59 protein-coding genes, 1 pseudogene and 1 riboswitch (2 of these 61 cut by a window edge) are annotated in these 57,671 nt (G+C 37.2%); of the genes and pseudogenes, 26 read left to right on the forward strand and 34 right to left on the reverse strand.

The window, feature by feature from the left end:
* The 3 genes from MLOOGBEN_RS23845 to trhO all read left to right on the forward strand — a co-directional run.
* A protein-coding gene (locus MLOOGBEN_RS23845) for a DoxX family protein (RefSeq protein ID WP_179160781.1) crosses the window boundary here: on the forward strand, positions 1-247 show its 3' portion. Its footprint begins 173 nt before the window's first position; only the last 247 of its 420 coding nucleotides appear in the window; its start codon lies off the left edge, out of view; the stop codon is at positions 245-247.
* Positions 248-266: 19 nt separating this feature from the next.
* Positions 267-1,046 (forward strand): DODA-type extradiol aromatic ring-opening family dioxygenase, encoded by a 780-nt coding sequence (locus MLOOGBEN_RS23850; RefSeq protein ID WP_179160782.1) that lies wholly within the window; start codon positions 267-269, stop codon positions 1,044-1,046.
* Between the two features lie 146 nt (positions 1,047-1,192).
* The gene (trhO, locus tag MLOOGBEN_RS23855; protein WP_179160783.1) at positions 1,193-2,140 is read left to right on the forward strand and encodes an oxygen-dependent tRNA uridine(34) hydroxylase TrhO; all 948 of its coding nucleotides are present in this window, start codon (positions 1,193-1,195) and stop codon (positions 2,138-2,140) included.
* A gap of 42 nt (positions 2,141-2,182) precedes the next feature.
* Here the strand turns inward: trhO and MLOOGBEN_RS23860 are convergent, their stop codons facing one another.
* Positions 2,183-3,334, reverse strand: coding sequence for a glycoside hydrolase family 18 protein (locus MLOOGBEN_RS23860; RefSeq protein WP_179160784.1), 1,152 nt, complete (start codon positions 3,332-3,334; stop codon positions 2,183-2,185).
* Between the two features lie 180 nt (positions 3,335-3,514).
* Between MLOOGBEN_RS23860 and MLOOGBEN_RS23865 the strand changes: the two genes are divergently transcribed.
* The 5 genes from MLOOGBEN_RS23865 to MLOOGBEN_RS23885 all read left to right on the forward strand — a co-directional run bounded on the left by MLOOGBEN_RS23865 (position 3,515) and on the right by MLOOGBEN_RS23885 (position 9,193).
* Positions 3,515-4,618: a metallophosphoesterase gene (locus MLOOGBEN_RS23865; protein ID WP_179160785.1), complete on the forward strand. Its 1,104-nt coding sequence runs from the start codon at positions 3,515-3,517 to the stop codon at positions 4,616-4,618.
* A 153-nt stretch (positions 4,619-4,771) separates the two neighbouring features.
* On the forward strand, positions 4,772-5,068 hold the full coding sequence (locus MLOOGBEN_RS23870; RefSeq protein WP_179160786.1) for a 4a-hydroxytetrahydrobiopterin dehydratase: 297 nt from the start codon (positions 4,772-4,774) through the stop codon (positions 5,066-5,068).
* A 26-nt stretch (positions 5,069-5,094) separates the two neighbouring features.
* Entirely contained in the window at positions 5,095-6,831 is a 1,737-nt protein-coding gene (locus MLOOGBEN_RS23875) for an aromatic amino acid hydroxylase (protein WP_179160787.1), read from the forward strand.
* A gap of 254 nt (positions 6,832-7,085) precedes the next feature.
* Positions 7,086-7,997 carry a CBASS cGAMP-activated phospholipase gene (locus MLOOGBEN_RS23880; protein WP_179160788.1) on the forward strand — a complete coding sequence of 304 codons (912 nt, stop codon included), beginning with the start codon at positions 7,086-7,088 and terminating at the stop codon, positions 7,995-7,997.
* A 59-nt stretch (positions 7,998-8,056) separates the two neighbouring features.
* Complete coding sequence (locus tag MLOOGBEN_RS23885; protein WP_368737822.1) at positions 8,057-9,193, forward strand: DHH family phosphoesterase; 1,137 nt, start codon at positions 8,057-8,059, stop codon at positions 9,191-9,193.
* A 51-nt stretch (positions 9,194-9,244) separates the two neighbouring features.
* Here MLOOGBEN_RS23885 and MLOOGBEN_RS23890 read toward each other — a convergent pair whose 3' ends face one another.
* Both MLOOGBEN_RS23890 and MLOOGBEN_RS29760 read right to left on the reverse strand, forming a co-directional pair.
* Complete coding sequence (locus MLOOGBEN_RS23890) at positions 9,245-9,610, reverse strand: carboxymuconolactone decarboxylase family protein (RefSeq protein WP_179160857.1); 366 nt, start codon at positions 9,608-9,610, stop codon at positions 9,245-9,247.
* A 76-nt stretch (positions 9,611-9,686) separates the two neighbouring features.
* Positions 9,687-10,526 carry a DUF2935 domain-containing protein gene (locus MLOOGBEN_RS29760; RefSeq protein ID WP_179160789.1) on the reverse strand — a complete coding sequence of 280 codons (840 nt, stop codon included), beginning with the start codon at positions 10,524-10,526 and terminating at the stop codon, positions 9,687-9,689.
* 120 nt (positions 10,527-10,646) lie between these two features.
* Between MLOOGBEN_RS29760 and MLOOGBEN_RS23900 the strand changes: the two genes are divergently transcribed.
* The 3 genes from MLOOGBEN_RS23900 to MLOOGBEN_RS23910 are packed head-to-tail and all read left to right on the forward strand — an operon-like array spanning position 10,647 to position 14,267.
* Complete coding sequence (locus MLOOGBEN_RS23900) at positions 10,647-12,095, forward strand: spore germination protein (RefSeq protein WP_179160790.1); 1,449 nt, start codon at positions 10,647-10,649, stop codon at positions 12,093-12,095.
* Positions 12,096-12,106: 11 nt separating this feature from the next.
* Positions 12,107-13,186 (forward strand): spore germination protein, encoded by a 1,080-nt coding sequence (locus MLOOGBEN_RS23905; RefSeq protein WP_256989260.1) that lies wholly within the window; start codon positions 12,107-12,109, stop codon positions 13,184-13,186.
* On the forward strand, positions 13,179-14,267 hold the full coding sequence (locus MLOOGBEN_RS23910) for a Ger(x)C family spore germination protein (RefSeq protein WP_179160792.1): 1,089 nt from the start codon (positions 13,179-13,181) through the stop codon (positions 14,265-14,267). The genes MLOOGBEN_RS23905 and MLOOGBEN_RS23910 overlap by 8 nt, the downstream gene beginning before the upstream one ends.
* Before the next feature lie 36 nt (positions 14,268-14,303).
* Here MLOOGBEN_RS23910 and MLOOGBEN_RS23915 read toward each other — a convergent pair whose 3' ends face one another.
* Positions 14,304-14,564 carry a DUF2533 family protein gene (locus MLOOGBEN_RS23915; RefSeq protein WP_179160793.1) on the reverse strand — a complete coding sequence of 87 codons (261 nt, stop codon included), beginning with the start codon at positions 14,562-14,564 and terminating at the stop codon, positions 14,304-14,306.
* Between the two features lie 81 nt (positions 14,565-14,645).
* Positions 14,646-14,942, reverse strand: coding sequence for a hypothetical protein (locus tag MLOOGBEN_RS23920; RefSeq protein ID WP_179160794.1), 297 nt, complete (start codon positions 14,940-14,942; stop codon positions 14,646-14,648).
* 218 nt (positions 14,943-15,160) lie between these two features.
* On the opposite strand from MLOOGBEN_RS23920, the gene xerS reads away from it, so the two are divergent.
* The gene (xerS, locus tag MLOOGBEN_RS23925) at positions 15,161-16,246 is read left to right on the forward strand and encodes a tyrosine recombinase XerS (protein WP_179160795.1); all 1,086 of its coding nucleotides are present in this window, start codon (positions 15,161-15,163) and stop codon (positions 16,244-16,246) included.
* Between the two features lie 302 nt (positions 16,247-16,548).
* Here the strand turns inward: xerS and MLOOGBEN_RS23930 are convergent, their stop codons facing one another.
* From MLOOGBEN_RS23930 to MLOOGBEN_RS23955, 6 genes are all read right to left on the reverse strand, one after another.
* Positions 16,549-17,307, reverse strand: coding sequence for a hypothetical protein (locus tag MLOOGBEN_RS23930; protein ID WP_179160796.1), 759 nt, complete (start codon positions 17,305-17,307; stop codon positions 16,549-16,551).
* Between the two features lie 97 nt (positions 17,308-17,404).
* Positions 17,405-19,843, reverse strand: a complete 2,439-nt coding sequence (parC, locus tag MLOOGBEN_RS23935) for a DNA topoisomerase IV subunit A (protein WP_179160797.1) — start codon at positions 19,841-19,843, stop codon at positions 17,405-17,407.
* Positions 19,840-21,819 carry a DNA topoisomerase IV subunit B gene (gene parE, locus MLOOGBEN_RS23940; RefSeq protein ID WP_179160798.1) on the reverse strand — a complete coding sequence of 660 codons (1,980 nt, stop codon included), beginning with the start codon at positions 21,817-21,819 and terminating at the stop codon, positions 19,840-19,842. Before parE ends, parC begins: the two co-directional genes overlap by 4 nt.
* 278 nt (positions 21,820-22,097) lie before the next feature.
* Positions 22,098-22,511 carry a CoA-binding protein gene (locus MLOOGBEN_RS23945; RefSeq protein WP_179160858.1) on the reverse strand — a complete coding sequence of 138 codons (414 nt, stop codon included), beginning with the start codon at positions 22,509-22,511 and terminating at the stop codon, positions 22,098-22,100.
* A 106-nt stretch (positions 22,512-22,617) separates the two neighbouring features.
* Positions 22,618-23,139: a sensor histidine kinase gene (locus MLOOGBEN_RS23950; RefSeq protein WP_179160799.1), complete on the reverse strand. Its 522-nt coding sequence runs from the start codon at positions 23,137-23,139 to the stop codon at positions 22,618-22,620.
* 256 nt (positions 23,140-23,395) lie between these two features.
* On the reverse strand, positions 23,396-25,135 hold the full coding sequence (locus MLOOGBEN_RS23955; RefSeq protein ID WP_179160800.1) for a glycosyl hydrolase family 18 protein: 1,740 nt from the start codon (positions 25,133-25,135) through the stop codon (positions 23,396-23,398).
* A gap of 158 nt (positions 25,136-25,293) precedes the next feature.
* Between MLOOGBEN_RS23955 and plsY the strand changes: the two genes are divergently transcribed.
* The 5 genes from plsY to MLOOGBEN_RS23980 all read left to right on the forward strand — a co-directional run bounded on the left by plsY (position 25,294) and on the right by MLOOGBEN_RS23980 (position 28,946).
* Positions 25,294-25,881: a glycerol-3-phosphate 1-O-acyltransferase PlsY gene (gene plsY, locus MLOOGBEN_RS23960; protein WP_179160801.1), complete on the forward strand. Its 588-nt coding sequence runs from the start codon at positions 25,294-25,296 to the stop codon at positions 25,879-25,881.
* Between the two features lie 114 nt (positions 25,882-25,995).
* Positions 25,996-26,172 (forward strand): hypothetical protein, encoded by a 177-nt coding sequence (locus tag MLOOGBEN_RS23965; RefSeq protein WP_179160802.1) that lies wholly within the window; start codon positions 25,996-25,998, stop codon positions 26,170-26,172.
* A 461-nt stretch (positions 26,173-26,633) separates the two neighbouring features.
* Positions 26,634-27,785, forward strand: coding sequence for a CapA family protein (locus MLOOGBEN_RS23970; protein WP_179160803.1), 1,152 nt, complete (start codon positions 26,634-26,636; stop codon positions 27,783-27,785).
* A gap of 41 nt (positions 27,786-27,826) precedes the next feature.
* Entirely contained in the window at positions 27,827-28,582 is a 756-nt protein-coding gene (locus tag MLOOGBEN_RS23975; RefSeq protein WP_179160804.1) for a CPBP family intramembrane glutamic endopeptidase, read from the forward strand.
* Between the two features lie 70 nt (positions 28,583-28,652).
* Positions 28,653-28,946 (forward strand): HesB/YadR/YfhF family protein, encoded by a 294-nt coding sequence (locus MLOOGBEN_RS23980; RefSeq protein ID WP_179160805.1) that lies wholly within the window; start codon positions 28,653-28,655, stop codon positions 28,944-28,946.
* A gap of 49 nt (positions 28,947-28,995) precedes the next feature.
* On the opposite strand, the gene MLOOGBEN_RS23985 is transcribed toward MLOOGBEN_RS23980, so the two are convergent.
* The 9 genes from MLOOGBEN_RS23985 to MLOOGBEN_RS24025 all read right to left on the reverse strand — a co-directional run bounded on the left by MLOOGBEN_RS23985 (position 28,996) and on the right by MLOOGBEN_RS24025 (position 35,451).
* A complete protein-coding gene (locus MLOOGBEN_RS23985) occupies positions 28,996-29,907 on the reverse strand; it encodes a Gfo/Idh/MocA family protein (protein ID WP_179160806.1) in 912 nt (303 codons plus the stop codon).
* A gap of 18 nt (positions 29,908-29,925) precedes the next feature.
* Positions 29,926-30,216, reverse strand: a complete 291-nt coding sequence (locus MLOOGBEN_RS23990) for a hypothetical protein (RefSeq protein ID WP_179160807.1) — start codon at positions 30,214-30,216, stop codon at positions 29,926-29,928.
* A gap of 24 nt (positions 30,217-30,240) precedes the next feature.
* Positions 30,241-30,669, reverse strand: a complete 429-nt coding sequence (locus MLOOGBEN_RS23995) for an acyl-CoA thioesterase (protein ID WP_179160808.1) — start codon at positions 30,667-30,669, stop codon at positions 30,241-30,243.
* A gap of 4 nt (positions 30,670-30,673) precedes the next feature.
* Entirely contained in the window at positions 30,674-33,019 is a 2,346-nt protein-coding gene (locus MLOOGBEN_RS24000) for an AAA family ATPase (RefSeq protein WP_179160809.1), read from the reverse strand.
* A gap of 120 nt (positions 33,020-33,139) precedes the next feature.
* Positions 33,140-33,355: a small acid-soluble spore protein Tlp gene (gene tlp, locus MLOOGBEN_RS24005; RefSeq protein WP_179160810.1), complete on the reverse strand. Its 216-nt coding sequence runs from the start codon at positions 33,353-33,355 to the stop codon at positions 33,140-33,142.
* A 138-nt stretch (positions 33,356-33,493) separates the two neighbouring features.
* On the reverse strand, positions 33,494-33,637 hold the full coding sequence (locus tag MLOOGBEN_RS24010; RefSeq protein WP_179160811.1) for an acid-soluble spore protein N: 144 nt from the start codon (positions 33,635-33,637) through the stop codon (positions 33,494-33,496).
* Positions 33,638-33,709: 72 nt separating this feature from the next.
* Positions 33,710-33,841, reverse strand: coding sequence for an FbpB family small basic protein (locus MLOOGBEN_RS24015; protein ID WP_034672833.1), 132 nt, complete (start codon positions 33,839-33,841; stop codon positions 33,710-33,712).
* A gap of 150 nt (positions 33,842-33,991) precedes the next feature.
* Positions 33,992-34,525, reverse strand: a complete 534-nt coding sequence (locus MLOOGBEN_RS24020; protein ID WP_179160812.1) for a redoxin domain-containing protein — start codon at positions 34,523-34,525, stop codon at positions 33,992-33,994.
* Positions 34,526-34,662: 137 nt separating this feature from the next.
* Positions 34,663-35,451 (reverse strand): class II aldolase/adducin family protein, encoded by a 789-nt coding sequence (locus MLOOGBEN_RS24025; protein WP_179160813.1) that lies wholly within the window; start codon positions 35,449-35,451, stop codon positions 34,663-34,665.
* Positions 35,452-35,595: 144 nt separating this feature from the next.
* On the opposite strand from MLOOGBEN_RS24025, the gene MLOOGBEN_RS24030 reads away from it, so the two are divergent.
* Positions 35,596-36,627, forward strand: coding sequence for an NAD-dependent epimerase/dehydratase family protein (locus MLOOGBEN_RS24030; RefSeq protein ID WP_179160814.1), 1,032 nt, complete (start codon positions 35,596-35,598; stop codon positions 36,625-36,627).
* Between the two features lie 85 nt (positions 36,628-36,712).
* Here MLOOGBEN_RS24030 and abc-f read toward each other — a convergent pair whose 3' ends face one another.
* Together abc-f and acnA are read right to left on the reverse strand one after the other, a co-directional pair.
* Positions 36,713-38,419, reverse strand: coding sequence for a ribosomal protection-like ABC-F family protein (gene abc-f / locus MLOOGBEN_RS24035; RefSeq protein ID WP_179160815.1), 1,707 nt, complete (start codon positions 38,417-38,419; stop codon positions 36,713-36,715).
* A 339-nt stretch (positions 38,420-38,758) separates the two neighbouring features.
* Positions 38,759-41,470 (reverse strand): aconitate hydratase AcnA, encoded by a 2,712-nt coding sequence (acnA, locus tag MLOOGBEN_RS24040; RefSeq protein WP_179160816.1) that lies wholly within the window; start codon positions 41,468-41,470, stop codon positions 38,759-38,761.
* 355 nt (positions 41,471-41,825) lie between these two features.
* On the opposite strand from acnA, the gene sspO reads away from it, so the two are divergent.
* Positions 41,826-41,975, forward strand: coding sequence for a small acid-soluble spore protein O (gene sspO, locus MLOOGBEN_RS24045; protein ID WP_045521763.1), 150 nt, complete (start codon positions 41,826-41,828; stop codon positions 41,973-41,975).
* A 46-nt stretch (positions 41,976-42,021) separates the two neighbouring features.
* Here sspO and MLOOGBEN_RS24050 read toward each other — a convergent pair whose 3' ends face one another.
* On the reverse strand, positions 42,022-42,294 hold the full coding sequence (locus MLOOGBEN_RS24050) for a hypothetical protein (RefSeq protein ID WP_368737820.1): 273 nt from the start codon (positions 42,292-42,294) through the stop codon (positions 42,022-42,024).
* 111 nt (positions 42,295-42,405) lie between these two features.
* Between MLOOGBEN_RS24050 and MLOOGBEN_RS24055 the strand changes: the two genes are divergently transcribed.
* Positions 42,406-42,546: a small acid-soluble spore protein P gene (locus MLOOGBEN_RS24055; protein ID WP_179160818.1), complete on the forward strand. Its 141-nt coding sequence runs from the start codon at positions 42,406-42,408 to the stop codon at positions 42,544-42,546.
* A gap of 110 nt (positions 42,547-42,656) precedes the next feature.
* Here the strand turns inward: MLOOGBEN_RS24055 and selA are convergent, their stop codons facing one another.
* Entirely contained in the window at positions 42,657-44,063 is a 1,407-nt protein-coding gene (gene selA / locus MLOOGBEN_RS24060; RefSeq protein ID WP_179160819.1) for an L-seryl-tRNA(Sec) selenium transferase, read from the reverse strand.
* A 96-nt stretch (positions 44,064-44,159) separates the two neighbouring features.
* Between selA and MLOOGBEN_RS24065 the strand changes: the two genes are divergently transcribed.
* Complete coding sequence (locus MLOOGBEN_RS24065; RefSeq protein WP_179160820.1) at positions 44,160-44,552, forward strand: Hsp20/alpha crystallin family protein; 393 nt, start codon at positions 44,160-44,162, stop codon at positions 44,550-44,552.
* A gap of 98 nt (positions 44,553-44,650) precedes the next feature.
* On the opposite strand, the pseudogene MLOOGBEN_RS24070 reads toward MLOOGBEN_RS24065, so the two are convergent.
* A pseudogene (locus tag MLOOGBEN_RS24070) lies at positions 44,651-44,836 on the reverse strand (Rdx family protein); the annotation flags it as partial.
* A 207-nt stretch (positions 44,837-45,043) separates the two neighbouring features.
* Between MLOOGBEN_RS24070 and selD the strand changes: the two are divergent.
* Positions 45,044-46,096 carry a selenide, water dikinase SelD gene (selD, locus tag MLOOGBEN_RS24075; protein ID WP_179160821.1) on the forward strand — a complete coding sequence of 351 codons (1,053 nt, stop codon included), beginning with the start codon at positions 45,044-45,046 and terminating at the stop codon, positions 46,094-46,096.
* 212 nt (positions 46,097-46,308) lie between these two features.
* On the opposite strand, the gene MLOOGBEN_RS24080 is transcribed toward selD, so the two are convergent.
* Together MLOOGBEN_RS24080 and MLOOGBEN_RS24085 are read right to left on the reverse strand one after the other, a co-directional pair.
* Positions 46,309-47,286 carry an L-threonine 3-dehydrogenase gene (locus MLOOGBEN_RS24080; RefSeq protein WP_179160822.1) on the reverse strand — a complete coding sequence of 326 codons (978 nt, stop codon included), beginning with the start codon at positions 47,284-47,286 and terminating at the stop codon, positions 46,309-46,311.
* A gap of 58 nt (positions 47,287-47,344) precedes the next feature.
* A complete protein-coding gene (locus MLOOGBEN_RS24085) occupies positions 47,345-48,535 on the reverse strand; it encodes a glycine C-acetyltransferase (protein ID WP_179160823.1) in 1,191 nt (396 codons plus the stop codon).
* A 263-nt stretch (positions 48,536-48,798) separates the two neighbouring features.
* Here MLOOGBEN_RS24085 and MLOOGBEN_RS24090 point away from each other — a divergent pair, with 263 nt between their 5' ends.
* A complete protein-coding gene (locus tag MLOOGBEN_RS24090; protein WP_179160824.1) occupies positions 48,799-49,086 on the forward strand; it encodes a hypothetical protein in 288 nt (95 codons plus the stop codon).
* A 20-nt stretch (positions 49,087-49,106) separates the two neighbouring features.
* On the opposite strand, the gene MLOOGBEN_RS24095 is transcribed toward MLOOGBEN_RS24090, so the two are convergent.
* Entirely contained in the window at positions 49,107-50,105 is a 999-nt protein-coding gene (locus tag MLOOGBEN_RS24095) for an NAD(P)H-dependent flavin oxidoreductase (RefSeq protein WP_179160825.1), read from the reverse strand.
* 212 nt (positions 50,106-50,317) lie between these two features.
* Positions 50,318-50,419: riboswitch (purine riboswitch) on the forward strand.
* 115 nt (positions 50,420-50,534) lie between these two features.
* On the opposite strand from MLOOGBEN_RS24095, the gene MLOOGBEN_RS24100 reads away from it, so the two are divergent.
* Both MLOOGBEN_RS24100 and MLOOGBEN_RS24105 read left to right on the forward strand, forming a co-directional pair.
* Positions 50,535-51,128: a xanthine phosphoribosyltransferase gene (locus MLOOGBEN_RS24100; protein ID WP_179160826.1), complete on the forward strand. Its 594-nt coding sequence runs from the start codon at positions 50,535-50,537 to the stop codon at positions 51,126-51,128.
* Complete coding sequence (locus tag MLOOGBEN_RS24105; protein ID WP_179160827.1) at positions 51,128-52,438, forward strand: nucleobase:cation symporter-2 family protein; 1,311 nt, start codon at positions 51,128-51,130, stop codon at positions 52,436-52,438. The genes MLOOGBEN_RS24100 and MLOOGBEN_RS24105 overlap by 1 nt, the downstream gene beginning before the upstream one ends.
* A 53-nt stretch (positions 52,439-52,491) precedes the next feature.
* On the opposite strand, the gene MLOOGBEN_RS24110 is transcribed toward MLOOGBEN_RS24105, so the two are convergent.
* From MLOOGBEN_RS24110 to MLOOGBEN_RS24130, 6 genes are all read right to left on the reverse strand, one after another.
* Positions 52,492-53,610, reverse strand: a complete 1,119-nt coding sequence (locus tag MLOOGBEN_RS24110) for a Ger(x)C family spore germination protein (RefSeq protein WP_179160828.1) — start codon at positions 53,608-53,610, stop codon at positions 52,492-52,494.
* A gap of 2 nt (positions 53,611-53,612) precedes the next feature.
* Positions 53,613-54,719, reverse strand: a complete 1,107-nt coding sequence (locus tag MLOOGBEN_RS24115; RefSeq protein ID WP_179160829.1) for a GerAB/ArcD/ProY family transporter — start codon at positions 54,717-54,719, stop codon at positions 53,613-53,615.
* A gap of 25 nt (positions 54,720-54,744) precedes the next feature.
* The gene (locus MLOOGBEN_RS24120) at positions 54,745-56,256 is read right to left on the reverse strand and encodes a spore germination protein (RefSeq protein WP_179160830.1); all 1,512 of its coding nucleotides are present in this window, start codon (positions 56,254-56,256) and stop codon (positions 54,745-54,747) included.
* Between the two features lie 110 nt (positions 56,257-56,366).
* Positions 56,367-56,570 (reverse strand): spore germination protein, encoded by a 204-nt coding sequence (locus tag MLOOGBEN_RS24125; protein WP_179160831.1) that lies wholly within the window; start codon positions 56,568-56,570, stop codon positions 56,367-56,369.
* 115 nt (positions 56,571-56,685) lie between these two features.
* Positions 56,686-56,826, reverse strand: a complete 141-nt coding sequence (locus MLOOGBEN_RS29000; protein WP_193747793.1) for a hypothetical protein — start codon at positions 56,824-56,826, stop codon at positions 56,686-56,688.
* Between the two features lie 106 nt (positions 56,827-56,932).
* Complete coding sequence (locus tag MLOOGBEN_RS24130) at positions 56,933-57,445, reverse strand: methylated-DNA--[protein]-cysteine S-methyltransferase (protein WP_179160832.1); 513 nt, start codon at positions 57,443-57,445, stop codon at positions 56,933-56,935.
* A gap of 71 nt (positions 57,446-57,516) precedes the next feature.
* Here MLOOGBEN_RS24130 and MLOOGBEN_RS24135 point away from each other — a divergent pair, with 71 nt between their 5' ends.
* Positions 57,517-57,671: the 5' end (the start) of a DNA-3-methyladenine glycosylase 2 gene (locus MLOOGBEN_RS24135; protein WP_179160833.1), read on the forward strand. 769 nt of this gene lie beyond the right edge of the window; 155 of the gene's 924 nt are visible here — the first part of the coding sequence; its start codon is at positions 57,517-57,519; its stop codon lies off the right edge, out of view.

Raw genomic sequence — 57,671 nt, forward strand, 5'->3', positions numbered from 1 at the left:
TGGACTTGCATTATTGGTTGGGTTCGGAAGCAGAATTGTATCAGCATTATTGGTATTATTAATGCTTGGAGCAATTGTCAAAGGGAAATTAGCAGTCGGATTTTTAGGTAATGGTCAAGGGGCTGGCTGGGAATTAGATTTAGCATTACTAGTTATCGCATTATTTATTGCGATTAATGACAGCAAAATGTTCGCTTTAGATAAAGTGCTATTTAAAGGTCAAAAAAACACGCCACAATCACTATAATACAGGAGGGAAAAGTACAATGATGCCATCACTCTTTATCGCTCATGGTGCACCATTGCTTGCGGTTGAAAACAATGAGTATACTCAATTTTTAAATCAACTGGGAAAGTCTTTACCTCGCCCAAAGGCCATTGTTTTATTTTCAGCCCATTGGGAGTCTAGAGCACAAAAAGTAAGCGAAGTAGACCAATATGACACCATTTATGATTTCGGTGGATTCGACCCAGCACTATATACAATTAAATATCCAGCACAAGGTTCAAAGGAAATCTCTAATGAAATAATTGATTTATTCAAAGAAAATGGAATTCCTTTTGATGTAGAATCAAAACGCGGCTTGGATCATGGTGCATGGGTTGTACTTCGTTTACTTTACCCAAATGCAGATGTTCCTGTTATAGCAATGTCTGTTAACCCTGCTCTTACTCCGGAAGAACAATATAAAATTGGAAAATCACTGGCTGCATTGCGTGCTAAAGATGTTTTAATCATTGGCAGCGGAGGAACTGTTCATAATTTGAGAGCCGTGAATTTTGCAGACAATGGACATATTGACCAATGGGCAATAGAGTTTGATGATTGGTTAGCCCATCATCTTCATACTTGGGACACGGATTCATTGTTTAAGTATGATTCACTTGCTCCGAATGCACAATATGCTGTACCTCCATATGGAAACGAACACTTTGTTCCAATTTTTTACGCCATGGGGGCAGCAGATGATAACAAAGAAGCGAAGCTATTACATCGCAGCTACAGATATGGAAACCTAAGCCATAGCGTATGGCAATTTGGTTGATAGTCAAAAATAACACTAACTCAGCGTTAGTGTTATTTTTTTACAAGTTAGAATAATTCTTATCAATTGAAACATATGGAGGATTATTGATATAATTATTCGGGTAATAATATAAGTAATGTATAAAAGTTAATAAGGTGGTAAATATGAATCAAGAGTTTAGAGTGTTATTGTATTATAAATATGTCACGATAGAGAATCCTGAAGAAGTGCAGCAAGAGCATCTTGAGTTTTGTACTGAGTTAGGATTAAAGGGCCGGATTATTATAGCAGCAGAAGGTATAAACGGTACTGTTTCAGGTACACCTGAGCAAACGGACGCCTATATGAAATGGATGGATGAGCACCCTCTATTTGCAGGGACCATCTTTAAAATTGATGAAGCAACTGAACATGCTTTCAAAAAAATGCGTGTGCGTCTAAGAGCAGAGCTTGTTACATTACGTCTAGAAGACGATGTTGATCCTCATGTTACAACAGGAAAGCACTTAAAACCGAAAGAGTTTTTCGAAGCTATGCAAAGAGAAGATACTGTTGTGATTGATGCTCGAAATGACTATGAATACGATTTAGGTCATTTTAGAGGTGCAGTACGCCCGGATATATTAAATTTCCGTGATTTGCCTGACTGGATTAGAGAAAATAAACAAGAATTCGAAGGGAAAAAGATTCTTACTTATTGCACAGGTGGTATTCGTTGTGAAAAATTTTCAGGCTGGCTACTAAATGAAGGCTTTGAAGATGTATCACAATTAGAAGGTGGAATCGTAACGTACGGCAAAGACCCAGAGGTTCAAGGAGAATTATGGGATGGTCAGCTCTATGTGTTTGATAAGCGTATCAGCGTTCCTGTAAATCAAAAGGAGCATGTAGTTGTCGGGAAGGATTATTTCACCGGTGAGCCTTGTGAGCGTTATGTAAACTGTGCAAATCCTGAATGTAACAAAAAGATTCTTTGCTTTGAGGAAAATGAACACCGTCATTTACGGAGCTGTTCTCATGAATGTAGAACACATCCACGAAATCGATATGTTGCTCAGCATGGGTTAACGGAAGAAGAAGTAAATGAAAGATTAATGAACCTACAAGCATAAAAGAAAGGCTGCATACTCAAGATAAGAGTGTGCAGCCTTTTGTTATTTCTTAGCCAAGACATCGCTTGATTTAACTAATTCATCAAATATCACGGTTGTTAAGCTATGAGCGCCCTTGCTGTCGTGGCCAGCTTCCCACAGCATCATACCGCCAAAGCCGTGACCAAGTGCTAGATTTGTCTTCTTTCTAATCGTTTCTACACCATTATAATGATAAGTCGTTCCGTTCATACTTACAGTATCCTTCGCAGCATTTGCGGGATCACTGTTGATAATAGCAGCATAAGAAACCTGCTTAATAGCGGGGTCTTCAGGCTGAGCATAAAAAGGAACACCTAAAACAAGCTTTTCTTTCGGCAGATTGTTTTGATCAAACAAATTAGCCCAATAGTTTACTATTTTCTCCGTAAACGGATAAGGAGATAAATTGGCCGCATTGTAGCCGCCATCCCACTGACCATCATAAGCCATGATATTGACATGATCAACATGCTGGAAAGTTGATGGTTCATAGACGACAAAGCCCATTTCGGTGCCTGTCACCGCATGAATTTTCGCATAAACAGCAATTGATAGTTCTTTACCTTTTGGATGAAGCTGAGCGCTAAGTTCCTTTGCAAATGCTGCCAAGTTTGCTGCATCAGCTTTTGAACGAGGATGTTCGAAATCGATATCGATACCGTCTAGATGTTCACGATCTACCATACTAGTAAGTTCATTCACTAGTTTCGTTCTAGAATCAGGATTGCTGATGGCTGCTTTAAATGGTTCATAGGATTCCCCGCCATTTATATGAAACCAGCCGCCAACCGCTAAGATTACTTTTGTATTGTGTTTGTCAGCTTCCTTAACCATGGCTCGTAAATTATTGATGGCCGAATCGCCATTTAGCAAAATTCCTCCATCGGGTGTTGGATGAGCAAACGAGAAGATTGCGTGTGTTAGTTTGGAATAATCAACCACATTGGGATCACGAAAATCCTGTACATAACCTAATAACACTTTAGATTCCTCTAAACTCTCCTCTGGAATTGCTTTGTGTTCGAGGGTTTTATTTGATTCTGAAGCTTTTTCTATTTTAAGCGGTTGCGACGCTTGTTCTGTTTTATTTTTTGAATATATGACTCCTGTAAATATTCCCCCTGTAAAGGTAAGTAAGATTACCAGGGCTAGGAGGATTTTGCTTTTTTTCATAGATTGTTTTCCTCCCTATTATTCTCATACTTTAAAATTGTATCAAAAAAAGAGGGGAAGGAGAGATGGTAATATCCGCCTTGCAAATAATTGGAAAACTTGAAACCAAATTTATTGTTAATTAAGCTCAAATATTGTCTAATGGTAGTAAGACTTCTAGTGTAAAGGAGATTCACTTCTGTGTGGGCTGTTGGAGTAGGAATTATCTTACTATATAATTTATTGATTTTTTATATTGGTTACAATATTTGGGTATGGTTAAAAAACATTAGTGGAGATCGAAAGAGTATAAAAATAATATTCTGGGTTGTCCTTGTTATTTTTGCTTATTCTTTTGTTTTTTCACGATGGTTAGATGAGAGTTTATTTTTTACTTGGCTTGGTGCAGCGTGGCTGTCGTTATTTTACTTTTTAATATTGCTGCTTCCCTTAGCCAATTTAGCGGTTTTTTTAAGAAGATATACAAAAATACAGAAAGAAAAGTTTGTTAAAAGGACAGGATACACCGTACTTGTTGTGATTGTTTGCTCTTTCTTTTTTGGAATATTTAATGCTTACAGTCCTAAAGCGAAAACATATCAGATTAATATCCCGAAACAGGTTGAAGGGAAACAAAGCTTGAATATTATTATGGCTTCTGATATGCATTTTGGGGATTTATCCGGCAGCGGTCAGGCAAAAAAATTAGTTGAGTATATTAATTCACAAAAACCTGATATCGTCCTCTTTCCAGGGGATATTATCGATGACGATATCACACCTTTTCTTAAAGAAGGTATTCCAGAGATTCTAAAACAAATACAAGCGCCTGTGTATGCTTCCTTAGGAAATCATGATCGTGATGATGTAGATTTAGTGAAGATTTTTAATAATAGTGGAATGAAGGTATTAGATGATGATGTGCTGAACCTTCCTGAAGGGATCGTCCTTGTCGGCAGAAAAGACCGGGGATATCAGGATGTTGTTAGAGCTGAGCTTCCTGCATTAATGAAGCAGGTCGATGTTAAAAAACCCGTATTCCTTCTTGAACATCAGCCTTATGATTTAGATATCGCTGAAAAAAATGGAGTGGATCTGATTCTATCTGGCCATACACATCGAGGACAGGTGGCACCTGGAAATCTGATTACGAATATGATTTTTGAAAATGATTGGGGCTATCTGAAGAGAGGGGAGCTGCAATCTATAGTCTCCTCGGGTTATGGTGTATGGGGACTGCCTATCCGAATTGGAACACGATCAGAAATTGTTCAAATTAACGTTACGTTTAATCCCTCAAGATAAAAATTGTAGGAATCCACCTGTTTCAGGTGGATTTTTTTACATTTAGATATAAAAGACAAACTGACAGTGTTTTTTTATTCTCTATTTGAATAATATTTATTGATGACTACAAATTTTATAAAATCGCTTTATTGCCATAAAGGAGAGAAGCAAATGGAAAAACTTACCCCTTCTGAGGTGCAGAAAAAGTTATCCTCCGTTCCAAACTGGAGATTAACGGATGAAAAATGGATTGAACGAAAGTATCGTTTTCGCGACTATTTAAAAGGAATAGATTTTGTAAACCTTGTTGCAAATCTATCTGAGCAGGTTAACCACCATCCATTTATTTCAATAGACTATAAGGTCGTTACTTTAAGGATTTCCTCATGGAATGCAAGGGGTTTAACCGCATTGGATTTTGATTTAGCAACAAAGTATGATGAGTATTATTTACAAATGAAAGGTTAATTTCCTTCTAAGGGAGAGATTTCTAAATGGGAGAAGTAAAGAAAGTTCCAAGACACCTACAAAAATACGTAGTTGATCAACAATATGAAAAATATACTCCGATTGATCATGCAGTATGGCGTTATGTGATGAGACAAAACCATAACTATTTAAAGGATACTGCCCATCAAGCATATGTTGGCGGGTTAAAGGCTTCAGGGATATCCGTAGAGAAAATACCCAATGTAATGGATATGAACAAAGCGTTAAAACCCTTCGGTTGGGGGGCTGCCAATATTGATGGTTTTATACCAGGCGTTATTTTTTTCGACTTTCAGGCACATGGTATCCTGCCGATTGCCTCAGACATTCGTAAACTAGAAAACATTCAATATACACCAGCACCAGATATCATCCATGAAGCAGCAGGTCACGCACCAATCCTTTGTGAAGAGAAGTTCTCTGAATATGTAAAGCTATTTGGACAAATTGGATCAAAAGCATTGGCCACAAGTGAGGAGCATGAATTATTTGAAGCAGTGCGTACCTATTCGAATTTATTAGAAAGTGGAAAAGCAACAAAAGAAGAAATCAAAGAAGCTAAAGCCAACTTTGAAGAAAAACAGTCAGCTGTAACGGAATTATCAGAAGCGGAACAAATATCACGTTTATATTGGTGGACGGTTGAATACGGCCTAATTGGCAGTGTCAACCAGCCACAAATCTATGGTGCTGGACTGCTTTCTTCTGTATCGGAAGGAAGAAGCAGCTTAACAGCTTCAGTTAAGAAACTACCATTTAACCTGCAACACGTTATTGAAACAGGCTTTGATATTACCAAACCACAGCCACAGCTTTTTGTTTGTGACAGCTTTGATCAATTAATCGATGCTGTGAATAAATTTTCGGAAACCATGGCCTTTAAAGTTGGAGGGACAGAGGGCTTAGAGAAAGCACTTCGTTCGAATCATACGGCTACGATTCAATATAGCTCAGGGCTGCAGCTAACCGGTACATTACGTAACATCATAAAGGATGAAAAAGGTGAAGCGATATACATCCAAACAGAGGGTCCATCAGCATTGGCATATAACAATACTGAATTGAAAGGACACGGTAAAACGACACACCACGATGGCTTTGGAGCACCAATTGGAGGAATCGTAAACGTGATAAAACCTCTTGAGAAGCTTACTGATGCCGAGCTTGGAGAAATTGGAATAGAGATTGGAAAAGACTGTACCCTTGAGTATGAGAGTGGAGTTAAGGTAGTGGGAGCTCCAGTACATTGGATTCGAAAAGAAGACAATCTCCTACTCATCTCTTTTAGAGACTGTAAGGTTTCCTTCGCTGATCAAACTTTATTCCAGCCCGAATGGGGTACGTACGATTTGGCGGTTGGAGAGAAAATTTCTTCTGTTTTTGCTGGAGCAGCGGACTCTGATCAATTTTATGTGGGTTTGGAAGAAGTAGAAAAGAAACCGCAGGCTAAAAGAGAATTATCTCAGCTGGAACAATTGTATGGGAAAGTTAGAAATATCCGTGAAAATGCTGTTCCTGACATTGAAGTTGTTTTAACAGAAGTGATTGAAAAATTAACAAAAGATTATCAGGAAGATTGGTTATTAAGGATTGAGGTAATGGAGTTATTGGTGAAAAATAATCTGTTGCCAGATAAACAGTTGTTGCTCAAAGAACAGCTTGAAGAGATAAAGCTTATACATGACGAATACCCTGTGTTAATTGAGAGAGGGCTTATGTTAACAAAGGTCATGACAGAATAAAAATTAACAACCTTCCGCCCATTGAATATACTTATAAAAGGTTGAATCGATGGGCGGTAAATTCTATGGAGAATCAACTAAAAGAGCTTTTCGGAGCCTGGATCCAAGCTGTCGGCTCAGTGATTTCTGCGATTGCCCAAACAAAGGAAACTATTAATGCAAACAAAAAAGAAATATAATAGGTGACAAGTGATAAGTGGAATGAAGGAAGGGCAAACTGTAGTAAAAAGAAGGTTAAATTTAGGTGAAATGTAATGAAATTACTATGTATAGATGGCGGTGGAATTCGAGGTATTTTTGCTATAGCCATTTTACAAGCATTGGAAGAAGAAGTGGGTCATCCAGTTGGAGAACTATTTGATGTAGTGGCTGGTACAAGTACTGGGGCAATAATCGCCGCTTCTGTTTCGCTAAATAAAAATATGAAGGAAGTATATGAAAGTTACAAGTACTATGGTGAAAAGATTTTTACTAGACAGGCAAAGGTTGGGCTTTTCAAAAGTGTCTATAGTGACCGATCACTAAGACACCTTTTAAAAAAAGCATTTGGTGAAGTGGAAATGGAGGATATTCCCAAACCGCTTCTTATTCCAGCAGTGGACATTACTCATGGAAAACCGTTTATTCACCGCTCAAACTATGGTCATCCCGAAAGTGAAGATTTGTCGATTAAACTTTGGGATGCTGTCCTTTCATCCTGCTCAGCACCTGTTTATTTTCCTCCGAACAAAATAGGTGATCAATATTTATCCATTGATGGCGGTTTATGGGCGAATAATCCTTCATTAGTAGGCCTTACCGAATCTATTCATTATTTTAAAAAAACTATGGATGAAATAAACATATTATCGATTGGAACAGGATTACAAACTATTGATTTTACAAACGACAATGAAAAGTATTGGGGGATAAGACAATGGCTCCCATTCCATTTCCCATCAATGAAGGTAACACCGAAACTTCTTGATTTAGCTCTTCATTTGTCCTCAGAATCTGTATCCTATCATTGCCAGCTGCTACTAAGGGATCAATACCTGCGTATAAATGAAGAATTGGGAAAGGAAGTTCCTTTTGATGAGATAAAGTATATGGATTTACTAAGTGACTTAGGAAGAAGTGTTTTTCAAAAGCAGAAAGATGAAATCCTTTCGTTTATAGGAAAGTAGAGGTGAAGGTAATGTATAAATTGTTGTCTCATAATGATCTTGATGGTGTGTGATGTGGAATTCTAGCAAAACTAGCATTTGGTGAAGATGTAAAGGTTCGCTACAATTCCATTTCTGGTTTAAATCGAGAGGTAGAATGGTTTTTCGATAACGAGGATAAAAATACTTTTTTGTTTATTACCGATTTGTCTGTTAATGAAAAAAATGAACAGCGGATTAATGAGTTTTATCAAAATGGTGGAAAAGTACAGTTAATAGATCATCATAAAACCGCACTGCATTACAATGACTATCCATGGGGTCATGTGGTTGTCGAGGACGAGGAAGGAAAATTAACATCAGCAACCTCACTTTTGTATCATTATCTTATTTCCCATCAGCACATTGAAGTGTCAGACGCCATAACTGAATTTGTCGAGCTAGTGAGACAATATGATACGTGGGAGTGGGAAAAAAATGAAAATCACGACGCCCAACGTCTGAATGCTTTATTTTTCCTTGTCTCAATGGATGAATTTGAGGAAAAAATGATCACACGGCTTCAGACAAGTGAACACTTTCACTTTGATGAGTTTGAAAAGAAAATATTAGATATAGAAGAGGATAAAATTGATCGCTATATTCGCAGGAAAAGGAGAGAGCTGGTTCAGACAGAAATAGATGGACTTTATGCAGGTGTGGTCTACGCTGAATCCTATCACTCAGAGCTAGGGAATGAATTGGGGAAAGAATACCCTCATCTTGATTACATAGCGATATTAAATATTGGCGGAAAACGAATGGGTTTTCGAACTATACATGATCATGTGGATGTTTCCGCTGTGGCAGGGCAATATGGAGGAGGCGGACATGCAAAGGCATCTGGGTGCTCATTAACCGAAGGAGCCTATAAAAACTTTGTGACTGAAACCTTTCATTTAGAACCAGTTCCGGAAGATGCCAGACGAAATCGCTATAACCTGAAAGACTCCTCTTTTGGCACTCTGTATAAAAATAGAAGGGAAGATATCTACCTGCTCTATCAGTTTAATGACCAGGAATGGGCAATTGAACGAAATCAAAATAGAATAGAGCAAACCTTTGCTAATTTTGAAGATGGGGAAAGTTACTTAAAAAGAAATTATGAAGTCTGGCTAGTAAAAGACGATGATTTTGTTAAGTACCTCATGAAAGAGGTAAGAGAAAATAAGAACTAAAAAGCCCCACATTAGAACAAATGTTCTAATGTGGGGCTTTTTAAAAGAATATTATTGTTTCAGTTGATTTAAATCCGTGATGCATTCCTGTACCAGTGTAACCGCCTGACTCATGGCAGCTCCGCCGCCAAATGCCGCCGTTACTCCTACAGCTTCAAGAATTTCCTGTTCTGAACAGCCTTGATCAAGACAACCCTTTGTATGGTAGATGATACAATATTCATCCTGAGTATATAAGCTAATTCCTAATGCAATTAATTGTTTTTCACGCTGTGATAAAGCACCTTCCTTAAAGCATTCTTCTGTAAAAGCATTGAAGTGTCTAGCAAATTCAGGCATTTTCTGAGTAAATACACCTAAGCCTGCTTTATACTCGTGAAGGGCTGCCTCAGTACTATTTCTAGCTTCAAATTCCATCATTATGTTCAGCTCCATTTCTAATTATCATGAATCCAAAATTAGTATGAGCAAACAAAGAAGGGATTAACCAACATTAAAAGTTGTTGTGGTAGTTTTTAAAATAGGCTGTTAAGGAGCAAGGGGGTCTTTCCATTTCAGGTACAAAGGCACTAAGCTTCGTTAAAAAATAACAGGACTCAGGAAAATGGTGCTCTAAGAACCGAATCGTTGTTGCATTTAAAACTTCTTTTCCTTTATATAGTGTAATGACGTTCTCCACTAATAGGTTAAATGCTAGGACAGTACTACTGACTTCACGCGCAAAGGCAATTTGTATAGGAAAGTGGGGAGGCATAAACCGTAAATAACCTTTTATCGCATCATTTTTTAACATATGTGCAGAAAAAAGTTTACTCAGTGTGTTCACTTTTTCATGAAGAATAAGCTCTATACCATCAAGACCTCGATTTAATAATGCAGCGTGGCCAATCTGATCTTCTAGCCATAGGTCCAATAAATCCACTAAAGGCAGGGGAGGATAATCTGTTCCATTCATGTAGTACTGTAGAATCCTTAAATATTCACCGTTTTCATTTAATGTCCCGTTAAAATACGTTGGGGTTATGTTAATGAGTATTTTATTATTTAATTGCAGGTTAAGGAGCTTTCCTTCAAACCGGTAATAATCATAGGAAACCAGAGCGGATAATTTGGAGAATTCAACCAATTCCTGAGATCCTACATGACTCGGTTTTGGAATTTGCTCTAGTCGGTTTCTTACCTCTGCAAATCTTCCAATATAGTCTACGGCTTCTTTCACAAGGTTTACCTCTACTGGTGACAAATAATCCCTTATAAAAATGGCATGATCTAAAAGTATATTTACCCAAAAATAATGCTCTTCCCATGGAGTAAATGGATTTAAGTTTTTCACCGATAACCTCCTGTATATAAGTTCTTTTATTCCATTTATAAGTTATTAAGCAAATTTCTATAAAATGAATAAATTACCATTGTTAGCAAAAAATAAAAGAAAAAGATGGGGCGGATGCGAATGCGCAAAGATCGCAATCGCTTTTTGAAGGACTTCAAGCTGCAGAAGTTACAAAAAGGAAATACTGATTTGAAGGATGCACCAATAGTAGGTGTCGATTCAATCTATCAGCAATTTATATCCAAGTTTAACAGTAGTTCTGATTTATGTGTCACAGAGTTTCCACATCTAACAGTAAAAATTTATTACTTTAGCTATTTGATTAATAAAGACCAGTATGAGCAATTTCTAGCAACCATTCGAAATATCACACTAGAAGAGTTACAGACCTTTTTAAATCATTCCGGATTTAAGGAACTTTCAGATATAAATTCGGTTGAAGAAGCGATATTATCTGGCAATGGAATACTATTTACTGAAAAACATGCATATGAGCTCCCTTTTATTGAAGATACAGGTCGTGCTATTGCACCTTCTGAAACGGAATCTGTTATTCTAGGTGCGCATGACGCATTTGTTGAATCAATTGATGTTAATTTATCACTGATTCGAAAAAGAGTGATGAGTTCACAACTTAAGACAATCAAATTACACGTAGGAAATAAGGCGAAAAGGAAGGTTTATTTACTATATATCGAAGGTGAAGCATCCGATGATGATATAGAAGAAATTAAAAAACGAATTCTTTCAATAAAAAACGATGCAATTGTAGATACGAATATGCTCGTTCAATATATTGATGAACATCCTAATTCACCATTTCCACAATTTTATACAACAGAGAGACCAGATGTAATTGCGTATAAATTGTTTGATGGAAAAATTGCAGGCTTAATGGATAATAGCCCGTTTGCTTTTTGCACTCCTGTAAGTTTTTTTGATTTTATGGAATCAATGGATGATTTCGGGCAAAGATGGATTGTCAGTACTTTTATTAAGGTTACACGGTATATCGCCATTTTAGTTACCCTGATATTTACGGCCTTCTATGTAGCGGTTACAACTTATCACTACGAAATGATTCCGCAGGCATTACTTCCAACACTGCTGGAGTCGCGGAGTAAAGTTCCATTTCCACCTGTGATTGAAGCTCTTTTTTTGGAATTCCTGTTAGAGCTGTTGAGAGAAGCAGGAGCTAGGCTTCCTACAAAAGTTGGACAGACAATCGGTATTGTTGGCGGTATTGTAATCGGGCAGGCAGCTGTGCAGGCAGGGATTACCAGCAATATCCTCATTATTGTGGTAGCGGCTTCTGCCATCGCGTCATTTGTGGTACCCAGTTATTTATTAAGTACATCGATTAGAATTGTGCGTTTTGGGTTTATTATACTTTCAGGATTTTGGGGGAACTTAGGGATTATTTTTGGTATGGGGATCTTGATTATCCATTTAAGCTGCCTGACCAATTTAAACTCTCCCTACCTATTACCGATATCGCCTATGTACCCTCGATTTTTTAAATATTCATTAATAAGGGGACCATTTAAAAAAAAAGCTGAAAGGGGTTAACGATATTGTCAATGAAAGAAAAGTTATCACCCTTTCAAGCATCGATTTTGATTTATTTAATCCAGTCTGGTGTTACATTATTTTCTTTACCCCGCCTTGTTGCCGAAGCCTTTGGGACCAACGGGTGGATTGGACTTATCATTATTTCTTTTATTGTAAATCTCAATCTTATTCTCATTTGGCTCGTCTTTAAATTAAGTAAAGGGAAGTCAATGTTTGGAATCATAGCCATTTTTCCAAAGTGGATAACACTGCCATTTTGCTTGTTTATTGCCTTAGTATGGATGCTATTAGGAGTATTTGTCATGGTTAAGTTTTCAATGATCCTTAAAATGTTGTTTTACCAAAATGTGTCCCTTATTTACTTCCTTTCAATGGGCTTTATATTAATATATATGTTGTTAAGAAAAGAGCTCTATCAAATTGCAAAAGCAACGGTTGTTTTATTTTATTTCACCGTTTGGACTGTTTTTTTATTAGCTTTCCACCTGCCAGAATTTAGCTTTATCCGGCTAACTCCATTTATTTTTAAAGGTGAAACAGATGTGCTGAATGGTGGGATGTCTATTTTTACAGCCCTATTAGGCTATGAACTATCCATTTTATTTATCCATATGATCGAGAGAAAACGATTAATATCACTCTTAGCAGGAAATACAATTACATCACTTATATATTTTGGAGTGACCTTCGTCAGTTTTGGTTTTTTCAGTTTTGAGCAGTTGTTAAGGGAAATGTACCCGGTAGTAACCTTGTTGGGGTATATCTCTTTTCCTGTCCTTGAAAGGGTAGAAAATTTTACTTTTTCAGTTTTTGGTTTAAAGGTACTAATGACGACCGTCATGTACTTATGGGGTGCAAAAGAACTATTGCAATACCAATTTAAAAGGATAAAATCTGATTTTATTCTTATTGGCATATTAATAATAGGTTTCTTTGTGTCTTTTATACCAAAGGTTATCAAAGACGTAGAACAATGGTTATTGTATATTACCTATGCTGCTTCTGCAATTGCATTTTTAGTACCAATATTTTTATTACTAACGGTATTACTCACGAAAAAAATGAACAGGAACCCAGCCAATGAATAAGCTATTTGGAGTTTTAATCATCACTTTACTAACTGGCTGTGCCGAGCAACGGATAATAGATGATTTAGCACTTATAAATGCGGTAGGCTATGATCTCACGGAGAACGAAAGTAATCCCTTAAAATTAACGGTTACTTTCCCAATCATAACAAAAGACGGCAAATATGATCGAAAAACAATCCTGGTGGAAGGAAAATCAAGTAAGGATGCTAGGGAAAAAGTAAGATTTAAGACTAATTTTAAACTAGAGAGCGGCCAGGTTCGTGTTTCCATGTTTGGGCAGAAATTGGCTAAAGATGGGATGCTGCCTTATTTACATTCCCTAGTTCGTGATCCAAGTATCGGTACTCGATTAAAGTTGGCTTTAGCTGAAGGGGAAGCAAGTGAAGTTCTCATGCTGCAGATAAAAAACGAAGGACAAAATGCAACATACCTAGAGCAGTTTTTAACAAAATTGAATAGAGAAAATTTTAGAACAAATTATAATATCTATCAATTTATTAGAGATTATTATGATGACGGAATAGACCCAATTCTGCCAGTCTTTAAAATTGAGAAAAATAACATTGCCTATAATGGTATTGGCTTATTCCACGAGGATAAACTTGTTGAAATACTTAAGCCCTCTGAAGCCCGATATCTTTTCCTTTTTCGAGAAGAAATGCAAAAAGGTGTTTTTGTCGAACAAATCGATGTAGGAGAGGAAGGTGAAGCCTCAATCATGCTTAATTACGAGCTAAATAATCACCGTATTGAAGTGCCCGCAACAAGAAAGAAGGCATCTATATATATAGAATTAATAGGGGATGTTATAGAATATACGGGGAAAGAGGACATTTCCGATCCAAAAATACAAAAAAAAATTGAAAACATTATTACTAAGAAAATTAATCAGGAAGGAAAGGAACTGATATTAAAATTGCAGAAACTCCAGGTAGACCCTCTTGGAATTAATCGATATGTACGTAATAAAATGACATTCCATGAATGGAAAGCATTAAATCAGTATCAAGCCTACCAGGAAATGAACATAAATGTCGAAGCTAATGTTATCTTAAACGGTTCAGGAAAGTGGAAGTAGGGAGGGGATAGAAAAATAATCCACCAAGAGAGTGGATTATTTTTTTTCTAATGAGTTTACATATTCGTGAACCATCTCAACGGTAACATTTTTTCTAAGTGAAATGATTCGTAAATTAATTCTGTTCATTTTATTTGTTACTTCATTTATCTTGTCTGTTGTAAAAGGTTTCCCTTGTTTACATAATTCAACAGCTTCTTCAATATATTGTTCACGCAGATCATCCAAAGCTTGAAACTCCTGGTAACTCTGATTTTGATTTTTCGCATGTTTAATTAAGTCTTTATGTACACTCATGTTTTCACTCCTCAAATGTTAACTGTTTTTATCATATCATAATTCAAAAGGATGGAGGACTTCAGTTTTTTATTCAAGAACTCATTTCATTTTAGCAATTTCCTCGGTCACAACAAACGCAAGGTCATCGTTTCCAAACAATGCTAAGACACCAAGTAGTGTTTCGTCGCCAATTTCTCCAGCTTCATCTTTTGAAACCACTAATTCCATTGCATCTTTTAAAGCCATGTTAGCAGCCTGATTAGGGTATGCACGCAAATACAATTCCTCAGGATTTAAATCATGATTGATGCACCATTGTGCAAATACGAGAATCATCATTTTTTCCTCGCCTTGATAGTTCTGAATTATTTTTTCTTCTAATTCTTTATTATTCATTAAAAAAACTCCTTTAATATCAACATAAATATATTATAAAGGAATTACATGATTAACAGAAAGGAATTTCAAAAGATTGAAGGGAAGAGTCTGATATAGAAAACAAAAGACAAGGATTGATAAATAATGAAGTAATTTAATCATTTTACTTAATTACGTAAAATATAAATTTGACGTAATTATAGTGATTTAGTAAAATATAGTAGTGAGGTGATTTTATGGTAAACCAGTCAAAACAAGAAAATTTTAAAAAGCTGCAGTCCCTCTTATCCGACTTGCCCTGGTATGTTGATGAATATATCAATCATAAATTACGAAAGCTTTCAACGGCCTCTTTGTTTAATTACTGCCATGATTACAAAATCTTTTTTAATTGGATGATCAGTGAGCAATTATTTATTGGAGCTCCAAAAGATATTCCATTAAATCGATTAGAGCAAATGACAGTTATTGAGGTTGAAAGTTTTTTAAATTTCCTGCATTACGAACTGAATAATAAAGAATTAACGATTAATCGGAAGTTATCAGCACTGAAGTCCCTATTTAATTATCTCCAGAACATTGCCGAAACCCCTGATTTAAAGCCTTATATGAACCGTAATGTAATGGCGAAAATTGAATTTAATGAAGTAAAAGACAGCATGGAAACAAAAGCTGCTAAAATGGAAGGCAAAATTCTTCTTGGTGATGAATACGAAAAGTTTCGTTTATTTGTAGCAAATGATTATAGTGAATTGAATAAAGAAAACAAAAAACTATATAACTTTCATCAATTAAATAAAGAACGTGATACGGCAATTGTTTCATTAATCTTAGGCTCGGGACTTCGTCTGTCAGAGTTAATTGGCATTGAATTAGATGATATTGACTACAAAAAGTACTGTGTAAGAGTAATAAGAAAAGGAAATAAAGAGCAATTCGTGTTCTTTAGCCAGGTTGCTATGGCTGATCTGCAAGCATATCTATCTGTTAGAACAGTTAAGTACCAAGTTGATAAGAATAATAAAGCTTTATTTATCGCAGCACCAATAGGCCCAAAAGGAAAATCGCGAAGACTTTCCGCACGAGCAGTTGAAAAATTAATAGAAAAGTATGCAGCTGCATTTGGTAAACCGTCGTTATCAGTACATAAACTAAGACATTCATTTGCAACAAGATATCACGCTGAAATTAACGATGTACCAAAATTACGAAGGCAATTAGGGCATTCATCCATTCAAACCACGATGATTTACACCCATATTAAGAATGACGATTTAAAAATTGCCGTCGATAAAATGGATATGCCGAAAGAACAATCATAACAAAGTCAGCAGTATTAGCTGCTGACTTTTTCAATTTTTTCTAGTTTACATAATATTATTATGGTAACAAATTTCAATTATATCTCAAATCCCAAGTATACTTAAGTTAATGAGACGGAATGAAAATTTAAGTTTAAAAATTTATTACGAATCCCTTTTTGCCATTTCCAGCTCTAGCCGCCTGTTCGTGAGCTCTTTTTAAAAACTCATCATAACCCCAAAAGGTACAAAAAAAACACAGGTTTCCCTGTGTCATTTGTGTTATAAACGAGTATTTAAGATTTTTTGCCCCCCTGCTCTGCTTACTTTTCTTCATTACTCTGCACATTCGTGGTATTGAGATTCCATTTATTATCACCATATTTCCATATTGACTCCACAAAAGCAATCGTATCGGCATTTGCAAGCCCTGTAATTCTTTGTACTCCATTTAATACAACTTCGCCTGTAGCTAATTTAACTGGCTTTAACGTATGAAATGAATTTACGGTTAATTCCGTTGGTTCATTTAATCGTCCTTTATAATAAAGTCCTAGTTTTTTATAATATTTTTTTCGATCCTTTAAATCAAATTCATAGGTTTTACCTGTTTGCATAATGGTTATTTTCGCCTTATAGCCATTTTCAAAGGTACTGGCCATTTCTAATGGTTCTGGAACCTTTAATTCTTTTTTCAAATTATCCTTCAATGTATATAAATAATTCAGAGTTATGCCTCCGCTTCCCCCTGTTAATACATTTGAAAATAAATCTTTCACTCCATCCTGGTTAAGATCAACCAGCTTTAAAGATGCTTTCGATCCACTTTCTAGTGGAATTCTGTACTGTTTTTCATCCGTAGTAGATATATCAATATAAATCTCTTTTAAATAATCTTCTTCACCTTGATAAGGAACACCTATTAACTGAATACTTTCATTGGTTCCATCTCCAGTGATGTCAGATTCATGTTTTGAAATGGTAACTGTTTTAGCTTTTTCTTCGAAGGCATGAACACCGGTTATGGCAGTAACAGACATGAGAAAAAATGCAGCAGCAACGAGTAGTAATTCTTTTTTCATTCTTTTCCCCTCCAAAATCTGATACAGGTAGTATGCCCTATTTTTGGAAAAAACATGAAAAAGACTCCCGATATTTAGGGAGTCTTTGATAATAATTTTATTCTTGCGTTTTTGTTGGACCTTCTACCTTCCAAATGGTTGTTACTTTTCCATTATCGTTTTCATCAAGGACAAAAGATCCGTTAGAATAACGATCATTAAAGCGAATTTCAGATGTTACGATCGTTTCCGTGTGGCCTTTTTCGGTTTGAATGAAGACTGTATCTTCGTCATTCGCAACGACAAAACCAACTACACGATGAGGATTTGCTTTTAATTCTCGTAAAATAACAACGCCGCGCTTAGCTCGTGTTGCTTTTTCAAATTCCTTCAGCTTCATTCGCTTCATAGAACCACGTTGAGTGGTGATGACAATGGATTCCTTAGTGTCAGGAGAAAGTACCTTCCCGCCGACAACAACATCCCCATCCTTCAAATTAATACCTTTTACACCGGCAGCACGGACGCCGACAATACTAATTTCTTCTTCGTGGAACCAAAGTGCATAGCCAAAATTAGATATTAAGAATAATTCTTTTGTTCCATCGGTTAGATGAACATCAATGACTTGATCATCATCCTTAAGATTGACACTTACTAATGGCTTCGAATATCGCTGTGCCTTATATTGCTTAAGCTCTGTTTTCTTGACCATTCCATTTTTTGTGACAAATACCAGATAAGCATCAATCTCAAAATCTTTTACCGGAATAGCATGAATAATATCTTCGTTCCGTTCGATCGGAATGATATTGGCAACATGCTGTCCAATGTCCTTCCAGCGGATATCTGGAAGTTCATGGACAGGACAGTATAAGTAATTCCCTTTATTCGTAAACAACAAGACTACATCCTTGGTGTTCACATCCAGCTGAGCTAATAACCGGTCAGAGTCCTTCATCGCTAAGTCTTGTCCATTTGAAGCAGCGTAAGAACGCTGGCTTGTACGTTTAATATAGCCTTCTTTTGTAACTGTTACGATGACATCCTCGCTTGGTACAGTAACTTCAAGGTTTATTTTCAATTCTTCTATCTCAGCTTCTATTTTAGAACGACGAGCGTCAGCAAATCGCTTTTTGACGTCTTTTAATTCTTTTTTAATAACCGATAATAGTTTTTTTTCACTTAATAAAATGGCAGTCCATTCTGCAATTTTATTAGCCAATTCTTCCGCTTCATTTTGAAGTGCGGTAATATCGGTATTGGTTAAACGATAGAGCTGTAAAGAAACGATGGCTTCCGCTTGAGCTTCAGTGAATGCGAATTTGGAAATCAAATTATCTTTAGCATCACGTTTATCTTTTGATGCACGGATTGTCGCAATCACTTCGTCAAGGATGGATAAGGCCTTCATTAATCCTTCAACGATATGTTGACGTTCATTTGCTTTGTCTAGCTCATATTTTGTTCTTCTAACCACAACTTCTTTTTGGTGCTCAATATAAGCGTCCAACAATTCACGAATTCCTAATAATTTTGGACGTTTTTTTGCAATAGCAACCATATTAAAATTGTATGTGACTTGCAAATCGCTATTTTTATAAAGATAGTTCAGGACACCATTTGCATCTGAATCTTTCTTCAATTCAATGACAATTCGTAGGCCAGTTCTGTCTGTTTCATCACGAACCTCTGATATTCCCTCGACTTTTCTGTCGAGACGAAATTCATCGATTCGCTTAACTAAATTTGCTTTATTGACCTCGTACGGAATCTCCGTCACGACAATTTGCTGCTTTCCGCCGCGTAAATCCTCAATCTCTGCTTTACTGCGAACAATGATTTTCCCTTTACCAGTTTCATAGGCCTTTTTAATACCTTCAATCCCTTGAATGATACCTCCAGTGGGAAAATCCGGTCCCTTAATGAGGGTCATTATTTCATCAACGGTTGAATCTGGATTATCCATTCGCATGATGACGCCGTCAATGACTTCTCCGAGATTGTGTGGTGGAATATCGGTTGCGTACCCAGCAGATATCCCTGTTGACCCGTTTACCAACAAATTTGGAAACATGGCTGGTAATACGGTAGGTTCCTTTGAAGTATCATCGAAGTTAGGAATAAAATCGACTGTTTGCTTTTCAATATCACGAAGCAGCTCTGCAGCAATGGCAGATAAACGTGCCTCCGTATAACGCATCGCAGCAGGAGGATCTCCGTCCATACTTCCGTTGTTTCCATGCATTTGGACGAGGACATTCCTAACCTTCCAGTCCTGGCTCATCCGCACCATTGCCTCATAAACCGATGAATCACCGTGTGGGTGATAGTTACCAATTACATTACCTACTGTTTTTGCTGATTTACGGAAGCCCTTTTCATGTGTATTACCTTCCACGTGCATCGCATACAGTATTCTGCGTTGTACTGGTTTTAAGCCATCCCTTGCATCTGGTAAGGCACGTTCTTGAATAATATACTTACTATATCTGCCAAAACGATCGCCAATTACATCCTCTAAAGGTAAGTCACGGAATATCTCATTTGAGCTCATTCTTCAGATTCCTCCTCAGCGACCGTAATATTTTCATTTTCCAAAATACTATCATCTTCCTCTAAACCAAAGGCCACATTGCTTTCAATCCATTTACGGCGAGGGTCAACTTTATCACCCATTAGAGTAGTGATTCGTCGCTCTGCTCTTGCCGCGTCATCTATTTTCACACGTATTAATGTCCGTGTCTCTGGATTCATCGTTGTATCCCAAAGCTGGTCGGCATTCATCTCGCCAAGACCTTTATAGCGCTGGATCATATAGCCTCTGCCAACTTTTTTAATTGCACCCTGAAGTTCATCATCGCTCCAGGCATATTCGATAATTTCTTTTTTACCCGATCCTTTACTCACTTTATACAAAGGTGGAAGCGCGATAAATACTTTACCTGCTTCAATAAGTGGTCTCATATACCGATAGAAAAAGGTTAACAGTAACACTTGAATATGCGCCCCGTCTGTATCGGCATCCGTCATGATAATGACTTTATCATAATTCACATCTTCTAAATTAAAATCAGAACCTACTCCAGCCCCAACGGTATGAATAATCGTATTGATTTCTTCATTTTTAAAAATATCGGCCAGCTTCGCTTTTTCAGTATTAATGACCTTACCACGCAGTGGAAGTACAGCTTGGAAGCGTCGGTCACGGCCTTGTTTTGCAGAACCGCCTGCGGAGTCACCCTCAACTAAGTAAATCTCATTCTTTTGCGGGTTTCTTGATTGAGCAGGTGTAAGCTTTCCTGATAATAGAGCGTCCGAACGCTTCCGTTTTTTACCGCTTCTAGCGTCCTCACGTGCTTTTCTTGCTGCTTCTCGGGCTTGGTAAGCTTTAATCGACTTTTTAATCAATAACGAGCTAATGTCTGGATTTTCCTCAAGGAAATACGTAAGGTGTTCAGAAACCACTGCGTCTACAGCCGATCTAGCTTCACTCGTTCCTAATTTCCCCTTGGTCTGACCCTCGAACTGTAATAACTGCTCAGGAATTCGGATAGAAATAATCGCGGATAATCCTTCACGAATATCTGCACCCTCAAGATTCTTTTCCTTTTCTTTTAGAAGGGAAACCTTTCGGGCGTACTCATTGAAAATACGAGTCATTGCCGTTTTCGTACCTACTTCATGCGTTCCGCCGTCTTTCGTACGGACATTGTTTACAAATGAAAGCATGTTCTCTGAATAGCCATCATTAAATTGAAAAGCATATTCCACTTCAATCCCATTGTGGCTTCCTTCAAAACTAATGACCGGATGAAGGACATCTTTTTCCTCATTTAAGTAAGTGACAAAGGCTTCTATTCCATTTTCATAATGAAAAACCTCATGAAAGTCATTTCGGTCATCGATGATTTCAATCTTTAACCCTTTTAAAAGAAAGGCCGATTCTCTTAACCTCTCACATAATGTTTCAAAATTATAAGTGGTCGTGGAAAAGATGGTCGGGTCCGGTTTAAAGTGAATCGTTGTACCTGATTGATTCGTTTTCCCGATTTTCTCTAAGGTTGTGACCGGTTTACCCCCATTTTCAAAGCGTTGTTCGTAAACAAAACCATCTCTTTTTATCGTTACAGTTAACCATTCGGATAATGCATTCACGACTGAGGCACCAACACCATGTAAACCACCGCTGGTTTTGTAACCGCCTTGACCAAATTTACCCCCAGCATGGAGGACTGTTAAAATGACTTCAGGAGTTGGTTTCCCCATTTTATGCATTCCCGTCGGCATTCCGCGTCCTTTATCCATTACACTTATTGAATTATCTTTATGAATTTTTACAATGATTTGGTCCCCGAATCCTCCGAGAGCTTCATCGACAGAGTTGTCAACTATCTCATATACAAGATGGTGTAATCCGCGTGTATCAGTGCTCCCGATGTACATTCCTGGTCGCTTCCTGACGGCCTCCAGTCCCTCTAGTACCTGTATGGCATCATCATTATATTCAAAAGCTTTCTGATTACTTGCCACTAAAATACCCCTTTCATTCCCTACAAAAGAAAAAACACTTTCTACTTGCTATCTTTATGAGTAATTTTTATCATTCGTGTAAAAGTTGTTTCCATAATTTAGAACGAATGTTTGCCGCTTTAATTGTACCACATGTTTTCAGCGTCTATGCTTTATTTTAGCGATTTATTTCGATTTGGCAAATGTCTAATTTAAAACAACATAATTATGTAACAGTATTTTTAGTCAAGAAAAGAAAAAAACTGCTAATTTTTTAGCAGCTTTTTTCCAGCAAATGATTATTTTGTTAAAGCATGTGCCACTTTTATACAAAGATCCATAATCACTGTATATCCTTTTTCTTTCAAAAACTCATATGCCTCTTCATTTACTAAGCCCTGCTGTGCCCAAAAAACATCAGCATCGATTTCATCGAATTCTTTTGCTACATCAAACAATTGTTCTGAACGGCGGAAAACATTGACAATATCTATGTGTCCTTCAATGTCTTTTAAAGAAGCAACCGCTTTCACGCCTAGTACTTCATCAACACTTGGATTCACAGGAATAATATCATAACCTGCTTTTTGCATCACCTCTGACACCATATAAGAGGTTCTGTCTGGTTTATTACTTAAACCAACAACAGCGATACGTTTAGATTTTTTTAAAATTGCTCCTATTTCCTCTAATGATGGATTTTCGACTGGCATTAAATACACTTCCTTTATTTCCTTAATTTTACTATCCACTCTAACTATAACATAATTAGATTGTTTACAAAAAATAATAGCTCCCGAGAGGTCGGAAGCTTTATTATTAAAGTGCTGCATTATTTTCGGAAGAAAATTTTGGAATAGAAAGACTAAATCTTGCTCCATCCTCAGTATTTTCAACCTTTACCAAACCATTCATCTTTTCAATAATCATTTTCGTTATATATAGGCCATTACCAGTTCCATGCTCATTAGTGGTGAAATTGGGTTCGAATAACCTTGAGATTTGTGCAGAATCGATACAACCTGCATTATCAGTAAACTTCACAACTATAAGATCCTCTTTCGTGCAAATCTGTATTTTCATTTTTCGACTTTGGATATGATTCCTATCAAAAGCTTCTCTTGCGCTTGTTAAAATATGTAATACAATTTGACTGAATTCACTGGGAACTCCGTAGGCAATTTGCAGGCCGCGATATTCGAAATCTACATGAATATCTTGGTTCCTAAGGATAGAGAAAAAAACTGACAGCGCTTCTTCAATTGAATCTGAAACAGAAAAAGGACATTTTTCTTTGTTCGTCTGATAGAGCTTTCGAACATCATAATTAGTTCGTGACATACTTTCACCCCTTTTATATAACTTAGATAAATATAAGAAATCCGATCAGTCCACAGTTGACTTGATCGGTGTTTAATGACATTTTCTAAAAGTTTATAATTAAATTATATTTCGGGATAGCAAATCTTTTCAATCGGTATTGAAAGGGTTTGAAAATTCTCCATATATTTGTAATAAATTAGACTCTAATTGTTCTTATCTTAGACAGAATATTATTTTAAATAAAAACAAAAAGAAATAGACCAGCCATGCCGGTCTATTTCTGTGTTAATGCTTTATTAGGGTCCATATTTATTGCTGTCCAAGCAGTCTGATCACCGAAATTTCTAGACCAGGAAGCTACTCCAGCTAGCTGGTAAGTAGAAGCAAGGTTTGCGCGTTTAGATAGTGATAATTCATCCTCCATCCAAACTTTATAGGTAGCCTTCTCATCCTCCGCATAATACTCTACATAGTTTTGACCGCTTTCTTCATCATAAACAGGCTGCAGGCCTTTCTCAGCAAGCCATTCTTTCACCTTCATCATGGACAAAGCCTGAGAACTAACCTCCTTCGTCCCGTCAGCATTTTGTTGTTCCTTCCAAAGCCTGGTGTATAATGGCACACCTAGAATAAGCTTCTCTTTTGGAACCTCAGTCAACAAGTTTTGTAGATTTTTCTCCACCCAAGGGAGACTTGAAACACTTCCAGATACCGGGGATGAACCAGAATGCTCGTCATAAGCCATAATAATCAGATAATCTACAATACTAGCGAGCTTACTTCTTTCATAGAAAGAAGACCAGTTATTATTTTCGCCTGCATAAAAAGTTATGTCCATTGAAACGACTAACCCTGCTTCGTGTAAGTAAGGTGTTGCTTCCCTCATGAATTGAGTGACTAAGTGCCCGTCTTCCTGCTTTACATTTTCTATATCAAAGTTAATTCCCTGTAATTGGTACATTTGACTGAAATGAAGCAGCTGAACGATAATCTTTTGCCGCGTTTCAAAATCTTTTAATGCCTCATGTGTGAGCACTGGGTCAAACGAATTCGAAAATAACCCCCATACCTGATAACCCCTTGACTGTGCCCATTTACTATATTCTAATGAAGCTAAATTTTTTATGCTTCCATCGTTTCCAGTTAAGGAAAACCAAGTTGGTGACACTACATTCAAACCCAGCATATCAGGAATTAGCGTATGATCTGGATTTTTGGTATAAACGGCTTCCCATGTTAATTGAATCGGCCCATTAATTTTAGGAATTTCTAATGCTTCATTTTTCTGTGAGATTGTAATCGTAACTTCTTTGTTTCTCTTAACATATTTCTTGTGGATGTACCCACTTAATCCATTTTCTTTTCTCACTAAATAATAATCCTGTTCCTCGGACTCTATCATGACGATTTCTTGTTTAGACATTTCCGCAGTATACGGTGACTGTAATGATGGCTCTGTTCGTAATCTCAATTTTTCAGGGTGAACATCTTCTGACGTTATTTCTCCTTGTATATAATGATCACCATCTTTTTGTACCCAAACCGCACCCGTATCTTCTAAAACTGTATATTGGATAGGATAATAGGAAAGCAGGGGATCGATTGCCACAAATATTTGACCTTCCTTTGAAATAATCGGTGAGACCTGCAAATCTACTGGTTTTTGATTTACAAAAAAAGTTAAGGAATCTGTAGGCATTTGAATGACTTTGTCTGTTGTCGTAATGATGATGGACTTAGATTTTTCATCAAAAATAATAGAATGATCTATGTGCTCTTGCATAAATGTAAGTGGGAGAAAGATAGAATTCCCCTCTAGTAGTGCATTTCCCTTTTGAGTTCCTTCAAAAAGGATTGGATTTTTTTCGGTAAAATAAGTTAATCTTTCCTTAGAGGCAAACGGATATAATAAAAAAAGAATAGGAGATGCAATCATTAAAATTGCGATCATCAATCCTCCCAGGATCCATTTTGGTGATAATGATTTCTTCTTACGGTATTCAATTTGTTCCAAAGTTCTTCCCCCTCACATCTATCGTACGGTATTAAATAAAAATTGAGAAGGAATTTTTTTAGCACTTTTTGAATTAGTTAAAAGCGGTAGTAGTGTTTTTTCACCATTACATGGTAAAATAACAGGACATGCATTATTTATAGAAGGAGAAATCGTTGATGGTTCAAATTATTTTAGTCTTGATACTAGCCTATCTGCTAGGATCCATTCCGTCAGGTTTAATCATTGGGAAAGTTTTTTATAAAACAGATATACGTGAGCATGGAAGTGGAAATTTAGGGGGAACCAATACTTTTCGAACCTTAGGAGTAAAAGCTGGTCTAGCTGTTACTGTGGCTGATATCCTAAAAGGGACTTTAGCGGCATCCTTACCTGTACTGTTTGGACTTGATGAAATCAATCCTTTACTCGCTGGTGTTTTTGCTGTTATTGGACACACTTATCCCATCTTTGCTGGATTCAGAGGCGGCAAAGCAGTAGCAACATCTGGCGGCGTATTATTGTTTTGTGCACCACTTATGTTTTTAACTATTTTCGTTGTCTTTTTTGCCAGTCTTTACATTACTAAATATGTATCATTATCATCCATGCTTGCTGGCATTTGTGCTGTGATTTATGCTGCAATTGATGGAGACCTTCCCCTTCTTATTGCAGTAATACTTTTGGCCTCTTTTGTCATTTATCGACACCGTGCTAATATTAAGCGAATCATGAATAAAACGGAACCTAAAATTAAATGGCTTTAAGGAATCTTAAATGGTTCCTTAAAGCCATTTTTCATGAAAATTTCATATTTCCAGTCATTTTCTTTCCTTATTTTAATGTAAAATAAAGGTAAAGGTACTCAAGGAGGGGATTTTATGTCTGATCTTAATCAAACCTATATGTTTTCAACGGACGTTTCAGACGCCGCATATCAAGAATTTGTGGTTGAATTTTATCAGTGTTTAATGGATGATCTCCCAGAAAAATTTCCATACAAGGTAACAAGGAATTTTGATGAGCTAATTGATTTTTTTGAAGAAATGGATGAATAAACAGCAGAAAAAACGGAGTTCCGCTTTTCGAAACTCCGTTTTTATATTTTTAATAATTTAAATGAGTATTTTCCCAGAACATCCTCTACATAATCAAGTTTAGTATGGTCAAAGTAAACATAATCCTGTTCATGAATGAGAATATTTAGCCCTTCAAATTCAAATAGAAGATCACCAGTAATTTTCCGCTCTTCCAGAGACAGATTTAGTTTGGGACCTCCTCAGCCAATCCCCATGCTCAACCGAACGAGTAGTTCCTCATTTGGAGATTGCTTTTCCCTCAGGATAATTCCTTCCAATATGCTGCGGGCACTCTCCGTAATCTTGAACAAACCTATCACATCCTTAATATTTTTTCATAAATTGCAGGAAAAAGTCGAAAAATAGCACATAATTATATTATAGTATTGGTAGAATGGTTGAAAATATTTTGCCTCAAAACAGATTAGTAAGGAGAAGCTATGAAAAAGAAAGCCATTATTTCGTCTGTTATGATCATTTCTATGTGTATTCTTGTTGCTGCTGTACTCCTAATTGAACAGCGTAATAAACAGAATGCAACAGAAAAAAAACACCCTGCAAAGGAACATATACAGAGATTGCAGCCTGTTATGAGCAGGACTCTGACAGAAAGGATTACTGTAGGTGCCATCGGCGACATTTTGATTCATGATACCGTTTATCAGGATGCGTATAATGGAACGCAGTATAATTTCAACCCTATCTTCGAACATGTTAAAACCTTATTGGAATCACCGGATGTTCTAACAGCTAATCAAGAGAGTATGTTAGGTGGAGTTGACATAGGTGTATCAAGTTACCCGACGTTTAATAGTCCACATGAGGTCGCAGATGCTCTCGTTCATTCGGGGGTTGATATTGTTTCAATCGCTAACAACCATACGTTAGACAAAGGAGAAAGAGGAATTCTTTCTGCTGTCGATTATTTAAATAGTATTGGACTCCCCCATGTTGGAAGCTTTCTAAATCAAGAGGACCGCAAAAAGTTAAGAATCATACATAAAAATGGTATAAAATTAGCATTTCTATCTTATACCTATGGAACAAATGGAATACCCATTCCAGATGGCAAGGACTTTCTAGTTAATCTTATCAATCGAGATCTTATGAATGATGAAATTGCGCGGGCTAAGAAGGAAGCAGATGTTGTGATTATGAGTATCCATTGGGGTAATGAATACCAGCGAATTCCGACCAATGAGCAAAAGGATTTGGCAAATTTCCTTGCGAACGAAGGAGTAGATATCATTTTTGGTTCTCATCCCCATGTCCTTCAGCCTATGGAATGGATTAATACTGAAGATGGCGGAAAGTCATTGGTTATATATTCATTGGGTAACTTTATCTCAGGACAAGTAAGAGACTATAAAGATATTGGCGGCATGGCAACGGTTGAAATCACGAAACATATTACGAATACAGGGAAAACAATTGAATTAACAAATCCGGCTTTTTATCCTACCTATGTTTCAAGCCAAGGTAGTAAAAATTATCAAGTCGTACCATTAGAAAATGCAGGTTCCTTTGGATTGCAAAATGCTGCTGCTAAATACCAGGAAATTAAAGACCATATGACCCAATGGCTCCGTTAATACGGGGTCATTAACCCGTTTTAATTGGAAGGAAGTTTCAAATGAAACAATTTAACTATCAAGGATATATATTATCAATATTGTTTATCGTTTTAATTTGTTTCTTCACAAGAGGCTACTATAGTCTATTTACTTGGTTTCTCCTTGGCCTATTCCTATTGCTCGCTTTCCTGAAGGAAGAAAATCGTTTATTTGCATGGGTGATGATTTCCTTTTTTGGTGGAAATCTAATTCTCTTTTATACTGATAAATTTATTGAAGGGTATCAATACATTCCATTCTATAGGGTAATTATAAACCAGGTATTGTTCCTTATCCCTATCCTATCTATATGTTATGTTATCAAGCAATTCAATAAAAAAATTAGCTTCTTTTTTAATAAACCAGAGGTAAATAACACCAATAAGCCTATTTATATTATTTTGTTACTTCTTTCTGTCGGTGTCACTTTCATATTTATTAATAATAGTGGATCAGATTTAAACATGTTCCTTTCTCTTTTCACATTCTCTCTTATTCATGCTTCTCTACAGGAAGTGATGTGGCGAGGTATTCTGTTATCACAATTAATTAAGATAACAAATGAAACATCTGCTATTCTATTTACAAGTATTACCTTTGCGATGAATACAACTATATTTGGATTTTCTACTGCGGTTGTTCTGTTATATCTCATTTTAGGGTTCTTATTTGCACTTTTAACCATTAAATATAATAGCATTTTGCCATCTATTTTTGCTCATTCATTTGTATTATTTTTCTTTTACCTAAATGACTGGCTTCAACTTCCTTTATAAGCAACATCATCGATAATTGTCTTTGCTTTATTATATAATAACACCATAGGTATTTTGAAAGGAGCAATAAATGAAAATCCAAATCAGCAGTGATGCAGCAGCGTGGTACAAACAAGAACTAAATCTTAAAACCGATGATTTTGTCCGTTTCTATGTACGATACGGCGGATGCAGTACCGTACAAAGTGGGTTTTCACTTGGTATATCAAATGACGAACCCGTTGATATTGGAGCAAAAACAACCGAAGACGGAATTACTTTTTATATTGAAGAAAAAGACTTATGGTACTTTGATGACCATGATTTAGTCATTGAGTATCATGCAAAATATGAAGAGCCTGTTTTAGATTATAAAAAAGCATAATCAAAAAAATAAGCACACATGAATGATGGTACTTTCATGTGTGCTTATTCTATTGCCTGCTCTCCAGCTGTTGAACAACAAATTCGCATATTTCATGTGTCTGCAAGGAATCCCTGGCAGTAACAGATGGAAAGCAGTTAGTTCCTACCGCATTAATAAACTCTTTAACAATCTGTTCAAATCCTCTTTTAAATAGGGTAGAATCCCAATTGTTAAAAGAAAGTGCGATTTCCTTATGATCACGATAAATCGTTAATTTATCTAAATCATGGACAATTCTTTTCTCGTTAGGTCCCATTACTTCTAATCTTTCTTCTACTGCCCCGCTGTCTCGGTTCATAATCGCGATACCTGTCATGTCCTTAGAAATAAATTGAACAACTACATGGTAAAGCATCCCATTATCTACTCTTCCATTAACGATTGTTTCTTGGATATCGCCTTTCATAATGTACCGTACCGTATCTAAGACGTGGATAAAATCATCATAGACAAATGAGCGAATATCGCTGGGCAGTGCGTGGCGGTTTTTTTGCAAAATAACCATATTTGGTTGAGCAATTTCTGTCATTGCTTGATAAAATGGGGCAAACCGTCTGTTAAATCCAGTCATTAAGATAAGACCTTTTCTCTCGGCAAGTTCCACGAGTTCCTTGGTTGATCCCAAGTGGTTGGTTATAGGTTTATCGATATAGACATGGATACCATTCTCTAAGAGCTCTCTTACAATTTGCTCATGAGATTCCGTTGACGAATGGACAAATGCTCCTTTTATTCCACTTTCTATTAGTGAAGTAAGACTTGAATGAATGTGTGGAAATCGGTATTGATTACTTATTTCCGTTAAAACGTCAGTGTTTCTTGTGAAAAGATAGAATTCCACATCAGCTTGCTTACTAAGAACAGGCAAATAAGCTTTTTTCGCTATATCCCCAAGACCGATGACTCCTAACTTTAACATGGTTTCATCTCCCTGCTATCACCAAATATGGTGATGTAATCCTTCTTTACCTAGTATTTCTTTTTGTCTTGCTCCAATTAAATCAAAATGGGAATAACCGTCACGGCGGTGATGAATCCATTCTTTTTGTAACCCATATTTTCTTCCCCATTCAGCAAGTTTTTCAAGGTCAAGGCAGCCTACCTTAGTAACGGTGTTACAACCTGGAAAGCGATCATCCAGCCAATAATGGGTTAAGAATGCGATTTCACCCTCATCAATTTTTTGTTTCCATTCTATTACTTCCTGTCTTTTGATTCCAAATGCCATATCATCACCCCAAAACTCTTACGGTTACTTCTTCTTTATTTCTTCATACTTCAAGTACCATTCAGGAAACGCCTTCTTGAATGCAATCGGTCTAAAATTATCTTTTTTGACAACAATATGTGTCGAAGTGCCTTGTGCACACACTTCCTCATCTCCATTTATGATGGAATACCCATATACTGTTTTTAGCCCGTCATTTTTTTCAATCCACGTCTTTACAATGCCTCTATCACCGTAGCGTAACGGTTTTTTATAGGTAGCTTGGATGTCATATACTGGCGCGAAATATCCTGCATTCTCCATATCCACATAACTATAACCAAGATCCTCAATCAGCCCGCTTCTCCCTAGTTCAAAATACTTTAAATAGTTGGCATGATAAATGACGCCCATCATGTCCGTATCTGCATATAAAAGTTGAATTTCTCTTGTGGAAATAAATACATTGTCCATTTCTTTATTCCTCTTCCCTAATCAAATGAAATTTAGTAAGCGCCTTTGCCACATCTTCACTTTCAATATGGATGGCCTTTTCTAATAAATCCTCTTCCTCTGTTACGCCCATAAGCCTCATTGCTTGTGCTTGAATCATTTCATCAGCCAAATTAGTAGCAAATCTTCCGTTCCCCTTGAAGGTATGATTTTCAATACTTTGTTTCAAAAGAGCCCTTGCCCCTTCACTTAATTGGTATTGGAAGCTTTCAACGTAGGTCTCGATAATTGCCAGAAGCTCCTTAGCTGAATAGTCAGGAAACAGGAAGAATTTCTTAAATCTCGAACGTAACCCAGGGTTACTCTCTAATAACCGGTCCATTTCATTTGGGTAACCTGCAAGGACCACAACAAGATTTTCATTATGCTTGGTCATTTCATCAACAAGAGTGTCGACTACTTCCTTACCAAAATCACCTGCTGTTTGGCTTAAGAGTGAATAGGCTTCATCAATAAATAATACTCCGCCAAGAGCCTCGCGGATCTTTTTCTTTGTTTTGCCTGCTGTTTGACCCACATAACCTGCCACGAAATCAGCTCTGCTCGCTACAATCAAATGGCCTCTTTTTAACATTCCGCATTCACGGAGGAGCTCTGCATATATTTTAGCTACTGTGGTTTTACCAGTGCCTGGATTTCCAGTGAAAACGGAATGAAGCTGAATTGGTACGGCTGGAAGCCTTTTTTCTTTTCTAAACTGCTGCATTTTAACAAAGGAAACCAGTGTCTCTAATTCACCTTTTAGTTCGCTCAAGCCAATTAATCGCTCTAATTTCTCAAACGGAGATTCTCGATTTTCAATCTGTTCTTTTTCAAAATCCTCTTTATCTAGAAGCGTGTAAGCAAGAATATCCTCAATTGATTGCGGATGATCTGATCCCTTTTTAAAAATGGCATCTAACACAATATTGCGAACGGATCGCGCATTACCGAAAGTATCATCCACCCGTTCTTGATCAAGGCGATGGTTAATTTCATTCTTGGCTTCTTCCGTAAGAATATAATCGTTTTCTGAGGCAATTTTTTCAGCAATCGATATTAATTCCCTATTGGAATAATTAGGTAAATGAATGAGGTTAGATTGAGGAAACCGGCTTCTTAATCCTGGATTTGCATCTAAAAAAATACGCATTTCATCAGGATATCCCGCCATAATGACGGCAAACTTCCCACCGTATTCCTTTCCCGTCATTAATGAAACAAGGGTATCAACCGCTGTTTGTCCATAATCATTTCCAGTTTGCCCTTCCCGTTTTAAACTATAGGCTTCATCAATGAACAGAACCCCGCCAATCGCTTTCTCCACAACCGCGCGTACGTTTTCCTCTGTTTGACCTACAAAAGCTCCTACGAGCTGTGATCTGTCGGTCTCAATCACCTCAGGGCGAGGCAGCACCTCAAGCTCATGATAGATTTTAGCTAATAAACGGGCGATGGTTGTTTTCCCTGTTCCTGGATTTCCTGTCAGCACCATATTAAGACTTAATTCATCCTTCGTTTGGAACCCAAGCTCTTTTCGATTCTTTTGGTATTTTAGAAACTGGTAAAAATCATTGACGCGCTTTTTTACGATGTCCATCCCGATCATTTCATTTAATTGATCCAAGGCATTTTCTGAATCCTGTTGGACGTTTTCTTCGACAATAAAGAGATGTTGCCAGTCTTTTTTGATTTCTTCGAGGCTGGACAAATGTATTTTTATATCCTCATAATAGGTTGCAGTATGAAAAACACCCTTAATCGATTCATCATATTCCTCAGCAGCCTTTAAAAGGTTTCCGTTAACTTCGATTGCAGCAGTAAGTAAATCAGCGAGTTTTTTATATTGAAGAGAAAGTGGTTCGTTTCTCATTTCCTCAGCAAGATGTCTCTTCTCGGTAAGGTCCTCTACATGATCATCTGCTTCTGCTAAGAAGGTTTTGCAAATTTGTATGTATTGTTCAGCAACTTTTTTCTTTGCTGTTCGATTATCGGTTTCTCTTATTGCAGGGAAATCTAGGATATCTAAAATGTCTTTTTTCTTTTTCCAATCTTTTTGAATGAAATAGGATTTTGCCATCTGATTCTCTGGATGTATTTCTAATGCTTTTTGTAACCAGGTAAAAGCTAATGTATCTTGGTTCCTGCGGGCAAGTCGCGAAAATGCGACCATTGTTAACATTCTTGATAAAAGTACGGGGTTTGATTGGCTTCGTATAGCGGTTAACAGCTCATGTTCATTGGCAATAAACCCATGTTCCTTCAGTTCTGTTTCCCACTGAATAATCTTTTCGGTCTGGTTAATGGGTGGACTGGTTTGTTGTCGTATCATAGGATCACTTCTTCTTCAAAATTTCCCTTTTATCTTACCACAACCTGTCCACCGACACGAAATTCAAAGATTCAATAAATAAAGGACCTGTACGATTTGAACAGGTCCTAGAACTTATGCTTAGACTTCATCCTTTATTTCTGAACGGTAGGATTCGATGCTTTCGCGCCGTCTTTCGTTTTTCGCATCAATCTGCTTGAGTTGTGTTTCGCTATCAGTGAATGCCTTTGAATCTTCTGCAGCTTCAATGTTTTCTAGTGTATCATGTATCATTGCTTGAAGCTTTTCAGCATTATCACTGCGATCGTCTGGCTTCGGTTTGTTATTATAGGTCATAGAGTTTCCCTCCTAGGTGGTGTCGTGTTACAGATATAGTTTGTATCGAAGTTAAAAAAATATCACAGAAAATATTTGTTTGGAAAAAATCACAAAAAAGACCCGCTGGCTGCTGCCTGACGAGTCTTAACCACTTATTTATTCACCCTTAGTTTGGATGACTTGCGCATGCTTACCAGATGTATCTTGATGAGTTTTACCTTTGTTTCCTCCAAAGCCCCTAGATTTTGTTCCAATATGGTTTGGGGCAAAGTGGTTCTGACCTCTTTTTGGATTACTCATGTAACATCCCTCCTCCTTAATATTTTGCCCGCTTTAAAGGAGGAACATGATTGGTAATCTATGTGAGTTTCATTACTCTGCTTTTCCAAGACGCTTTTCTTCTAAACGCATTTCGATTTTTTCCATCGCAGCTCTATCTTTCAAAAGTTGACTTTTATTTTCGGATACAAGTTCTGCAAAGGAACGTTTTCTAGGCTTTCTCATGTATATCACCTTCCTTATGACCTATTCTAACAGTTATTATGCCCGGAAACGGTTTCAATTATTACAACTTTTTGAAAATTAAAAGAAAAATATACTTTAAAGCGTTACTATGTTAGAACAAAAAAAGACATTGGAATTTACATCCAATGTCTACTTCAAATCCTGGGTATATTGTTTCATTGCATCGAGATTCATTGCCCCTATATATTTGTTTCCAATATTTCCCTTTGTATCGATAAAATATGTTGTTGGAATGGATAGGACTTGATACGTTTCGTTTACTTTATCTTCGGCATCTAAAGGAATCGGAAACGTAATACCATTTTCATCTACAAAAGCTTTTACATCTAAATGTGGGTCAATGTTTACGGCTAAAATAACAACCTCATCCCCAGCTTCTTTATGAAATTCCTCCATGGCTGGCATTTCAGCTTTACATGGCGGACACCAAGTGGCCCAGAAATTGAGCATAACTTTTTTTCCTTTTAAATCAGATAGTTTAACGGTATCTCCCGCTAGTGTTTTAAGTTCAAAATCAGGTGCCTTTGCCCCGACTTTTAAACCTCCCATATTCGCAGCTTCTTGACTTGCAATATCGGGTTCAGCCTTTTTATCCATAGCCTGAACAATCGCAACTCCAAGTAAGGCTATTAATACAACAACAGCAATAACTTTTTTGACCATATCCCGAACCCCCTTGATTCAATAATATGCTACATTGATTTTACACTATAAAGTCAGTTGAAATAAAGGTTGTATCCGCCAAAGATGTGACAATTTAAAAACAGTTTAGTAAAAGTATACTAGAAAAGCAAATCAAGTTACTTATTTAAGGCGTTAAGAACACTGGTTGTTACCCGGTCTACAATCAGGTTAATATCTCTTTCCGATAATGTCTGTTCATTCACGGAGGTCACTTTCATTGCATTCGTGCCTTTAGGGACATCAACGCCCTTTGGGGAAACTCCTTCTAATCCCATCATGGTTTTAATATCAATTAGCTTAGCGACATTTTCTTTTGAAAGTTCTCGATCACCTTTTAATAGTCTGGAGATCCAATTAATTTTTGCTGTGAACTCTAAAGATTCCATTAAATAATATGCGTTTTCTAAATTCTTCCCCCATGTCAGGGCACCATGGTTTTCTAATAATACACCTTGATGTTCGTAGACATGTGTTTTGATTGCCTTAGGTACTTCATCCGTTGATGGTGTCCCATATTGGGCTAATGGGATTGTCCCCAAGGATACAACAGCTTCGGGCATAATGGCCTGATCTAAAGAAATTCCTGCGATAGCAAAGGCAGTTGCATACGGGGGATGAACATGTAAAACAGCGTTTACATCCGGACGCTCTTGATAAACAAGCAGGTGCATTTTCATTTCCGAAGTAGGTTTATAATCACCTTCGAGGACATTCCCTTCACGATCTACTTTTATGATCATATCAGGTATTAAGAATCCTTTACTAACATTAGTTGGAGTGATTAAAAACTCATTTTCGCCAATACGGACAGAAATATTTCCATCATTGGCTGCAATGAACCCTTTTTCATATACTCGTTTTCCAATATCACATATTAGTTTTTTATATTTAATCTCGATAATCATCTAAACCCTGCTTTCCGTTATGAAAACAATTGTTTAATAATAGTATACCCTTCTCTTAAATGATATTAGAGTTTTATGCCTAGGTTAAATTACCACAATCTTTTGAAAATTTGTTAATATGAAATCACGGAGAGGAGTTGGATTATGAAGATACTTGTTTTAGGGGGAAGCCGCTTTTTAGGTAGAACATTTGTCGAGGTTGCTCAAAGGCAAAATCATGAGGTGACTATATTTAATCGTGGTAATCAAAATGAAGGGTTTAAAGAGGTAGATATTATTACTGGTGATCGTTTTGGTGACTTAAACGAACTTAAAAACCGCTATTGGGATACTGTATTAGACACAAGTGGATTTATTCCTTCCTCGGTATTAAAGTCCACCGAACTACTAAAAGACCGGGTAAAGCATTACACGTTTATTTCAAGTATTTCTGTTTACAAAGATTGGATTCAGGAAAATTTCGATGAATCTTATCCTGTTTATGATATGTCATTAAAGGAAGCCAATGAGCTTTTTAAAAATGGTGCATATTATGAGTATTACGGGCAATTTAAGGCTTTATGTGAAGTTATTGCTGAGAAAAATATGCCTGGTCGTGTTTTGAATGTTCGTGCCGGGCAGTTAATTGGGCCTAATGATTATACGGACCGCATACCCTATTGGATACATAGGATTGCAGCAGGCGGTAAAGTATTAGCGCCTGGTAATCCAAACAGGTCTGTACAGGTGATTGATAATAAAGACCTTTCAAATTGGATATTAAAGTTAATGACGAATGAGACAGCAGGAACATTTAATGCAACCGGACCAGATTATAACCTTACCATGAACGATTTTCTCGATACTTGCATGAAGATAACAGGATCTAATGCTGAAGTCGTTTGGGCTTCTGAAAAATTTCTACTTGATAATAAGGTTGCCCCATGGACGGAAATGCCGCTTTGGGTGCCGGAAGAGTTCCCACTTGAACCGGAGCTTAAAGAACCTTGGAATGGCGCCTTTACCGTTAATATTTCGAAAGCAATTGAAAGCGGACTCAGCTTCCGGCCTATTGAGGAAAGTTTAGTGGAAATTTATGAATGGGAAAAGCAGCGTAATCTGTCTGAGAACGAATGGGAATCTGGAATGCGTTCAAATCGTGAAAAAGAATTGCTTGAATTATGGTCTAGAAAATAAGAAGTATCGATGAACGCAAATATATCTGATTTATCGCAGATATAATAGAATAGCCCCTTCAATAGGGGCTATTCTTATGCATATTTTACATTAATTTTCTTTTTTGCTTTAATAGTTCGTTGAATTCATGATCTAATTCTACGTATTTAGGATTTTTTTGGTCAATTAGTGATAGTTCACCCAAAATCAAAGAAATTCTATTTTCTATTATCATTAACGTTTCTTTAACATTAATAGGTTCTCCGCTATTTTTATTAAAGTACTCTTCTGGCTTCATTTCCAAACGCTTTATCCTCTGATTATCAAATACCAGGAGCTTATCACAAAGCTTATTCAAGAAATAGTAATCGTGCGAAACGGTAATAATCGTACCTGTGAATTCATTTAGTGTTTTTTCTAGCTGCTCTCTGCTTGGTAAGTCTAAATGATTGGTTGGTTCATCCAAGATTAGAACATCATATTCCTTCATAAGCATGTCAACTAACTTCACTCTTGTTCTCTCTCCGAGACTCAAAGTTCTGATGGGCTTCGTAATAAACTGTTCTTTTAATCCGAGATTGGCAAATAATGTCCTCGCCTTGAGTATGTTTTCTCGGTCAGTAAACCCTAATGCCTCTAAGGCAGTTTTATCAGCTGGTAAGTCGTCAACATCCTGACTTAGGTAAGCAACCTTTAAAGATTCACTTTTCCAAAGCTCACCGCTAGTAACTGGTGTTTCACCAAGGAGCATCTTAATTAAGGTTGTTTTACCGCAGCCGTTTTCTCCTAATAAACCAATACGCTCTCCGTGATTAATATAAAAATGAGAATCTTGAAATAGGGATCTTGCTTCAAACGTCTTTGTTACACTCTTTGCCTCAATAATACTTTTACCTCTATTTCCTTTCGTATCAAACTGAAATCTGACCTTTTTCTCCTCAAGAGGTTTGTCAACCTTGTTTTTTTCAAGCTCGCTCTGGAGACGTTTCATTTTTGATTTCACCTGGGCATCACGTTTTTTCGCCTTAACTCGGTGATATTCTTTATGTCCATAATCTCTGCCTTGTTTTGTTGATGTTATGTGAGCTTTCTCTGACCATGAAGATAATTGCTCCATTTGCATTTCTATGTCTTCTTTTTTGCGTTGTTGTACCTCATAATGGTGCATTTGTGTTTCCAGCCTGTGCTGCTTCTCCTTCTGATAATCACTGTAGTTACCATTGTAAAAGTTAATCTTTTTATTCTCTATCTCAAAAATCCGTGTCACCGTTTTATCCAAAAAATGACGATCGTGAGAAATTATCAGCACGGGTCCTTTAAATTTCTTTAACTCTTCAATCAACCATTCTATCCCTTTAAAATCTAGGTGGTTGGTTGGCTCATCGAGAATTAAGAATCCTGGTTTGGAAGCCCACACGTTTGATAATGCGAGTTTCAACTTTTCACCACCACTTAAATGGTTTAAACGCTTCTCTTCCCATTCATAAACCTTTTTCAGTCCTAATTCACTTGAGTGCTGCAAGATTTCTCCCTCAGCTGATAGAGAATTTTGAAATTCATTGCCTTCGTAATCAATGGACTGCGTCAGGTAACCAATCTTTAATTCCGGCGATTTTTCAACGAAACCCTTATCTGGTATGAGCTTACCAGTAAGGATATTGGCCAATGTTGTTTTGCCGGTGCCATTATAACCGACGAGACCAATTCTTTCTCCGTTTTTTATATCAAAAGAAATATTGTCTAGGATTTTCCTTAGATTAAAGTTCATTTCTATTCCAGTTGCTTTTATTATCGATAAATTATTTTTGTTCATAAAAAAACTCCCTTCCATTGAACCTGAAGAGAGTGTTTGAGTCATGTCGTTTACGCATTCATAAAAAGCATACGTTAATAAACCTATAAAGGCCTTTACTAACGATGTTTGATTGAAATATAAACGTTCAGGACTAAAAAAGGATAGACTAATCCTATTCTTCAGGTTCACCATTTTTCGCTATTCGAATAAATGTGCTGAAAAAATAAGATTATAACTTCATTCCTCTTTACCATTCCTTTACGTTTGTTATATATATTGTATTTTACCTAAACCGAAATTGTCAATCATTTCCCATCTAAAAAACCACCATGCAAAAGCTGCATGGTGGTATGAATATTATGCTTCTTGTAATTTTTCGCGAAGTACCATTGGAAGGATACCGCCATGACGGTAGTAATCAATTTCAACTTCGGAATCAAAGCGAACAAGTACTTCAAATTCTTTCTTGTTGCCATTTTCGTCAGTTGCAGTAACTTTTAGTAAATCACGTGGTTTTACGTCTTCTCCAACTTGGACATCGATTGTTTCTTTTCCAGTTAAACCAAGTGTTTCAGCGCTTTCGCCATCTTTAAATTGAAGTGGAAGAACACCCATTAACACCAGGTTAGAACGGTGAATACGCTCGAAGCTTTCAGCAAGAACTGTTTTAATGCCTAGAAGGTTTGTACCTTTTGCAGCCCAGTCACGAGAAGAGCCCATTCCGTAATCTTTTCCAGCAAGTACAATAAGTCCAGTGCCGTTTTCTTTGTATTTCATGCAAGCATCATAGATCGGTGTCACTTCGCCTGTTGGCCAGTAAGTAGTTACTCCACCTTCTGTACCTGGTGCGATTTGGTTACGGATACGAATGTTTGCAAATGTTCCACGCATCATTACTTCGTGGTTACCACGACGAGAACCGTATGAGTTAAAGTCACGTGGCTGAACGCCTTTTTCCAATAAATATTTACCAGCTGGAGTGTTCTTACCAATTGCTCCTGCAGGTGAAATGTGGTCAGTTGTAACAGAATCCCCAAATTTTGCTACTACACGCAGGTCAGTTAATGGTTCAACAGTACCCGGTTCAGGTGATAACCCCTCAAAGAATGGCGGGTTTGCAATGTAAGTGGAATCTTCATCCCAAGTATATAATGGCTCATTGCTAGTTTTGATTTCGTTCCAACGCTCGTTATCTCCGAATACATTTGCATATTCACTGCGGAATAGTTCAGGAGTAACGGTGCGTTTCACAACTTCATTTACTTCAGCAGTTGAAGGCCAAATATCTTTGAAGAAAACATCGTTACCATCTTTGTCTTTACCAATTGATTCAGAAGCAAAGTCAATGTTCACTGTACCAGCTAAAGCATAAGCAACAACTAATGGTGGTGAAGCAAGATAGTTACCTTTTACAAGCGGATGAATACGTCCTTCAAAGTTACGGTTACCTGAAAGTACAGATGTAACTAATAGATCGTTTTCAGCAATTGTTTTTTCAATTTCTTCTTTTAATGGACCGGAGTTACCGATACATGTTGTACAGCCATACCCAACAAGGTTGAAGCCGATTTGCTCTAAATATGGAAGTAATCCAGAATCACGAAGGTATCCAGTTACAACTTTAGAACCTGGTGCTAATGAAGTTTTAACAAACTTAGGAACTTCCATTCCAAGTTCAACTGCTCTTTTCGCAACAAGACCTGCACCCACTAATACATATGGGTTAGAAGTGTTTGTACAGCTAGTGATAGAAGCAATTGCAACGGCACCTGTTTTAATTGTTGTTTCGTCACCGTTTTGGAAATTAACAACAGCTGACTTTTCAAGCTCATCCGCTTGTAAGCCGAAGCCTTGGTTTCCTTGTGGAGCAGAAACTGCCTTTACGAACTCTTCTTTCATTTTTGAAAGTGGAATCAAATCTTGTGGACGCTTAGGACCTGAAAGATTTGCTTCAATAATAGAAAGATCAATTTCAACTACATTTGTATAAACAGGCTCTAGAGTTGGATCAAAGAATAATCCGTTTGCTTTGCAATATTGTTCGACAACATTGATTTGCTCTTCTTCACGGCCAGTTAAACGCATATAAGCAAGTGATTCATCATCAATTGGGAAGAATCCACATGTTGCACCATATTCAGGAGCCATGTTCGCAATTGTTGCACGGTCTGCTAATGGAAGTACAGATACTCCAGGACCGAAGAATTCAACAAATTTGCCAACTACACCCTGGCTGCGAAGTACTTGAGTTACTTTTAGAGCAAGGTCAGTTGCAGTAGCGCCATTTGGAAGCTCACCTGTTAACTTAACCCCAACTACTTCAGGTACTGGGAAGTATGAAGGCTGTCCAAGCATTCCTGCTTCTGCTTCAATACCGCCAACGCCCCATCCAAGAACGCCTAGACCATTAATCATCGTTGTATGTGAGTCAGTTCCAACTAATGTATCTGGATATGCTTCTAATTCGCCGTCAGCCGTTTCTGCTACGTGAACAACGTCTGCTAAGTACTCAAGATTAACTTGGTGTACGATACCCGTTGCAGGTGGAACAGCACGATAGTTATTAAAAGATTTTTGAGCCCAGCTTAGGAACTGGTAACGCTCTGCATTACGTTCAAATTCTAAATCCATATTTACTCGTAATGAGTCAGCTGAACCGTAAGCATCAACCTGTACAGAGTGGTCGATTACAAGGTCAACAGTTTTCTCTGGATTAATCTTATCTGGATCCCCGCCAAGGTCCGCCATTGCTTTTCTTAATGAAGCAAGGTCAACGACTGCTGGAACTCCAGTGAAGTCTTGTAGAATTACACGAGATGGCTTGAATGGAACGTCCACTTCTTTAAGCTCATCTGTTCCCCATTTTGCTAAGTTTTCAACGTGCTCCTTTGCGATGACACGGCCATCGTATTGACGAAGCACAGATTCAAGTAATACTTTTACGGAATATGGCAATTTAGAAACCTTGCCAATACCAGCCTCTTCAAGTGCACTTAAGCGGTAATAGTGGTAGCGTTTACCGTTAACTTCAAAAGAAGTACGTGCGTTAAATACGTCATTTTTCACCATTGTAAAGCCCCCTCATTCGTCATACATTAACTAAATTAACGAAAAGTCGAAAAGTTTGAATATTCCTATTCATTCCTACTTTTCTCACAATTCTAATCTTAATACAACCTTTTACATAAGTAAATAACAAGAAAGTTATTGTACGTGATAAGTTTTTCTTATGTTTTTTATGTAAAGTGTTCGAAATATTTAGAAAAATCTTATAAGGCCGTATAACAGGAAAATGTTAAAGATTAGAATTGTTAACGCTTTTATTATCTCAAAAAACTTTTTTGTTGTCATTTATTTTCCCTTAAAAGGAAATATTATCACTATCGAAGAGAATTCTACTGAATTCTCCTAGGAGGTGATTGGGATGCAAAGAAGAAAGTCAAATCATGTAATTCCTGGTGCGAATGCTGCTAAAGGCCAGGGGCAAGGTGCAGGTTTTAACGAAGAAATGGCAAACGAACCTTTAACCATTAAGGAAAAAATGAACAATAAAAAACGAAAAAAGAATCAATAGGCAGTTAAAAAAGCAGGAGCACTCCCCCTGCTTTTTAACCTTGGTTTTATTCAGGAAGATTTACTTCTGTTACGATGCTTTGCAAATCCCGTTGAAAACGCTCAAGTTGTGCTCGTTGGTGTTCGGAAGCAACTTCAAGTGCATTTTCAATTTGCTGATAGGCTTCGTTCACTTCTTCTTTTAAATGCTTCAATTGATGTCCGTAACTTGCACTATCACTAATAATGGTTGCTGCAAGTCCTTGGGCCTCTTCATATCCTTGCTGAGCAGCTTGAAAAGCTTGCTGCTTATCCTTATTGTACGGAAACTTTTGAGTCACGATATCACTCCCCTCCAACATTTATAACGTTAAATTGCGCACCTTGAACAGAAAATATTCAGCATAAAAAGTCTGCAGCATTACATCCTAACAATATAGGAGGGATGAAAAATGGTGAACAAAAACGACGGCAAGGATATGAGAAGAAATCAGCCCAAGATATCTGGCCAGCCTGAGCCTATGAGTGGTTCAAAAAAAGTAAAGAATCGCAACCATACACGTGCAAAACATAATTCACACCATGATATGTAGAAAAGCGGAAGGCGCCTGTAGCTAGACAAATAGAAAAGCGATGTGACTGGGATCTAGATAGGACCAAAATAATAGTTCTAACCCCCTCTAGACCGTAGAGGGGGTTAGATTTATAATTGTATTAATGATTGAAGCAAAAGCTGTTCTTCATCCTCTGTTACGGTTCTAAGGTCGATGATAAACTCATCCTTTTGAATTCGTCCGATAATGGCTGGTTTGAATTGTGTTCTCAATTTTCTTCCTACCTGTTCTGCAGTAAATACACTGTGTTTTAAAGAAATGACCATGGTTGGAAGTTGAACATCCGGCATCGTTCCCCCGCCAACCTGACTTGTACTAGGAAAAATTTTCGCCTGAAAATAATCTGTACCTTGTAACAAGTTTGTAACAAACCTCTGCGATTTTTCGTCTAATTCATCAATAGAAACCAATAAATCACGGATGGTGGGAATGTTTTGGAATCCTTGTTCCCCGCGTGCATAATCAATTAACGTCCCTTCTAGTGCGGCTAAAGTCATTTTATCGACCCGAACTACTCGGGCTAATTGGTGTTTTTTTAATCGATCAATCATCTTCTTTTTCCCAACAATAATTCCAGCCTGAGGTCCACCAAGCAGTTTATCCCCACTAAACGTTACAAGATCTGCTCCCATTTCAATGACTTCTTTCACAACAGGTTCTTCACCGATTCCATGTTTTCTAAAATCAAATAGTGCACCGCTGCCAAGGTCTTCATAAAAAATAACATCTTCAGCACGATTTGTAAGCTGTATAAGATCTTCTGTTTCCACTGATTTGGTAAAACCAATCACTTTAAAATTACTTGTATGTACTTTCATGACAATCGCCGTTTCAGGATTAAGCGCTTTTTCATAATCATATAAATGAGTTTTATTTGTTGTTCCGACTTCGATTAATTTTGCTCCGCTTTCTTCCATAATAGAGGAGATACGGAATGAACCGCCAATTTCTACTAACTGACCTCTTGATACAATAACTTCTTTATTTTCTGCAAGCGCTCTTAAAACAAGATAAACGGCAGCAGCATTATTGTTGACGACCATTACTGCTTCAGCACCTGTAATTTCTTTAAGCAGAGATTCTACATGGCTGTGTCTGGAACCACGCTCTCCTTCATTTAGCTTATATTCAAGGTTGGAGTAATTTTGTGCAGTTTCCACTACATGAGTGATAGCATTGTCGCTTAGCCTCGCTCTTCCAAGGTTTGTATGAAGAATCGTTCCAGTCGCATTGATTACTTTTTCGATTGTATAAGAAAATTGTTTTTTTATATTTACTTCTAATAGTTGAAAAACTTCATTTATAAATTGATTGGTGCCTGGAGTTGTACCATTCCAGTCCCCATTTAATAGTAACTGCCTAATTTGATCGATTGCTTCTTTTAACTGTTTTGTCAGCTGAGTAACATCTAGATGATTCTCCTTGAGGAGAGCTACGAACTGTTCATGATTTTGCAATTCATGGACAGCTGGAATTGAACGTAACCATTCTTTCACGGCAAAAACTCCTTTACTATTCCTACTTTGTTCCTATTATAACATTTCACATTTTCATTCTGAATGAATAAAATAAACCGAGCAAGGGGGATCGTTATGAAATCCAAAAAAAATATACCGCCAATTGATTTTGACCTTGTGGAAAGGTGGTTGGAAAACTACTGCCTTGATCCTCTAACTACACAGGATGATCTGACTCAATTTCGAATCGATCTATACGAAACAGATCAAGAATGGATTGTTGAGGCGTTGCTAAACGAATATAACAGCTCTGAAATTAAAGTTTATATAGAGGAAAGTAAGCTCGTTATTACCGCTGATAAACCTTCCACTCCTTCTAATCAACATAATAGAGTTCGTACTATCCAGTTCCCCTTTCAGGTTATAAATCAAAAAGTAACAGCCCATTATATTAATGGAATTTTAGAGGTTCTCATATCAAAATCTGAAAAAGGTTTAGGGGAAAATTGTTATATCACACTGCCCTAAGTTGCATCTTATGGCATGATTTTTTATCATTCAGGTAACATAAGATCATTATAGAAAACAATAATCCCTCATATCTAATTTTGATATGAGGGCTATTTTTACTTTTCTGATATTGTATTAATGATATCCTCAGTGTCAGGGAATAAACCTGTATCTAGTTTGGAATAAATCTTTTCCCCATTGACAGTTATTTCAAATGCTCCTCCTGAAACAGGGATTAATTCCATTTTTCCAATCTTTCGGTTAAAGTGTGTAAAAAGTTCTTCCGCGAAACTCGCGGCTTTTGGTGCATAGTTTCATTGCATGCAAAATTCTACAATTACGTGATAGTTGTTCATTTTTACTCCTCCCTGACATGTAATTCTAATTTCCTACTTATCTATAGTAAAAACATTTTATCTCAAGGAGTTTTTCCTTGCAAATCTTTTGCTTTTATCTAGTATGTGCGATTTTAATTGGAAACAGTTATACTAATAAATGGAGGTGGATTTATGACTGAGCAAGAGAAAATACGCCTAACCTCTTTATCAACTAAAGCAGGCTGAGGATGTAAAATTGGTCCTGAGGACCTCGCGCAAGTTTTGCGCCTTTTACCAAAGCAAGACCCTGTACCAGAGTTACTAGTGGGGCATGAAACTTCTGATGATGCAGGTGTTTACCAACTAACGGATTCGATTGCCTTAATTCAGACGGTCGATTACTTTACCCCAATTGTGGACGATCCCTATATGTTTGGACAGATTACTGCGGCTAACGCATTAAGTGACGTTTATGCAATGGGCGGCGAACCAAAAACAGTCTTAAATATAGTGGCCTATCCAATAAAGAAGCTTGGTGCAGAGATGCTTTCAGATATTCTCCGCGGTGCGGCAGATAAAGTGAAGGAAGCAGGTGCCCTAACGGTTGGAGGTCATTCTATTGATGATCAAGAGCCTAAATTTGGTCTTTCTGTTACGGGAATTGTTCATCCAGATAAGATATGGAAGAATGTTGGAGCAAAGCCTGGAGATGTATTAGTAATAACGAAGCCGATAGGCGTTGGAATTATCACTACCGGGATTAAGCGGAGTGTGGTAACACCTCAACAAGAACAAATGGTTACAGAAACAATGGCAGAATTAAATAAGACGGCTGCACAAATGTTAACGAACTATCATCCTCATGCAGTCACGGATGTAACCGGATTTGGATTGTTAGGACATAGCAGTGAGATGGCACGCGGAAGTGATGTGAGCTTTGAGATTTCCTACTCTAAAGTTCCAATTCTTGAAGGTGCATTAGAGTTAGCGAGAGATGGAGTTGTACCAGGGGGATCAAAATCCAATTATAAATGGATACTTAATGATGTAGACTATGAGGACCTGTCCGTCGAGGAACAGTTAGTACTATGTGATGCTATCACTTCTGGGGGACTGCTCGTATCCATTAGTGAAGATGAAGCAATCAAATATGTGGATGACCTTCATTCTGTTGGAAAACACCATGCCGCCATTGTAGGCAGGGTTACCGAGAAAAAAGAGAAATTAATTTATGCAAAAAGATAACAGCGTGGCGTTTGCTACGCTGTTTTTTTGTTTTTTAAACCATACAGTTTTTACAAAAAAGTGTACAGTTTCTCCAAAAAGCATACAGGTTCTACAAAAAAGTGTACAGTTTCTACAAAAAACCATACAGGTTCAACAATTTAATGGATAAACCTCTCATATTTGAACAAAAAAATAGATAACCCTATATATCAGGTCATCTATTTAATCAATTATTGGATTCCGTTCACTTTGGTTTTGTTCACAGTAAGTTTATTTTTTAGTTTATTCATCATATCTTCTGTCATTTTCGCTAAATCATATTCGAATTTAAAGCCCCACTCTTCTTCTGCAGCAATAGCATCGATTGAATTTGGCCAACTGTCAGCGATTTTTTGACGAACTGGATCAACATGATACGTCAGCTCAAAACCAGGTATATGTTTCTTAATTTCATTTGCAATTTCATCTGGGTCGAAGCTCATTGCCGTTACATTAAACGAGTTGCGGTGAATAAGCTTGCATGGGTCCGCTTCCATTAAATCGATAATGGCATTAAGGGCATCAGGCATATACATCATATCCATGTAAGTCCCTTTGTCGATATAGGATGTATACCTGCCATTCTTAATGGCTTCATAGTAAATTTCAACCGCGTAGTCTGTAGTTCCCCCGCCAGGCAGTGCCACATACGAAATTAAGCCTGGGAAACGTAGTCCCCTTGTGTCGACTCCAAATTTTTGATAATAATAATCGCTTAAAAGCTCACCAGCTACCTTGTTTACTCCATACATTGTGGTCGGACGCATAATCGTGTCCTGTGGCGTGCTATCCTTTGGTGTTGAAGGACCAAATGCACCAATTGAGCTTGGAGTGAAAAATTGTGCATTAAGCTCTCTCGCTGTTTCTAGTGCATTCATCAAACCGCCCATATTCAAATTCCAAGCTAAAACGGGCTTTGCCTCTGCAGTAGCAGAAAGTAATGCTGCTAAGTGCATAACCGTATCCACTTTATATTTCTTTGCTATTTCACCCATTCTATTTAAATCTGTTACATCAACAATTTCGAAGGGACCGCTCTCTGCTGCCTCGCTGTCATTCTTTTTAATATCAGTAGCAATAACATTATCCGGACCATACGTTTCCCGTAATTTCATCGTAAGCTCAGAACCGATTTGCCCTAATGCACCTGTAATTAAAATTCGTTTCATTCTTCTCCGTCCTCTTCACATTTGTCATTATATCTCGCCCATTGAAGGGTTTCTATGATTAAATAATGTCCATTTCCTTGCCGACTTTCTCATATATAGCAATGGCTTCATCAAGCATTTCTTTCGAATGTGCAGCTGTTGGCATATTACGAACACGTCCTGTTCCTTTTGGCACCGTAGGGAATACAATCGCCTTAGCATAGACTCCCTCTTCATTCAAACGTTTGCTGAATTGCTGCGTTAATGCCTCGTCACCAATAATACATGGAGTAATTGGAGTCTCACTGTTTCCAATATTAAAGCCTAATTCCTTTAAGCCTTTTTTGAGATAATCTCCATTTTCCCAAAGCTTTTTGTTAAGCTCGGTGCTTTCCATTAAAATTTCAATCGATTTCTTGCTTGCTGCTACATCCGCAGGAGTTAAGGATGTTGAAAAAAGGAATGGGCGGCTCCGAACCTTTAACCAGTCAATTAGATTCTTCTTCCCTGCAACATAGCCACCTACTACACCAATAGCTTTTGAAAGAGTTCCAATTTGAAAATCGATTTTATCAGACAAGCCGAAATGCTTAACGGTTCCCGCTCCATCACCGAGGACACCTGATCCATGTGCATCATCTACATATGTAATGAGGTCAAATTCTTCCGAAATCTTTACGATCTCAGGTAATAAAGCAATGTCCCCATCCATTGAGAAAACACCATCGGTAATAACCATGATTTTATTGAATTGACCAGATTCCTTTGCTTCCTTCGCCTTTGCCCGCAAATCTTCCATATCCGAATGGTTTACACGAATAATTTTCGCTCTTGATAGACGGCAGCCATCAATAATGGAAGCATGGTTTAATTCGTCGGATAAAATGGCGTCGTTTTTGTCCATAACAGCTGAAATGGCGGCCATATTACAATTGAAGCCTGACTGGTAAGCTATTGCTGCTTCTGTATGTTTAAATTCTGCTAACTTCTCTTCCAGTTCAACATGAAGCTTTAGAGTTCCGTTAATCGTTCGAACAGCTCCGGCTCCTACTCCGTATGTTTCAATTGCCTCCGCTGCTGCTTGCTTTAGCCGTTCATCGGTTGCCAATCCTAAATAGTTATTAGAAGAAAGATTGACTAATTGTTTACCATTTATTGTAATCATTGGACCATTTGGACTTTCTAATGGATCGATGACATTGTATAAACCCTTTCCTTTTAAATCTTCAAGGTTTTCATTTAAAAATTGCTCCAAAATCGTACTTGACACATATATTCCCCCTTATTGTCGCTATTAGAAAAACATTTGTCCGTCTCAGACGGACAGTTGGGTGTTCGATAAATACCAGTGTAAAAGGATTTCTGTAATATACTTTATCACGATTTTATCATATTGTGCATACCTAGAGGACATTCATTATAAAAAAATTTTCATTTTTAGGTTATCCAATTAGAAATCAGGTTATTTTCAAATGGAGGAAAAAATGTATAATGAAGGCATACTCTTGTTTAACCATAGAAAGGATGTACCACGTGGAGTTATTGTCATCATTTTTTTACACCATTATCGTTGGCGGTGTTTTTGTCTTTATTTTTATTTACCTTTATGATTTGCTTTTTGGAGAGAAACAACAAAAACAAATTCGTAAAATTCAAAAATACTACCGTCAAGAAAACATCAAAAAAATAGAACTGCTCGAGCACATACCGAAAAAATTCACCTTATATCAGGTTAAAACAGATAAAGAAACAAAACGAGTGAAAATAAAACCAGGCTATAAAGTAATTAAAATGGTTAAGAAAAAAGAACCTTCCCAGTAGTTTGGGAATAGGTTCTTTTGTTATTTTATAGTTAATCTGCTTAATTTCGCAGAAGTTTGGTTAACTCTTTGCAGCGCTTCGTGGTATTCCGTTTCTAAGCGATTGATAATATCTGATACCGATTCAATTTTATCTATTGCTCCTACACCGTGGCCTGCGGACCAGATATCACGCCACGCTTTGGCATCTGAATTTCCTTGTAATCCATCAAAATCCACTTTTTCCTTTTTAATCAATTGTTCTGGATCCAGCCCTTCCTTAACGATACTTGGAATAAGCATATTCGCCTTAACTCCAGAAAAGGCATCGGTTAAGATGATATCCTCCTGTGTCGACTTCACAAGCATTTCACGGTAATCATCCTGTGCCATACTTTCGGTTGCTACAATAAATCGTGTTCCCATATAAGCTAAATCAGCCCCAGCTGCCTGTGCGGCTAATATCCCCTTACCCGTTGAGATAGCACCAGCCAGCACAATAATTCCATCCCAGAAGGTGCGGACCATATCAACAAAAGCGAAGCTGTTAATTTGTCCGCTGTGTCCACCGGCACCGCTTGCTACTAAAATCAAACCGTCAACACCTGTTTCAGCAGCTTTTCGGGCAAACTTTAGATCACTAACATCGGAAAAAACCAGTCCTCCATATTCATGTACAATTTCAACAACATGTTTTGGACTACCTAAGGAAGTGATCACTAATGGCGGTTTGTGTTTTTTTATTAACGCCAATTCATCCTGAAGACGGCTATAGGTACTATGTACAACCATATTCATGGCCCATGGTGCAATTTTACGCTCTGGATCTGCTGTCCTTGCTTGTTTTAATTCTTCGTTTAACTTACCCATCCATTGATCAAGTACCTCAATCGGTCTTGCATTTGGAGCTGGGAATGACCCAATAACACCATTTAAACAACAATTTTTCACTAGTTCTGGGCCCGACACTAAAAACATAGGTGCAGAGATAACAGGCAGCCTTAGCTGGTTCCACCAATTTTCAGGGATTGTTTTTTGCATTGTCTACTCTCCTTTTGGTTTAGAATTTTCTGAATAAATATCCTATTTTAATAGTAACGGAAAATGAATGGTTATTCAATCGTGGAGTGAGAGCTTTTAGAATAAATAATAAAGCGCTTTCACAACACGAACGATAAGCTTGTAAAAAATTATTTCGTTCGTCTTTTGACAAAAAAACCATTGCTATCCTTTTTCACCATGGTATAATGAGAATAAATTTAAAAGTTTTCACTCATATAATCGCAGGGATATGGCCTGCAAGTTTCTACCGGATTGCCGTTAACAATCCGACTATGAGTGGGTAATGCTTACGGCGCTTTTTTATATTCCATATATTTTGGATATAAAGCCCAAATGTCATTGCCTCACTCAAATTTTGATGTGAGCAATGACATTTGGGCTTTTTCATTTTTTCTTAGGGGGATAAACATGAGATTACTAGAAGAAAAGATTAAAAAGGACGGCAGAGTCCTTAATGAAAATGTGTTAAAGGTTGATGCATTTTTAAATCATCAAATAGATCCAAGCTTGATGAATGAAATTGGTAAAGAATTCGCCCAGCTTTTTGCAGGTGAAGGAATTACAAAAATTGTTACGATTGAGTCTTCTGGAATTGCCCCTGCTGTTATGGCCGGATTATATATGAATGTTCCTGTTGTTTTTGCCAGAAAAAGAAAATCAGTCACGTTAACGGATGATTTACTGACAGCAAGTGTTCATTCATTTACTAAAAACGAAACGAATGAACTTGCGATTGGACGAAAGTTTATTAATGAAAACGATAAGGTGTTAATTATCGATGACTTCCTTGCTAACGGTCAGGCTGCACTTGCCTTAGTAGAAATGGTCAATCAAGCAAACGCTGAGGTTGCTGGCATTGGTATTGTCATTGAAAAGTCCTTCCAACCTGGCGCAGCAAAATTGAAAGAGCTAGGATTAAGGGTGGAATCATTAGCAAGAATCGCCTCACTATCCAATGGAGAAGTAACGTTTAAACTTGAGAATATGGAGGAATTGTTCTAATGAAACAACATCCGTTCAAAATCGCATCTTTAGGAATTCAACACGTGTTAGCGATGTATGCAGGAGCTGTCATCGTCCCTCTTATCGTCGGCGGCGCATTAAATTTAACTGGTGAACAACTAACTTATTTAGTTTCGATTGATATTATGATGTGCGGAATTGCTACCATTTTACAAGTTTGGCAGAATCGCTTTTTCGGAATTGGCTTACCAATTGTTTTAGGATGTACGTTTACAGCGGTTGGTCCAATGATTGCGATTGGCGGAGAATATGGGATATCAGCCATCTACGGTTCCATCCTTATTTCTGGTTTAATTGTTGTGATTATCGCGAAGTTCTTTAGTAAATTAATTAAGTTCTTCCCTCCTGTTGTTACGGGTTCGGTTGTTACAATTATCGGTATTACGCTTATCCCTGTCGCCATGAACAACATCGCTGGTGGACAAGGCAGCCCTGATTTTGGCAGCCTCTCAAATTTAAGCCTAGCTTTTGGAACGTTATTATTCATTATTCTACTATATCGTTTTACTAAAGGCTTCATTCGCTCAATTTCGATTCTTTTGGGGTTAGCGGGTGGTACAATCATTGCTTCGTTAATGGGAAAAGTAAATTTCGCAGCAGTTGGTGATGCCTCATGGTTCCATATGGTAAAACCTTTTTATTTCGGTACTCCTACCTTTGAATGGACACCGATTATTACCATGACACTGGTTGCAATTGTAGGTTTAGTAGAATCAACAGGTGTTTATTTTGCTCTTAGTGATATCACTGAAAGAAAACTCAAAGAAAGTGATTTGACCAAGGGTTATCGTGCAGAAGGTCTTGCTATTATGCTTGGAGCCCTGTTTAATGCCTTCCCTTACACTACCTACTCACAAAACGTGGGGCTATTACAGCTAACAGGTGTCAAAGGTAAAAATGTAATTTATACCATGGGCACAATGTTGATAATCTTAGGTTTCGTTCCTAAAATTGGTGCTTTAACCACTGTTATTCCTACCTCTGTTTTAGGTGGAGCCATGGTGGCGATGTTTGGAATGGTGATTGCTTACGGAATCAAGATGTTAAGTAAAGTAGAATTTGCTTCACAAGAAAATCTCTTAATTATTGCTTGTTCTGTGGGTATGGGACTTGGGGTTACCGCAGTTCCTGATTTATTTGCACAGCTCCCCGAAAGTGTAAAAATCCTGACCAATAATGGGATTGTTGCTGGAAGTTTGACTGCCATTTTCTTAAATATTGTGTTTAATGTTGTTAAACCTGCTAAGAAAAGTCAAACAACAAATCCAAGCAGTCAGAGTGCTGCATAAGAGTAATTTTAAAAAAGCTGCTTTTGGTTCAATATGAACTACAGGCAGCTTTTTTACTGATTAAGCCCCGTTCTTTTCACAGTAAAATCTAGATTTACATTAACTTTAGCCTCTTTAAACATTTTATACCATTTCTCATCAGTAAGTTTTGAGTGCCTTATTGAACTCCTATATATTTCTCCTAGTCCAAATACATCAGATTCCTTTGTTTGACAATAAGCGATAAGTTTCTCAATCTCCTCTTTCATACTCTTCGAAATTTCCTTCTCGATTAGTTTTATATTTTCTGGTTTACCAAGATCAATTTGACTAGTAATTTCAAGCAGCCTTGCAGTAAGTTTAATATCTAGATCAAATTCCACTTTTTCTTTGTTGATTAGCTTAATATTATTACTGCTGTCGAGGGAATCGATAGAGGCAACAGTCTTATTTAGTCGACGGTTTCTGGGCTTTAATTTCGAGCTTTTTATCACAACATCCTTGATTCCGCTTTTATACTGATCAATGATCATGTTTAGAAAAAAGCTTTGATCAGTACTTATTTTTCCAACTAATTTACTTCCCCTAAACAAAGCTACTCCTGAAAATCCAATTCCCTCCTTTTCTTTTTTTAAAATGGGCATAATTGGTTCTTTGCCAACTGTGTAATGGCTATGTAAAACTTCATGCAGGGTAGCTGAGGGCATCATTTTTCCTTTTGTGTTTTGATCGATGAGTCTAAAAAGATGATCCCCGATATCAGGAATATGTTTAGCTTTTACATTTAATAAATCACGAGCTGCCCCTTCTGCCATCGCCAAGTATGTCATATCACTTACTGATGGGTCATTTGCCACTGCTTCTGCTATCCCTGTGTCTCCTTGTTTAAGCAACTCCTCACCGTTTACAATGACACGAAGCTGCCCCGAGGCAAGCCTTTTAGAGGTCTTTCTGTTTGTATTGTTACGAATACCCCTTATCGAAAATGCCTCAGTCTCTAGATTAACAATTTCGTTAGGTGCTGAAGGATCAATTTTTAACCCGACCACTGTTCCTAAAATAGTGCCGTTTTTTGCAAGATCGAGACCATAAGTAGTAATAAGTCCAACTTCTTCAAGTATTCTGGGTTCTGCACATCCACACATCAACAAAAAGGAAAATGTCCAATTCCTAAGCCATCTTTTTTTTTTCATTTCTATTTCTCCTTTAGGGATGTCATTTTCTTCTTTATCAAAGACAAACTATAAAGAAGAAAGGGATAACAAAACGAAATATAAAAGGCAATTCTGGAAAAAAAGTCGTTAAAATCATTGATTTTAGTGCGTGTATTTATAAACAAACTGGCAAAGAAAATAACAAAGGTAAAAAACCAAATGACCCCTTTCGGCTTTTTTTCAAAAGTGCGCATTACACCGCGTAGGGCTGCCCATAAGTAGAGCATTAGATTTGGGAGGATGATAAGAAGCCAAAAAGAAACCGCTACATACTCCATTCTCTCGATAAAAGGAAGTTTTACAATTTTAAATAAAGAAAGAGTTGCCCAAATAGTATTTTCTAATTGTCCAGGACTGAAATAGATTAAACTTATGAGCATAACGATTAAGTACAAGAAGTTCGTTGCAGCGATTCCTAAATGAGCAAATTTAGGAACTTTCCCATGTTCCTTCATGAATGGGTAAACAACATAAAGAATCTCAAACCCTATTAAGGTAAAGGTCATTTTATGAGTCCCCTTTAGAATCGATGTAAGATTCGATTCCAAAACCGGTAGAAGATGGTGAAATTCAGCAAAACGTAAAGGATAACCAATGAGACTAACGATCCAGAATGACAGAAGGATACTAAAAAAACACGCTCCCACAATGACTCGAAAACCGCCAGTAACCCCATATATTACCAATAGCAGGATTGAGATTGAAAAAACCCATGTGGGTACGGTTGAAAAAACCCATGTTTGCATAACCTCAATATAGTTAATTAAAATAACAACAAACACCCATAAGCAATAAAGGATATATAAACTATTAATGATCTTTCCAATCCATTTTCCAAACACTTCATTATGGATGCCATAAATATCTGTTGGTCCATATATTTGTAAAGTCTTTATAATAACAAATACTACTAGATGAGTGAAAATCCCGGCTAGAATGACAGATATCCAGGAGTCGTGCTTTGCCTCCAAGAAAATAATCCGTTGATATCCATGTATACCTATCCCCACTTGGGTCGAGTGGATAATAAAAAAAAGTATAAAGGTACTTATAATATATTGTGGCTTTGCCTGATATTGAACTTTCATACAGTCACACATCCGCTACCCAAGGTCAATTATGTTTTTTTGCCTTTACAGGGTCATATTTGAATTCATCTTCAGCCCTAGTTAGGTCCGGCCTTTTGTAGGTGAAGGATAATGGTAATCGAATGATACTATCCTTCCAATCAGAAAAGCGAGGCGGATAAAATGGCGCAAGGTAAGGACTTCCAAGGCTTGTTTGTCTTAAAAGGTGCAGGAGTAAAAAACAAAAACCGAACATAATCCCATAAAAACCCCAGAATCCTGCTAAAATAATGAGAGGGAATCGGAGGATCCTTATTACATTCCCCATTGTATAACTTGGTGTGACGAATGAACCAAGAGCGCCTAAGGAAATAATGATAATGAGGATGTTGCTTGTAAATCCTGCGTCTACAGCAGCTGTTCCAATTACGATACCACCAACTATCCCCATCGTTTGTCCCACTTTTGTCGGTAGACGGGCGCCAGCTTCCCTCAATAATTCGATAATAAATTCTAAAAGAAACGCTTCTATAATGGGTGGAAATGGCACCTTTGCCCGTGATTCACTAAGTGTAAACAACAAAGTTTGTGGGACGATCTCATAGTGAAAGGTTAGGGCAGCAACATAAATAGCTGTAAAGAAAACGGATAGAAATAAGGCGGTAAATCTTAATAGTCGTAAGAATGTTGCAATTTGCCAATTTACATTACTATCCTCCATACTTTGAAAAAACTCCATAAATGACTGAGGACCAACAATGGCTAACGAACTGCCATCAACAAGGATAGCCATTTTACCCTTAAGCAGCCAATCGCATACATGATCAGGACGCTCCGTTAGCGCCATTTGTGGGAATAACGATAATGAGTTCTCTGCGATAAGCTGTTCTAGCATCGAACTGTCAAGAAGTCCATCTATTTTTAACTCTTGAATCCTACTTCTTACTATCCCAACCATTTGTTCAGAAGTAATACCATTTATGTAGACGATTGAAACCGATTTATTAGTATGAACCCCTACTTTTATATCTTCAATGCACAAGGATGTATCTTTAATATAATTTCTAATTAAAGATATATTTGTCATTAAGCTTTCATTAAATGCAACCTGCGGTCCAATAACCTGGGATTCATTTTGGGCAAATTCTAAGGAACGTCCCACATTTGAAGGGATTTTTGCTAATATTACGTATGGATCTCCTTCTAAATAAATGATTACAGTTCCGTCTAAAGCAGAATTGACCACCCGGTCCATCTGATTTGACTTTCCTATCTCACCAACTGATAAATGCTCCATAACGATTTGAATTGAATCGGTGGTTAGGTCTTTGATAGGATCAATAATATCCTGATGCAGCATAGTTTTATCGATTAAGGAACCAATGGAGAATAGGGTAATCCTCGAACTTCCTATTTCATTCTCCAAAATATCTGCACTATGCTGAAGTCTTTTTTTAAATTCAGCTGACATCAATTCTCTTGTTGCAGGAATTGAATCCTCGGTATTAACTTTTTTCTTTTCCTCTTGTGATAGTGAATTCTTCTTTTTAAAGAACATTTTGCAGCACCCTCTACCGTCTGGAAGACATTCGCTTAATGTATTATTTACCAAATAAACCGCTTTATACCACGTCTCTTTTTTACAAAAAAAATAAAGCGATGCTTACGTTAGCGTCGCTTTGGAAATTTCATTAGTGGCTCATTTTCGGAATCCATTTCTGAACCCATTTCAGAATCGGAGCTTGTGTTGTTTTCGCCAGAGCCACCGATGGTTTTGGTAATGGAAATGGGCGAAATGTAAATAGCTCCGCCAAAGTTAACAATGCCGCCAGAAATCGTCCCGATTGAAACATTATTATGGTTCGTTACCAAAGTAACCCCCTCCTTGGTGTTACTTTTATTTTATGTACGCGCAGGTGTAGGGTTCATAACAAACAATGAAAGAGCCTTAATATATATCAGGCTCTTTCATTGTTCCTTATTGTCCTTAAAAAAATGATTTAAACAATTCTTGATGATCGTTGCATTCCTTGCAAATATACTCGATTTCTAGTGGGTCTTCTCTTACCATATGTACGGTTTCTCTGCTGCAATTTTCGCAAAATCTAACTTCCTGGATTTGTTCCATGAAATAAGCACCTCTTTTTCTTAGTTCATAAAAATAGTATGTCCAAGAATATCATGCCTTTTTCATCCACATCTATTCCATTTTTAATGGTCAAATCCCTGTTGACTTATTTCGCATTTTCTTTTTCTATTTTTAAAAGCTGTTCCTTCATATCCAATCCACCACGAAAACCAGTAAGTTTACCGTTCTTCCCAATAACTCGATGACACGGTACCGTTAAGAGGACTGGATTTGCCCCAATTGCAGTGCCCACAGCTCGGACTGCGGATGGCCTTTGAATTGCTTTTGCAATATCGGAATAAGTCCACGTTTCACCGTAAGGGATTTTACAAAGTGCATTCCAAACTTTTGTCTGAAAATCTGTTCCTATTAATTCATGAGAAATGGTAAAAGAATTTCGTCCACCTTGGAAAAATTCTTTAAACTCAGCAACATATGGCTGCATGACGATATCATCTTGAACTAATGGACTTTCTGGATAATGCTTGTTTACCCAGACCTCCAATTCCTCGAATGGTTTATCCTGCGAACCAACGTAACAGAGTCCCTTAGAAGTTGCTGCCATATATAGTTTCCAATTTTCATATACCAACCTTGTCCAATATAGTGTAGGTTTCATCTTAAACCCTCCATTGTTATTTATCTTCTATGGTATAACTTTATTAAGGCATTGAAAAGAGGAGGACATTAATGGTGTTACAATCATGGGAAGATAACGTCGTTGAATTAAAACTGTTTTTACCGAAAGAATTCAACTTTAATGAAAATGTAAATTATCTAGCAAGAAACAGTAACGAGTGCCTCTTTCACATCCAGAATAATCGTATTAGTAAAGCTATTCAAAT

The organism is Bacillus sp. EB106-08-02-XG196 (assembly GCF_013396335.1).
GTDB lineage: Bacteria > Bacillota > Bacilli > Bacillales > Cytobacillaceae > Neobacillus.

Bases quoted from the DNA above. Each gene is read 5' to 3' on its own strand.
- MLOOGBEN_RS24015 (WP_034672833.1), bottom strand. From the start codon at position 33,841: ATGAGAAAGCCTAGAAAACGTTCCTTTGCAGAACTTGTATCCGAAAAT.
- MLOOGBEN_RS23880 (WP_179160788.1), top strand. From the start codon at position 7,086: ATGAAATTACTATGTATAGATGGCGGTGGAATTCGAGGTATTTTTGCT.
- MLOOGBEN_RS24105 (WP_179160827.1), top strand. From the start codon at position 51,128: ATGAAACAACATCCGTTCAAAATCGCATCTTTAGGAATTCAACACGTG.
- MLOOGBEN_RS23970 (WP_179160803.1), top strand. From the start codon at position 26,634: ATGAAAAAGAAAGCCATTATTTCGTCTGTTATGATCATTTCTATGTGT.
- MLOOGBEN_RS24095 (WP_179160825.1), bottom strand. From the start codon at position 50,105: ATGCAAAAAACAATCCCTGAAAATTGGTGGAACCAGCTAAGGCTGCCT.
- MLOOGBEN_RS23950 (WP_179160799.1), bottom strand. From the start codon at position 23,139: ATGTCACGAACTAATTATGATGTTCGAAAGCTCTATCAGACGAACAAA.
- MLOOGBEN_RS23875 (WP_179160787.1), top strand. From the start codon at position 5,095: ATGGGAGAAGTAAAGAAAGTTCCAAGACACCTACAAAAATACGTAGTT.
- MLOOGBEN_RS23965 (WP_179160802.1), top strand. From the start codon at position 25,996: ATGTCTGATCTTAATCAAACCTATATGTTTTCAACGGACGTTTCAGAC.
- MLOOGBEN_RS23930 (WP_179160796.1), bottom strand. From the start codon at position 17,307: ATGAAAAAAGAATTACTACTCGTTGCTGCTGCATTTTTTCTCATGTCT.
- MLOOGBEN_RS24020 (WP_179160812.1), bottom strand. From the start codon at position 34,525: ATGGTCAAAAAAGTTATTGCTGTTGTTGTATTAATAGCCTTACTTGGA.
- MLOOGBEN_RS24130 (WP_179160832.1), bottom strand. From the start codon at position 57,445: ATGAAACCTACACTATATTGGACAAGGTTGGTATATGAAAATTGGAAA.
- tlp (WP_179160810.1), bottom strand. From the start codon at position 33,355: ATGACCTATAATAACAAACCGAAGCCAGACGATCGCAGTGATAATGCT.
- MLOOGBEN_RS23915 (WP_179160793.1), bottom strand. From the start codon at position 14,564: ATGAGTGTACATAAAGACTTAATTAAACATGCGAAAAATCAAAATCAG.
- MLOOGBEN_RS23860 (WP_179160784.1), bottom strand. From the start codon at position 3,334: ATGAAAAAAAGCAAAATCCTCCTAGCCCTGGTAATCTTACTTACCTTT.
- MLOOGBEN_RS23945 (WP_179160858.1), bottom strand. From the start codon at position 22,511: ATGCCAGTCGAAAATCCATCATTAGAGGAAATAGGAGCAATTTTAAAA.
- MLOOGBEN_RS24030 (WP_179160814.1), top strand. From the start codon at position 35,596: ATGAAGATACTTGTTTTAGGGGGAAGCCGCTTTTTAGGTAGAACATTT.
- parC (WP_179160797.1), bottom strand. From the start codon at position 19,843: ATGAGCTCAAATGAGATATTCCGTGACTTACCTTTAGAGGATGTAATT.
- MLOOGBEN_RS24025 (WP_179160813.1), bottom strand. From the start codon at position 35,451: ATGATTATCGAGATTAAATATAAAAAACTAATATGTGATATTGGAAAA.
- MLOOGBEN_RS24000 (WP_179160809.1), bottom strand. From the start codon at position 33,019: ATGATACGACAACAAACCAGTCCACCCATTAACCAGACCGAAAAGATT.
- plsY (WP_179160801.1), top strand. From the start codon at position 25,294: ATGGTTCAAATTATTTTAGTCTTGATACTAGCCTATCTGCTAGGATCC.
- MLOOGBEN_RS23905 (WP_256989260.1), top strand. From the start codon at position 12,107: ATGAAAGAAAAGTTATCACCCTTTCAAGCATCGATTTTGATTTATTTA.
- MLOOGBEN_RS24080 (WP_179160822.1), bottom strand. From the start codon at position 47,286: ATGAAACGAATTTTAATTACAGGTGCATTAGGGCAAATCGGTTCTGAG.
- MLOOGBEN_RS23910 (WP_179160792.1), top strand. From the start codon at position 13,179: ATGAATAAGCTATTTGGAGTTTTAATCATCACTTTACTAACTGGCTGT.
- MLOOGBEN_RS23900 (WP_179160790.1), top strand. From the start codon at position 10,647: ATGCGCAAAGATCGCAATCGCTTTTTGAAGGACTTCAAGCTGCAGAAG.
- MLOOGBEN_RS23990 (WP_179160807.1), bottom strand. From the start codon at position 30,216: ATGGCATTTGGAATCAAAAGACAGGAAGTAATAGAATGGAAACAAAAA.
- MLOOGBEN_RS24100 (WP_179160826.1), top strand. From the start codon at position 50,535: ATGAGATTACTAGAAGAAAAGATTAAAAAGGACGGCAGAGTCCTTAAT.
- MLOOGBEN_RS23870 (WP_179160786.1), top strand. From the start codon at position 4,772: ATGGAAAAACTTACCCCTTCTGAGGTGCAGAAAAAGTTATCCTCCGTT.
- MLOOGBEN_RS29000 (WP_193747793.1), bottom strand. From the start codon at position 56,826: ATGGAACAAATCCAGGAAGTTAGATTTTGCGAAAATTGCAGCAGAGAA.
- MLOOGBEN_RS23920 (WP_179160794.1), bottom strand. From the start codon at position 14,942: ATGAATAATAAAGAATTAGAAGAAAAAATAATTCAGAACTATCAAGGC.
- MLOOGBEN_RS24010 (WP_179160811.1), bottom strand. From the start codon at position 33,637: ATGAGTAATCCAAAAAGAGGTCAGAACCACTTTGCCCCAAACCATATT.
- MLOOGBEN_RS24055 (WP_179160818.1), top strand. From the start codon at position 42,406: ATGGTGAACAAAAACGACGGCAAGGATATGAGAAGAAATCAGCCCAAG.
- xerS (WP_179160795.1), top strand. From the start codon at position 15,161: ATGGTAAACCAGTCAAAACAAGAAAATTTTAAAAAGCTGCAGTCCCTC.
- MLOOGBEN_RS24110 (WP_179160828.1), bottom strand. From the start codon at position 53,610: ATGAAAAAAAAAAGATGGCTTAGGAATTGGACATTTTCCTTTTTGTTG.
- MLOOGBEN_RS24120 (WP_179160830.1), bottom strand. From the start codon at position 56,256: ATGTTCTTTAAAAAGAAGAATTCACTATCACAAGAGGAAAAGAAAAAA.
- MLOOGBEN_RS23890 (WP_179160857.1), bottom strand. From the start codon at position 9,610: ATGGAATTTGAAGCTAGAAATAGTACTGAGGCAGCCCTTCACGAGTAT.
- MLOOGBEN_RS23985 (WP_179160806.1), bottom strand. From the start codon at position 29,907: ATGTTAAAGTTAGGAGTCATCGGTCTTGGGGATATAGCGAAAAAAGCT.
- MLOOGBEN_RS23995 (WP_179160808.1), bottom strand. From the start codon at position 30,669: ATGGACAATGTATTTATTTCCACAAGAGAAATTCAACTTTTATATGCA.
- sspO (WP_045521763.1), top strand. From the start codon at position 41,826: ATGCAAAGAAGAAAGTCAAATCATGTAATTCCTGGTGCGAATGCTGCT.
- acnA (WP_179160816.1), bottom strand. From the start codon at position 41,470: ATGGTGAAAAATGACGTATTTAACGCACGTACTTCTTTTGAAGTTAAC.
- abc-f (WP_179160815.1), bottom strand. From the start codon at position 38,419: ATGAACAAAAATAATTTATCGATAATAAAAGCAACTGGAATAGAAATG.
- MLOOGBEN_RS24115 (WP_179160829.1), bottom strand. From the start codon at position 54,719: ATGAAAGTTCAATATCAGGCAAAGCCACAATATATTATAAGTACCTTT.
- MLOOGBEN_RS23975 (WP_179160804.1), top strand. From the start codon at position 27,827: ATGAAACAATTTAACTATCAAGGATATATATTATCAATATTGTTTATC.
- trhO (WP_179160783.1), top strand. From the start codon at position 1,193: ATGAATCAAGAGTTTAGAGTGTTATTGTATTATAAATATGTCACGATA.
- MLOOGBEN_RS24065 (WP_179160820.1), top strand. From the start codon at position 44,160: ATGAAATCCAAAAAAAATATACCGCCAATTGATTTTGACCTTGTGGAA.
- MLOOGBEN_RS23850 (WP_179160782.1), top strand. From the start codon at position 267: ATGATGCCATCACTCTTTATCGCTCATGGTGCACCATTGCTTGCGGTT.
- MLOOGBEN_RS23980 (WP_179160805.1), top strand. From the start codon at position 28,653: ATGAAAATCCAAATCAGCAGTGATGCAGCAGCGTGGTACAAACAAGAA.